The sequence below is a fragment of the Pseudomonas sp. RC10 genome (assembly GCF_038397775.1).
Classification (GTDB): Bacteria; Pseudomonadota; Gammaproteobacteria; order Pseudomonadales; family Pseudomonadaceae; genus Aquipseudomonas; species Aquipseudomonas bambusae.
The window spans coordinates 1-56,767 of sequence record NZ_CP151650.1; the positions used below are offsets into that span (position 1 = coordinate 1).

General features: G+C 60.1%; 58 protein-coding genes (1 of these 58 cut by a window edge). 32 read left to right on the forward strand and 26 right to left on the reverse strand.

The genetic code is table 11. From position 1 onward, the window contains the following. From rep to AAEO81_RS00020, 4 genes are all read left to right on the forward strand, one after another. Positions 1–2,010, forward strand: a complete 2,010-nt coding sequence (gene rep, locus AAEO81_RS00005; protein WP_341960882.1) for a DNA helicase Rep — start codon at positions 1–3, stop codon at positions 2,008–2,010. A 39-nt stretch (positions 2,011–2,049) separates the two neighbouring features. Next, positions 2,050–2,619, forward strand: a complete 570-nt coding sequence (locus tag AAEO81_RS00010) for a xanthine phosphoribosyltransferase (protein ID WP_166594063.1) — start codon at positions 2,050–2,052, stop codon at positions 2,617–2,619. A 148-nt stretch (positions 2,620–2,767) separates the two neighbouring features. Continuing rightward, entirely contained in the window at positions 2,768–3,652 is an 885-nt protein-coding gene (locus AAEO81_RS00015; protein ID WP_341960883.1) for an MBL fold metallo-hydrolase, read from the forward strand. Positions 3,653–3,836: 184 nt separating this feature from the next. After that, complete coding sequence (locus AAEO81_RS00020; RefSeq protein ID WP_341960884.1) at positions 3,837–4,652, forward strand: sulfite exporter TauE/SafE family protein; 816 nt, start codon at positions 3,837–3,839, stop codon at positions 4,650–4,652. Between the two features lie 161 nt (positions 4,653–4,813). On the opposite strand, the gene AAEO81_RS00025 is transcribed toward AAEO81_RS00020, so the two are convergent. The 7 genes from AAEO81_RS00025 to dadA form a co-directional block, all read right to left on the reverse strand. Then, positions 4,814–6,739, reverse strand: coding sequence for an acetyl-CoA hydrolase/transferase C-terminal domain-containing protein (locus AAEO81_RS00025; protein WP_341960885.1), 1,926 nt, complete (start codon positions 6,737–6,739; stop codon positions 4,814–4,816). Between the two features lie 180 nt (positions 6,740–6,919). Beyond that, entirely contained in the window at positions 6,920–7,219 is a 300-nt protein-coding gene (locus AAEO81_RS00030; protein ID WP_341960886.1) for a DUF2845 domain-containing protein, read from the reverse strand. A 35-nt stretch (positions 7,220–7,254) separates the two neighbouring features. Beyond that, entirely contained in the window at positions 7,255–7,677 is a 423-nt protein-coding gene (locus tag AAEO81_RS00035; protein WP_341960887.1) for a c-type cytochrome, read from the reverse strand. 174 nt (positions 7,678–7,851) lie between these two features. Beyond that, positions 7,852–8,400, reverse strand: a complete 549-nt coding sequence (locus tag AAEO81_RS00040; RefSeq protein WP_074754671.1) for a cupin domain-containing protein — start codon at positions 8,398–8,400, stop codon at positions 7,852–7,854. Positions 8,401–8,549: 149 nt separating this feature from the next. Further along, positions 8,550–9,623, reverse strand: coding sequence for an alanine racemase (gene alr / locus AAEO81_RS00045; RefSeq protein WP_341960889.1), 1,074 nt, complete (start codon positions 9,621–9,623; stop codon positions 8,550–8,552). A gap of 143 nt (positions 9,624–9,766) precedes the next feature. Beyond that, positions 9,767–10,120: a RidA family protein gene (locus AAEO81_RS00050; RefSeq protein WP_166594057.1), complete on the reverse strand. Its 354-nt coding sequence runs from the start codon at positions 10,118–10,120 to the stop codon at positions 9,767–9,769. Next, positions 10,092–11,393, reverse strand: a complete 1,302-nt coding sequence (dadA, locus tag AAEO81_RS00055; RefSeq protein WP_166594056.1) for a D-amino acid dehydrogenase — start codon at positions 11,391–11,393, stop codon at positions 10,092–10,094. The genes AAEO81_RS00050 and dadA overlap by 29 nt, the downstream gene beginning before the upstream one ends. A 154-nt stretch (positions 11,394–11,547) precedes the next feature. Here dadA and AAEO81_RS00060 point away from each other — a divergent pair, with 154 nt between their 5' ends. Then, complete coding sequence (locus AAEO81_RS00060) at positions 11,548–12,036, forward strand: AsnC family transcriptional regulator (RefSeq protein WP_166594055.1); 489 nt, start codon at positions 11,548–11,550, stop codon at positions 12,034–12,036. Between the two features lie 6 nt (positions 12,037–12,042). On the opposite strand, the gene AAEO81_RS00065 is transcribed toward AAEO81_RS00060, so the two are convergent. After that, entirely contained in the window at positions 12,043–12,396 is a 354-nt protein-coding gene (locus AAEO81_RS00065) for a YkgJ family cysteine cluster protein (protein ID WP_166594054.1), read from the reverse strand. Between the two features lie 270 nt (positions 12,397–12,666). Between AAEO81_RS00065 and AAEO81_RS00070 the strand changes: the two genes are divergently transcribed. Then, complete coding sequence (locus tag AAEO81_RS00070; protein WP_341960894.1) at positions 12,667–13,956, forward strand: FAD-binding oxidoreductase; 1,290 nt, start codon at positions 12,667–12,669, stop codon at positions 13,954–13,956. A gap of 129 nt (positions 13,957–14,085) precedes the next feature. On the opposite strand, the gene AAEO81_RS00075 is transcribed toward AAEO81_RS00070, so the two are convergent. Further along, entirely contained in the window at positions 14,086–14,319 is a 234-nt protein-coding gene (locus tag AAEO81_RS00075) for a DUF1127 domain-containing protein (protein WP_341960896.1), read from the reverse strand. Positions 14,320–14,494: 175 nt separating this feature from the next. On the opposite strand from AAEO81_RS00075, the gene AAEO81_RS00080 reads away from it, so the two are divergent. Beyond that, positions 14,495–15,928 carry a PLP-dependent aminotransferase family protein gene (locus AAEO81_RS00080; protein ID WP_341960897.1) on the forward strand — a complete coding sequence of 478 codons (1,434 nt, stop codon included), beginning with the start codon at positions 14,495–14,497 and terminating at the stop codon, positions 15,926–15,928. Between the two features lie 54 nt (positions 15,929–15,982). Continuing rightward, the gene (locus tag AAEO81_RS00085; protein ID WP_166594051.1) at positions 15,983–17,566 is read left to right on the forward strand and encodes a phospholipase D family protein; all 1,584 of its coding nucleotides are present in this window, start codon (positions 15,983–15,985) and stop codon (positions 17,564–17,566) included. Here the strand turns inward: AAEO81_RS00085 and AAEO81_RS00090 are convergent. Together AAEO81_RS00090 and AAEO81_RS00095 are read right to left on the reverse strand one after the other, a co-directional pair. Continuing rightward, the gene (locus AAEO81_RS00090) at positions 17,563–18,708 is read right to left on the reverse strand and encodes an MFS transporter (protein ID WP_341960898.1); all 1,146 of its coding nucleotides are present in this window, start codon (positions 18,706–18,708) and stop codon (positions 17,563–17,565) included. The two genes, AAEO81_RS00085 and AAEO81_RS00090, sit on opposite strands and share 4 nt — an antisense overlap. A gap of 229 nt (positions 18,709–18,937) precedes the next feature. Further along, complete coding sequence (locus AAEO81_RS00095) at positions 18,938–20,431, reverse strand: aldehyde dehydrogenase (RefSeq protein WP_341960899.1); 1,494 nt, start codon at positions 20,429–20,431, stop codon at positions 18,938–18,940. Between the two features lie 276 nt (positions 20,432–20,707). On the opposite strand from AAEO81_RS00095, the gene AAEO81_RS00100 reads away from it, so the two are divergent. After that, on the forward strand, positions 20,708–21,070 hold the full coding sequence (locus AAEO81_RS00100) for a cupin domain-containing protein (protein WP_166594048.1): 363 nt from the start codon (positions 20,708–20,710) through the stop codon (positions 21,068–21,070). Between the two features lie 92 nt (positions 21,071–21,162). On the opposite strand, the gene rpmG is transcribed toward AAEO81_RS00100, so the two are convergent. Then, positions 21,163–21,318 (reverse strand): 50S ribosomal protein L33, encoded by a 156-nt coding sequence (gene rpmG / locus AAEO81_RS00105; RefSeq protein WP_062379766.1) that lies wholly within the window; start codon positions 21,316–21,318, stop codon positions 21,163–21,165. An 11-nt stretch (positions 21,319–21,329) separates the two neighbouring features. Continuing rightward, entirely contained in the window at positions 21,330–21,566 is a 237-nt protein-coding gene (gene rpmB, locus AAEO81_RS00110) for a 50S ribosomal protein L28 (protein WP_108236194.1), read from the reverse strand. A gap of 361 nt (positions 21,567–21,927) precedes the next feature. Between rpmB and AAEO81_RS00115 the strand changes: the two genes are divergently transcribed. After that, positions 21,928–23,517, forward strand: coding sequence for an ABC transporter substrate-binding protein (locus AAEO81_RS00115; RefSeq protein ID WP_341960902.1), 1,590 nt, complete (start codon positions 21,928–21,930; stop codon positions 23,515–23,517). A gap of 148 nt (positions 23,518–23,665) precedes the next feature. On the opposite strand, the gene radC is transcribed toward AAEO81_RS00115, so the two are convergent. Next, entirely contained in the window at positions 23,666–24,340 is a 675-nt protein-coding gene (gene radC / locus AAEO81_RS00120) for a DNA repair protein RadC (protein ID WP_341960903.1), read from the reverse strand. 132 nt (positions 24,341–24,472) lie between these two features. Between radC and coaBC the strand changes: the two genes are divergently transcribed. From coaBC to argB, 4 genes are all read left to right on the forward strand, one after another. Further along, positions 24,473–25,681, forward strand: coding sequence for a bifunctional phosphopantothenoylcysteine decarboxylase/phosphopantothenate--cysteine ligase CoaBC (coaBC, locus tag AAEO81_RS00125; protein WP_341960905.1), 1,209 nt, complete (start codon positions 24,473–24,475; stop codon positions 25,679–25,681). Between the two features lie 6 nt (positions 25,682–25,687). Beyond that, entirely contained in the window at positions 25,688–26,143 is a 456-nt protein-coding gene (gene dut / locus AAEO81_RS00130; protein WP_166594044.1) for a dUTP diphosphatase, read from the forward strand. 1,301 nt (positions 26,144–27,444) lie between these two features. Further along, positions 27,445–28,842 (forward strand): phosphomannomutase/phosphoglucomutase, encoded by a 1,398-nt coding sequence (locus AAEO81_RS00135; protein ID WP_341964655.1) that lies wholly within the window; start codon positions 27,445–27,447, stop codon positions 28,840–28,842. Between the two features lie 25 nt (positions 28,843–28,867). Next, the gene (argB, locus tag AAEO81_RS00140) at positions 28,868–29,773 is read left to right on the forward strand and encodes an acetylglutamate kinase (protein ID WP_062379782.1); all 906 of its coding nucleotides are present in this window, start codon (positions 28,868–28,870) and stop codon (positions 29,771–29,773) included. A gap of 66 nt (positions 29,774–29,839) precedes the next feature. On the opposite strand, the gene AAEO81_RS00145 is transcribed toward argB, so the two are convergent. Both AAEO81_RS00145 and pyrE read right to left on the reverse strand, forming a co-directional pair. Next, on the reverse strand, positions 29,840–30,370 hold the full coding sequence (locus AAEO81_RS00145; RefSeq protein ID WP_341964656.1) for a DUF4124 domain-containing protein: 531 nt from the start codon (positions 30,368–30,370) through the stop codon (positions 29,840–29,842). A gap of 106 nt (positions 30,371–30,476) precedes the next feature. Then, a complete protein-coding gene (gene pyrE / locus AAEO81_RS00150) occupies positions 30,477–31,118 on the reverse strand; it encodes an orotate phosphoribosyltransferase (RefSeq protein WP_341960906.1) in 642 nt (213 codons plus the stop codon). Positions 31,119–31,200: 82 nt separating this feature from the next. Between pyrE and AAEO81_RS00155 the strand changes: the two genes are divergently transcribed. After that, complete coding sequence (locus AAEO81_RS00155; protein WP_166594041.1) at positions 31,201–31,980, forward strand: exodeoxyribonuclease III; 780 nt, start codon at positions 31,201–31,203, stop codon at positions 31,978–31,980. Between the two features lie 200 nt (positions 31,981–32,180). Here the strand turns inward: AAEO81_RS00155 and AAEO81_RS00160 are convergent, their stop codons facing one another. Beyond that, a complete protein-coding gene (locus AAEO81_RS00160) occupies positions 32,181–32,549 on the reverse strand; it encodes a DUF4870 domain-containing protein (RefSeq protein WP_166594040.1) in 369 nt (122 codons plus the stop codon). Positions 32,550–32,607: 58 nt separating this feature from the next. Then, on the reverse strand, positions 32,608–33,330 hold the full coding sequence (gene rph, locus AAEO81_RS00165; protein WP_296184638.1) for a ribonuclease PH: 723 nt from the start codon (positions 33,328–33,330) through the stop codon (positions 32,608–32,610). Positions 33,331–33,618: 288 nt separating this feature from the next. Between rph and AAEO81_RS00170 the strand changes: the two genes are divergently transcribed. The 6 genes from AAEO81_RS00170 (at position 33,619) to AAEO81_RS00195 (ending at position 39,022) form a co-directional block, all read left to right on the forward strand. Continuing rightward, positions 33,619–34,482, forward strand: coding sequence for a YicC/YloC family endoribonuclease (locus AAEO81_RS00170; RefSeq protein ID WP_341960907.1), 864 nt, complete (start codon positions 33,619–33,621; stop codon positions 34,480–34,482). A 13-nt stretch (positions 34,483–34,495) separates the two neighbouring features. Beyond that, entirely contained in the window at positions 34,496–35,116 is a 621-nt protein-coding gene (gene gmk / locus AAEO81_RS00175; RefSeq protein WP_341964657.1) for a guanylate kinase, read from the forward strand. Between the two features lie 265 nt (positions 35,117–35,381). Beyond that, entirely contained in the window at positions 35,382–35,645 is a 264-nt protein-coding gene (gene rpoZ / locus AAEO81_RS00180; protein WP_004887180.1) for a DNA-directed RNA polymerase subunit omega, read from the forward strand. A gap of 60 nt (positions 35,646–35,705) precedes the next feature. After that, a complete protein-coding gene (gene spoT, locus AAEO81_RS00185) occupies positions 35,706–37,814 on the forward strand; it encodes a bifunctional GTP diphosphokinase/guanosine-3',5'-bis pyrophosphate 3'-pyrophosphohydrolase (protein WP_341960908.1) in 2,109 nt (702 codons plus the stop codon). A gap of 23 nt (positions 37,815–37,837) precedes the next feature. After that, complete coding sequence (locus AAEO81_RS00190) at positions 37,838–38,218, forward strand: RidA family protein (protein ID WP_166594036.1); 381 nt, start codon at positions 37,838–37,840, stop codon at positions 38,216–38,218. A 66-nt stretch (positions 38,219–38,284) separates the two neighbouring features. Further along, positions 38,285–39,022, forward strand: coding sequence for a hypothetical protein (locus AAEO81_RS00195; RefSeq protein ID WP_341964658.1), 738 nt, complete (start codon positions 38,285–38,287; stop codon positions 39,020–39,022). A 154-nt stretch (positions 39,023–39,176) separates the two neighbouring features. Here AAEO81_RS00195 and AAEO81_RS00200 read toward each other — a convergent pair whose 3' ends face one another. Beyond that, positions 39,177–40,037 (reverse strand): SDR family oxidoreductase, encoded by an 861-nt coding sequence (locus AAEO81_RS00200; protein WP_341960909.1) that lies wholly within the window; start codon positions 40,035–40,037, stop codon positions 39,177–39,179. Positions 40,038–40,248: 211 nt separating this feature from the next. Here AAEO81_RS00200 and exbB point away from each other — a divergent pair, with 211 nt between their 5' ends. From exbB to AAEO81_RS00230, 6 genes are all read left to right on the forward strand, one after another. Continuing rightward, the gene (exbB, locus tag AAEO81_RS00205; RefSeq protein WP_166594034.1) at positions 40,249–41,217 is read left to right on the forward strand and encodes a tonB-system energizer ExbB; all 969 of its coding nucleotides are present in this window, start codon (positions 40,249–40,251) and stop codon (positions 41,215–41,217) included. A gap of 3 nt (positions 41,218–41,220) precedes the next feature. Then, a complete protein-coding gene (gene exbD, locus AAEO81_RS00210) occupies positions 41,221–41,646 on the forward strand; it encodes a TonB system transport protein ExbD (protein WP_341960912.1) in 426 nt (141 codons plus the stop codon). Continuing rightward, entirely contained in the window at positions 41,643–42,386 is a 744-nt protein-coding gene (locus tag AAEO81_RS00215; protein ID WP_166594032.1) for an energy transducer TonB, read from the forward strand. The genes exbD and AAEO81_RS00215 overlap by 4 nt, the downstream gene beginning before the upstream one ends. 91 nt (positions 42,387–42,477) lie before the next feature. Further along, complete coding sequence (locus AAEO81_RS00220) at positions 42,478–43,407, forward strand: hydrogen peroxide-inducible genes activator (protein WP_166594031.1); 930 nt, start codon at positions 42,478–42,480, stop codon at positions 43,405–43,407. Between the two features lie 8 nt (positions 43,408–43,415). Continuing rightward, positions 43,416–45,491: an ATP-dependent DNA helicase RecG gene (gene recG / locus AAEO81_RS00225; protein ID WP_341960913.1), complete on the forward strand. Its 2,076-nt coding sequence runs from the start codon at positions 43,416–43,418 to the stop codon at positions 45,489–45,491. An 85-nt stretch (positions 45,492–45,576) separates the two neighbouring features. Then, positions 45,577–46,971, forward strand: a complete 1,395-nt coding sequence (locus tag AAEO81_RS00230) for an HDOD domain-containing protein (RefSeq protein WP_341960914.1) — start codon at positions 45,577–45,579, stop codon at positions 46,969–46,971. A 165-nt stretch (positions 46,972–47,136) separates the two neighbouring features. Here the strand turns inward: AAEO81_RS00230 and AAEO81_RS00235 are convergent, their stop codons facing one another. From AAEO81_RS00235 to AAEO81_RS00250, 4 genes are all read right to left on the reverse strand, one after another. Further along, positions 47,137–47,514 (reverse strand): helicase, encoded by a 378-nt coding sequence (locus AAEO81_RS00235; RefSeq protein WP_341960915.1) that lies wholly within the window; start codon positions 47,512–47,514, stop codon positions 47,137–47,139. A 208-nt stretch (positions 47,515–47,722) separates the two neighbouring features. Then, entirely contained in the window at positions 47,723–47,998 is a 276-nt protein-coding gene (locus AAEO81_RS00240; protein ID WP_166594027.1) for an HU family DNA-binding protein, read from the reverse strand. A 188-nt stretch (positions 47,999–48,186) separates the two neighbouring features. Next, positions 48,187–49,335, reverse strand: a complete 1,149-nt coding sequence (locus tag AAEO81_RS00245; RefSeq protein WP_341960917.1) for an FAD-dependent oxidoreductase — start codon at positions 49,333–49,335, stop codon at positions 48,187–48,189. Positions 49,336–49,367: 32 nt separating this feature from the next. Beyond that, entirely contained in the window at positions 49,368–49,535 is a 168-nt protein-coding gene (locus tag AAEO81_RS00250; RefSeq protein ID WP_108236219.1) for a rubredoxin, read from the reverse strand. A 201-nt stretch (positions 49,536–49,736) separates the two neighbouring features. On the opposite strand from AAEO81_RS00250, the gene AAEO81_RS00255 reads away from it, so the two are divergent. Continuing rightward, positions 49,737–50,312 carry a chorismate lyase gene (locus AAEO81_RS00255; RefSeq protein WP_341960918.1) on the forward strand — a complete coding sequence of 192 codons (576 nt, stop codon included), beginning with the start codon at positions 49,737–49,739 and terminating at the stop codon, positions 50,310–50,312. Continuing rightward, complete coding sequence (gene ubiA / locus AAEO81_RS00260; RefSeq protein WP_341960919.1) at positions 50,312–51,202, forward strand: 4-hydroxybenzoate octaprenyltransferase; 891 nt, start codon at positions 50,312–50,314, stop codon at positions 51,200–51,202. The genes AAEO81_RS00255 and ubiA overlap by 1 nt, the downstream gene beginning before the upstream one ends. Positions 51,203–51,236: 34 nt before the next feature. On the opposite strand, the gene AAEO81_RS00265 is transcribed toward ubiA, so the two are convergent. After that, positions 51,237–51,617 carry a hypothetical protein gene (locus AAEO81_RS00265; RefSeq protein WP_341960920.1) on the reverse strand — a complete coding sequence of 127 codons (381 nt, stop codon included), beginning with the start codon at positions 51,615–51,617 and terminating at the stop codon, positions 51,237–51,239. Between the two features lie 171 nt (positions 51,618–51,788). On the opposite strand from AAEO81_RS00265, the gene phoB reads away from it, so the two are divergent. The 3 genes from phoB (at position 51,789) to AAEO81_RS00280 (ending at position 55,270) form a co-directional block, all read left to right on the forward strand. Beyond that, positions 51,789–52,478: a phosphate regulon transcriptional regulator PhoB gene (phoB, locus tag AAEO81_RS00270; RefSeq protein WP_062379821.1), complete on the forward strand. Its 690-nt coding sequence runs from the start codon at positions 51,789–51,791 to the stop codon at positions 52,476–52,478. 51 nt (positions 52,479–52,529) lie between these two features. After that, the gene (gene phoR / locus AAEO81_RS00275; protein ID WP_166594023.1) at positions 52,530–53,831 is read left to right on the forward strand and encodes a phosphate regulon sensor histidine kinase PhoR; all 1,302 of its coding nucleotides are present in this window, start codon (positions 52,530–52,532) and stop codon (positions 53,829–53,831) included. Between the two features lie 98 nt (positions 53,832–53,929). After that, positions 53,930–55,270 (forward strand): hemolysin family protein, encoded by a 1,341-nt coding sequence (locus AAEO81_RS00280; protein WP_341960921.1) that lies wholly within the window; start codon positions 53,930–53,932, stop codon positions 55,268–55,270. Positions 55,271–55,410: 140 nt separating this feature from the next. On the opposite strand, the gene AAEO81_RS00285 is transcribed toward AAEO81_RS00280, so the two are convergent. Both AAEO81_RS00285 and AAEO81_RS00290 read right to left on the reverse strand, forming a co-directional pair. Beyond that, positions 55,411–56,319 (reverse strand): peptidoglycan DD-metalloendopeptidase family protein, encoded by a 909-nt coding sequence (locus tag AAEO81_RS00285; protein WP_341960922.1) that lies wholly within the window; start codon positions 56,317–56,319, stop codon positions 55,411–55,413. Between the two features lie 323 nt (positions 56,320–56,642). Beyond that, positions 56,643–56,767, reverse strand: the final stretch of a protein-coding gene (locus tag AAEO81_RS00290) for a response regulator (protein ID WP_341960924.1). Its footprint extends 772 nt past the window's final position; only the last 125 of its 897 coding nucleotides appear in the window; its start codon lies off the right edge, out of view; it ends in the stop codon at positions 56,643–56,645.

The window sequence follows — 56,767 nt, forward strand, 5'->3', positions numbered from 1 at the left end:
ATGTCCCGACTCAATCCCCGGCAACAAGAAGCCGTGAACTACGTCGGCGGCCCTCTTTTGGTGCTCGCCGGTGCTGGCTCCGGCAAGACCAGCGTGATCACGCGCAAGATCGCTCACCTCATTCAGAACTGTGGCATCCGTGCGCAGTACATCGTCGCCATGACCTTTACCAACAAGGCGGCGCGGGAAATGAAGGAGCGGGTCGGCACCCTGCTGCGAGCCGGTGAAGGACGTGGCCTTACGGTTTCGACGTTCCACAACCTGGGCTTGAACATCATCCGCAAGGAACATGCGCGCATGGGTTACAAGCCGGGTTTCTCGATCTTTGACGAGACCGACGTCAAGGCGCTGATGACCGACATCATGCAGAAGGAATACTCGGGCGACGACGGCGTCGACGAGATCAAGAACATGATCGATTCCTGGAAAAACGACCTGATCCTGCCTGCAGAAGCCCTGGCCAACTCGCGCAACCCCAAGGAGCAGACCGCCGCCATCGTCTACACCCACTACCAGCGCACGCTCAAGGCGTACAACGCGGTGGACTTCAACGACCTGATCCTGCTGCCGGTGAAGCTGTTCCAGGAACATGCCGACATCCTCGAAAAGTGGCAGCACAAGGTCCGTTACCTGTTGGTGGACGAATACCAGGACACCAACGCCAGTCAGTATCTGCTGGTGAAGATGCTCATCGGCACCCGCTGCCAGTTCACCGTGGTGGGCGATGACGACCAGTCGATTTACGCCTGGCGCGGCGCGCGGCCGGAAAACCTGATGCTGCTCAAGGACGATTACCCGTCGCTGAAAGTGGTGATGCTGGAACAAAACTACCGCTCCACGAGCCGCATTCTGCGCTGCGCCAACGTGCTGATCGCCAACAACCCCCACGCGTTCGAAAAACAGCTGTGGAGCGAGATGGGTCACGGCGACGAAATCCGCGTCATCCGCTGCAAGAACGAAGACGCCGAAGCCGAGCGCGTGGCGGTCGAGATTCTCAGTTTGCACTTGCGCACCGACCGGCCTTACAGCGATTTCGCGATCCTCTATCGCGGTAACTATCAGGCCAAGCTCATCGAGCTGAAGCTTCAACACCACCAGATTCCGTATCGCCTGTCGGGCGGCAACAGCTTCTTCGGGCGTCAGGAAGTGAAAGACCTGATGGCCTATTTCCGCCTGCTGGTGAACCCGGATGACGACAACGCTTTCCTGCGCGTGATCAACGTGCCGCGTCGCGAAATCGGCTCGACCACGCTGGAAAAACTCGGCAATTACGCCACCGAGCGCAAAGTGTCGATGTACGCTGCCACCGACGAGATCGGTCTGGGCGAACATCTGGACAACCGCTTCACTGACCGCCTCAAGCGCTTCAAGCACTGGATGGACGGCGTGCGTCAGCAGTGCGCGACCCAAGACCCGATTGCAGCCCTGCGCAGCATGGTCATGGACATCGATTACGAGAACTGGATTCGTCAGAACAGCTCCAGCGACAAGGCCGCCGATTACCGCATGGGTAACGTGTGGTTCCTGATCGAAGCGTTGAAGAACACGCTGGAGAAAGACGAAGAAGGCGGCATGACCATCGAAGAGGCCATCGGCAAGCTGGTCTTGCGCGACATGCTCGAACGTCAGCAGGAAGAGGAAGACGGCGCCGAAGGCGTGCAAATGATGACGCTGCACGCCTCCAAGGGTCTGGAATTTCCTTACGTGTTCATCATGGGCATGGAAGAGGAAATCCTCCCGCACCGCTCCAGCATCGAGGCCGACACCATCGAGGAAGAGCGCCGTCTGGCCTACGTGGGCATCACCCGCGCCCGTCAGACGCTGGCGTTCACCTTCGCGGCCAAGCGCAAGCAATACGGTGAGATCATCGACTGCCTGCCCAGCCGATTCCTCGACGAACTGCCCCCGGATGATCTGGCCTGGGAAGGCAACGACGACACACCGACCGAAGTGAAAGCCGTTCGCGGCAATACGGCACTGGCGGACATTCGCGCCATGCTGAAAAGATAAACCGACATTTCGCGCATTTGCGCCCTGAGGAACAGCAACGTGGAAGCACTGCACAAGAAAATTCGCGAGGAAGGCATCGTACTTTCCGACCAGGTCCTGAAGGTCGACGCGTTTCTCAACCATCAGATCGACCCGGTCCTGATGCAGCAGATCGGTGACGAGTTCGCCACGTTGTTTGCCGATTCGGGCATTACCAAGATCGTCACCATCGAAGCGTCGGGCATCGCCCCGGCGGTGATGACCGGCCTGAAACTGGGCATTCCGGTGATCTTCGCGCGCAAGCACCAGTCGCTGACCCTGACCGAAAACCTGTTCTCGGCGACGGTTTACTCGTTCACCAAACAGACCGAAAGCACCATCGCCATTTCCACCCGGCACCTGACCAGCAGCGACCGCGTGCTGATCATCGATGACTTTTTGGCCAACGGTAAGGCGTCTCAAGCGCTGATTTCGATCATCAAACAGGCGGGCGCGACTGTGGCCGGTTTGGGCATCGTGATCGAGAAGTCCTTCCAGGGTGGCCGCGCGGAGCTGGACGCGCAGGGCTATCGTGTAGAGTCATTGGCACGGGTGAAATCGCTGAACGGCGGCGTGGTGACGTTCGTCTAAACACTGGCCCATGGGCGGCAGGCATTGGTCATTGTACGAGTGAGCTTGCTCGCGATTCCGGTTTACCAGACACGTCTTCATCAACTGGCACACCTTGATCGCGAGCAAGCTCACTCCTACAGGTAGCTGCCAACAAACGGAGATAAGCATGAACATCGGTGAAAAACTGAGCGTAGAAGCGTTCTTCGACCTGCACACCTGGACCATCAGCTACCTGGTTGTGGACCGCTCGACCCTCAAGGCCGCGCTGATCGACAGCGTGCTGGATTACGATCACAAATCCGGGCGCACCAAGACCGAGTCGGCGGACAAGCTGATCGCCCGCGTGCGTGAGCTGGGCGTGTCGGTGGAATGGATTCTGGAAACCCACGTCCACGCCGATCATGTCTCCGCAGCGGCGTACTTGAAGGAACAGCTGGGTGGGACGGTCGCCATCGGCAGCCACATCACCCGCGTGCAGAAAGTCTTCGGCACGCTGTTCAACGCCAAAGGCGAGTTCGCCCGCGACGGCAGCCAGTTTGACCGGCTGCTGGAGGATGACGCGCATTTCCAGATCGGCACCCTGCACGCCCGCGCGATGCACACCCCCGGCCACACCCCTGCGTGCATGACCTACCTGATCGAAGTGGATGGCGAAATCGTGGCCTTCGTCGGCGACACGCTGTTCATGCCGGATTACGGCACGGCGCGCTGCGACTTCCCCGGTGCCGATGCGCGCATGCTCTACCGTTCAATTGGCAAGATCCTCGCCCTGCCGTCGCAAACCCGCCTGTTCATGTGCCACGACTACCTGCCAAACGGGCGCGAGTTGATGTACATGACCACCGTCGCCGAGCAGCGCGCCAACAACATTCATATTCACGAAGGCATCGACGAAGATGCCTTCGTGCAGATGCGTGAAACCCGCGACGCCACCCTCGACATGCCCGTGCTGATCCTGCCATCGGTGCAGATCAACATGCGCGGCGGCCACCTGCCGGAGCCGGAAGACAACGGCGTGCGGTATTTGAAAGTGCCGATTAACGCGTTGTGAGTGCTGATGCGCTCGCAACCCCGACCTGTAGGAGCGAATTCATTCGCGAATTGATGGTTCAGCCGCTGCATCTTTATCGGATGTACCGGCCAATCGCGAATGAATTCGCTCCTACAGAAGATTTCCGCTCGGTCCATCCACCGATTCGCTCCCACCGGGACCTGCTAGAAGGCGCTTTTCCCAGATGAATGAACACGAACTGATCGGAGCCGGCCTCGGTACGGTCATTGGAGCGGTACTCGCGCTGACGGGTGCGGGCGGCGGCATTCTTGCGGTGCCGTTGCTGGTATTTGGTCTGGGTCTGACGATGGTTGAAGCCGCGCCGGTCGGGCTGTTGGCGGTTGGCCTGGCGGCAGCGGTGGGCGCGCTGTTGGGGTTGCGTCAGGGCATCGTGCGGTATCGCGCAGCGTTGTTCATCGCCGGGATCGGCATCTGCCTTTCGCCGGTCGGATTGTGGCTCGCGCATCGTCTGCCCAACACGCCCCTGGCGCTTGGGTTCTCGCTGGTGTTGCTGTACGCCTGCGGGCGCATTTTCAGGAAAGCCACGCTCGAACTGCGCCACGGCAAACCCGCCGAACGCGCAGCGTTTCTGCCTTGCGTGCTCAACCCCCTCGAAGGCCGTCTGCGCTGGACCCTCCCCTGCGCCCGCTTTCTGGCGATCACCGGGATGCTGTCCGGTTTGCTCTCGGGACTGTTGGGCGTCGGCGGCGGTTTCGTGATCGTTCCGGCACTGACCCGCTACACCGACCTGAACCTGAAAAGCATCGTCGCGACCTCACTGGCCGTGATCGCGCTGGTGTCCACCGGCAGTGTCATCACGGCCAGCGTCACGGGCGCGATGCATTGGGCCGTGGGGTTGCCTTTCGCCGTGGGTGCTGTTGTAGGGCTGGTGGCGGGTCGGCAGGTGGCAGGATTTCTGGCAGGGCCTCGCTTGCAGCAGCTGTTCGCGATCAGCGGGTTCTGCGCGGCCGCGTTGTTGATCGTCAAGACTGTCTCCTAACGCCCCTGTAGGGATGCACTGATCTATCGCGCCTGACGCAACTTCATGTAGGAGTGAGCTTGCTCGCGATTGCGGTGTGTCAGTCACTGAATAAGCGGCAGACCACGCGTCATCGCGAGCAAGCTCACTCCTACAGGAGGATCGCATGTGACGTCGGATAGCTAACCAACCGTCGCCTGCAATCCCGCCAGCAACAGCCGCTGATACAGCTCCTCCCGCAGCCCTTGTGGATCATCCAGCCCCATGCGCCGCAGGTGTTCAGGAAACGCCTTCGGCTCCGGCGCCTCAAGGGTCGCCTTGCCCAATTCGATAATCTCCGTGAGCTTGAACTTGCTCTTCAACCAGTTCAGCGCCCGCAGCAAATCACGCTCTTCAGCACCGAAATCACTGCCCAGCGGGTATTCGACGAACAACGCCGGGAAACGGTCGCGAATGTCTTTCAATCGCTCCGGCGTGTTTTGGGTAAACAGCGGGTCGAGACGAAAGCCCTTCGGCAGCTTTCCGGCCTTCTGCGCCTGATCGATCAGCGCAGGCTGAAAGCGTGAATCAGTAATGTTGAGCAACGCTTCGATCACCGCCGCGTCAGTCTTGCCGCGCAAATCCGCAATGCCGTATTCGGTGATCACAACGTCCCGCAGGTGTCGGGGAATGGTGGTGTGGCCGTACTCCCAGACGATGTTGGAGCTGACCTCGCCACCGGATTCTCGCCAGCTGCGCAGGATCAGGATCGAACGCGCATCCTCTAGCGCATGGGCCTGAGCGACAAAGTTGTACTGGCCGCCGACGCCACTGACGACGCGACCGTCCTCCAGTTGATCGGAGACCGCAGCACCCAACAGCGTCACGGTGAACGCGCTGTTGATGAACCGCGCATTCCGACGTTGCAGGCGCTTCAGGGTTTCGTCGCCGTACAGCTCGTTGATGTAGCTGATCGCCGTCATGTCGATCTGCGCCATTTGCGCGGGCGAAAACTCGCGCAGGCGCTCGTAAAAACTGCGCGGTCCCAAAAAGAACCCGCCATGAATCAGCACGCCGTTGCTGTGGATCGTTTCGTCCAGCTCGCCCTCGTTGGCCAGCGTTTGCAGTTCGGCAGTGGGATAGACCTTGCGTCGAATGATGCCCGCGTCGAGCAAGACCAACAGGCCGTTGACCAGCATTTCGCTGCAGCCGTACAGACCGGCCGCAAACGGCATGACCCCGCCTTCGGCCTCGATCAGCGGCTTCCAAGTGGAAATACCGTCCAGCTCCGCCAGACACGCGCGATAGGTTTCATTATCGGCCTGACGCGCCAGCAAGGCTGCGGTCAATGCGTCGCCCATCGAACCGATGCCGATCTGCAACGTGCCGCCATCGCGCACCAACGTGCTGGCATACAGGCCAATAAAGTGATCCTGAACGCCCACTGGCATGTTCGGTGTCGAGAACAGCGTGCTGCGCTCTTCGTGCTCGATCAGCAGGTCAAATGTGTCGGTGCTGACCTCGGCGTTGCCCGGCATATAGGGGAGATCAGCGTGCACATGACCCAGCACCAGAATGGTTTCCCCTGCGGCGCGGCGCTTTTCCAGCATCCGCAAGAGGTCGAGAGTAATGTCCGGGTTGCAGCTGAGGCTCATGTGCTCAGGGCGCGCCGGGTCGTGGGCGATCAATTGCGCAATGAGGTTCAAGCCGCTGGCGTTGATGTCCCGCGCTGCGTGGCTGTAGTTGCTGCTGACGTAGTCCTGCTGCGCCTGCGCACTGCCCAGCAGACTGCCCGGCTGCATGAAAAACTGCTCGACCTGGACGTTCGGCGGCAGGCTGCTTTTGTGCAAGTCGGCGAGGAAATCCAGCTCGGGGTAATCGCCGAACACGCGCTCCAGAAAAGGCTCAAGAAAACGCCCCTGCAAACCATCGCCCGCTTTAGGGCGCCCCAGACACAGCGCGGTGTAAATCGTCAGTTGCCGGTCCGGCAGGGATTTGATGCGGGCATACAGCGCGTTGGCGAAGCGATTGGGCTTCCCCAGCCCCAAGGGCATCCCCATGCGAATGTGCGTCGGCAGCTCGGCCAACACGTGATCGACGGCTTGCTCGATCGAGCAGGAATGCGGCATCCGGCCTCTCCTGGTTTGTTATTCGATGGAGCTTGGACCGGGGATGAGCGGGAATTGCTGCATGAATGCCGTAACCCGTACCTGTAGGAGTGAGCTTGCTCGCGATCAAGGGCGATCAGTCAATGCATTTGCGCGTGATACCCAGCCATCGCGAGCACGCTCACTCTTACAAAAATCCGATCAGTCGCGGCGGGTATCGATATTCACGAGTTTGTCTTCAATGAACTTGAGGTGCTGAAACGCGCCGTTGCGCGGTCCGTAGACCCATAGGCTGACTTTGACGGCGTTCAGGCGAGGTACGCCATTGACGCGCGCCGCGGACATCTGATCAACGCTGCTATCAGGCGGCCCGCACTTGTCGCGCACCACCGCAGCCGTGTCGCCCAGGCTGATTAGCGCAGTACCGCAGCGCATCGTAGCGTTCGCAGTCCCCGCGAACAGCAACAGGGAAAACCCCAGCAACCACGACGCTCTGAACATCCAACGGTATTTCCCTGAATCGTGACTTACCGCCATCAAAGCCCCGACATTTTCTTGATCGCGCCCTTCAGCTCGTCATCCGAGCAGTCCGCGCAAGTGCCTTTCGGGGGCATGGCGTTGATGCCGGTGATCGCCTTGGCGAGCAACCCATCGAGGCCGCCCTGCTCCTTGGCGCGTTTGCCCCAGTCAGCGCTGTCGCCGATTTTTGGCGAGCCTAGCAGACCGGTGCCGTGGCAGGCGTTGCAGTGTTTGCCGATCACATCATCCGGAGATTTGGCGCCGCCCGCTCCCCCTGCTGTGGCGGCAACGTCCATGCCCGGACATTCCTTGCCTTGAATGCAGACTTGTCCGACCGGTTCCAGTCGTTTGGCGAGGTCATCCTGAGTGGAGGCCTGGGCGGCGAACACCCAGTAGGCGAGCAGTGCAAGGGCCGTCAGGATCTTATTGGTATGGTTCACGCTCTCACCCTCATGGTGGCTATCACGTCCCTGCCGTCACGGTAGTCTGCAGGTGGCGAAAGTATAGCTCGTTGGTCGTCACATCCCTGTGCGAAGCAGGGCTGTCGGCGCGTCGACCTTGGCTTCGAGCTGAACCGCTGTCCCCCGCCTTACGCAGGGGATGGGTGTCACCGATCAGAAATTCGCGGGCGTTGCAGCGCTGATGAGTCGCGCTGGCACGTCGAACGGATTACGAAAGCGATGAGGTCGTGTGCTTTCAAAATAGTAGCTGTCGCCCGCTTCGAGCACATAGGTATCGAGCCCGACCACCAGCTCAAGGCGGCCTTCGACCAGAATCCCGGTTTCTTCGCCTTCATGAACGAGCATTTCCTCGCCGGTGTCGGCGCCTGGCGGGTAGACCTCGGTCAGAAACGCAATCGCCCGGTCGGGGTGGGACTTGCCGACCAGTTTCATGGTGACAGCGCCGTCCGAAATATCGATCAGTTCGCTGGCCTTGTAGACCACTTGGGTCGGATTCTCAGGCTCCAGCTCTTCGGAAAAGAACTCCACCATGGACATCGGGATGCCGCCCAGCACCTTGCGCAGTGAGCTGATCGAGGGGCTGACGCTATTTTTCTCGATCATCGAAATGGTGCTGTTGGTCACGCCCGCTCTTTTGGCGAGTTCACGTTGCGACAGACCTTTGAGTTTGCGAATGGATTGCAGTCGTTCACCGACGTCCAATGCGGGGGTCCTCCTGTTAATCAAGCACGGTCAAGTGGTCGCCATGATGGCAACAGCGTTCAGTATTTACAACACTTGAGCCCATTGCCAGATTAGCAAAGAGACTGGCGGCCACCAGGGGCCGCAACGGGATACAGCGAGCGGTGCGCTCAGCACCCGGAATAGAGCCTTGGCACGCGTTTCAGGTTGCAGAAAATCTGATACGGAATGGTGCCTGCATGGGCCGCGACGTCACTGGCCAGGATGTTTTTGCCCCAGAGCTCGACGCGACTTCCCAGACCGGCACCTGGCACGTTGGTGAGATCGACACAAAGCATGTCCATTGACACACGGCCCAGCAACTGGCTGCGATGGCCGTCGATCAAAACCGGCGTACCGGTAGGCGCTTGGCGCGGATAACCATCGGCATAACCCATCGCGACCACGCCAATGCGCATGGTGCGGTCAGTGACAAACGCGCCGCCGTAGCCCACCGGCTCACCGGCAGGCAGTTCGCGCACGCAGATGACTTTCGACTCCAGGGTCATGACCGGCTGAAGACGATCGGCCACCGACTGCGGCTGATCGAAAGGGGTCGCGCCGTACAGCATGATGCCCGGACGCACCCAGTCGCTGGGCACGCTCGGCCAACCCATTACACCCGGCGAGTTGCGCAGACTCAGTTCTGCCCCCAGCCCTGCGCGAGCCGACTGGAATATCGCAACCTGTTCATCGGTGCGCACGCTGTCCAACTCATCAGCACGAGCAAAGTGAGTCATCAGCACGACCTTGCCGACTGTGTTCGTCGCCAGCAAACGCTGATAGGTCGCTTGATATTCAGCCGGGTGAATGCCGACGCGGTGCATGCCCGAGTCCATTTTCAGCCAGATATTCAGCGGCTTGCCGACCGCAGCCTTTTCAATGGCCTCCAACTGCCACAGCGAATGCACCACGCACCAGAAATCATGCTCGACGATCAGCGCCAGTTCATCCGCTTCGAAAAAGCCTTCGAGCAGCAGAATCGGCGCACCGATCCCGGCCTGACGCAGCTCCAGCGCTTCTTCGATACAGGCCACGGCAAAACCGTCCGCTTCGGCTTCCAGCGCCTGCGCCACGCGCACCGCACCATGGCCGTAGGCGTCAGCCTTGATCACAGCGAGGGCCTTGGCGCCGGTGGTTTCACGAGCCAGTTGGTAGTTGTGGCGAAGGGCTTGAAGATCGATGAGGGCGCGGGCTGGACGCATGGGGGTGGGGCTCAGGTCTAAAGGTATTCGGATGGTAGGAGTGAGCTTGCTCGCGATCGCGTTGTGTCAGCCAATGATCCAGCACAGATACAACGCATTCGCGAGCAAGCTCACTCCTACAGGGACGGTGTAACGGCGGCGATTTATGGCAGTGCAGCGATCACCGACATCTCGATCAGCACATTGGGCGCGGCCATCTTCGCTTCGACGGTGGCACGGGCAGGCGCGACCCCTTTTGGCAGCCAGGTGTCCCAGATGCCGTTCATGGTGGCGAACTGTGAGCCGATGTCATTCAGGTAAATCGTCACCGACAACAGGCGGCTCTTGTCGGTGCCCGCAAGATCCAGCAGGCGCTCGATGTTGCCCAGCACTTCGCGGGTTTGCTGCTCGATCCCTGCGGTCAGATCGTTACCCACTTGCCCCGCGAGGTACGCGGTGCCGTTGTGCACGACGATCTGGCTCATGCGTTCATTGGTGAGCTGGCGCTGTACTGACATGTTTGGCGATCTCCTTGGAACTTCCATAGCGGGAAATATCGAGGCCTTCGGCGCTGATCTGCGGTTGTTTGCGGGCGATCAGATCGGCCAGCAAACGACCGGAGCCGCACGCCATGGTCCAGCCCAATGTTCCGTGGCCGGTATTGAGGAACAAATTGCGGAACGGCGTGGCACCGACGATAGGGGTGCCGTCTGGCGTGGCAGGACGCAAACCGGTCCAGAAACTGGCCTCGCTCAGATTGCCGCCCTGAGGATAGAGATCGTTGACGATCATCTCCAGCGTTTCACGTCGGCGCGGGTTGAGCGACAGGTCAAAACCGGCGATTTCCGCCATGCCACCCACGCGAATGCGGTTGTCGAAACGGGTGATCGCGACCTTGTACGTCTCGTCGAGAATGGTCGACGTCGGCGCCATCGCCGGGTTGGTGATCGGCACCGTCAGCGAGTAGCCCTTGAGCGGGTACACCGGGGCCTTGATGCCCAGTGGCTTGAGCAACTGCGGCGAGTAGCTGCCCAGTGCCAGCACGTAGCGATCAGCGGTTTCGAGTTTGCCGTTGATGCGCACGCCGTTAATCCGGTCGCCCGCAAAATCAATCGACTCGATGGACTGGCCGAAACGGAATTCAACGCCTAACTTCACACACATCTCGGCCAGACGTGTCGTGAACAGCTGGCAGTCGCCAGTCTGGTCGTTTGGCAGCCGCAGGGCACCGGAGAGAATATTGCTGACGCTGGCCAGTGCGGGTTCGACGCGGGCGATGCCTTGGCGGTCGAGCACTTCGTATGGCACACCGGCTTGTTCGAGGACGGCGATGTCTTTGGCGGCGTTGTCCAGTTGTTCCTGTGTGCGGAACAGCTGAGTCGTGCCCAATGTGCGCTCCTCATAGGCGATGCCGGTCTCGGCCCGCAGCTCGTCCATGCAATCGCGGCTGTATTCGGACAGGCGCACCATGCGCTCTTTGTTCACGGCATAACGGCTTTGGGTGCAGTTGCGCAGCATTTGCGCCATCCATAGGTACTGATCGATGTCGCCGGTGGCCTTGATGGCCAGCGGCGCGTGGCGTTGCAGCAACCATTTCATCGCTTTGAGAGGAACGCCCGGTGCGGCCCATGGCGATGCATAGCCCGGCGAGACCTGCCCGGCGTTGGCGAAGCTGGTTTCCAAAGCGGCGGCGGGCTGACGATCGACGACCGTCACCTCAAACCCCGCGCGGGCCAGGTAGTAAGCACTGGTAACACCGATTACGCCACTTCCAAGGACCAGAACGCGCATGTTGATTTCCTCATCGCGGATATCCGCTGACGTTTTGAAGTTTCAAGCCAGAATGTGCGCAGTATAAAAAGCAATGAGCAGTGCTTTTCACTATATAAATGCCTATATTCGGCGGTAATTCTCGGCAACCAACCCATTCGCAGAGGGGGTTTCAATGCGCACCCAACACCAGTCAAAACGTGAGCTGGATAAAATCGACCGCAACATCCTGCGCATTCTGCAAGCCGACGGCCGAATCTCGTTCACGGAACTGGGAGAACGCGTGGGCCTGTCCACCACGCCATGCACGGAGCGAGTCCGCAGGCTTGAGCGCGAAGGCATCATCATGGGCTACAACGCCCGCCTCAATCCGCAGAACCTCAAGGCGAGTCTGCTGGTATTTGTCGAGATCAGCCTGGACTACAAATCGGGCGACACTTTCGAGGAATTCCGCCGAGCGGTCCTTAAACTGCACCACGTGCTGGAGTGCCACTTGGTGTCGGGGGATTTTGACTATCTGGTGAAGGCGCGCATTTCCGAGATGGCGTCTTACCGCAAGCTGCTGGGCGACATCCTGCTCAAGCTGCCCCACGTGCGGGAATCGAAGAGTTACATCGTGATGGAAGAGGTGAAAGAGAGCTTGAATCTGCCGATCCCGGAATGACGGCGATCAGACCAGGACCTGCCGCGTTGTGGCGATGAAATCGTGCACCTGCTTTTCGACGCGCGGGTGGATCAAGGTCTCGGGACGGCGCCCGTTCGGGCACGGTAAGCTCGCCGTGGTGCCGAACAGACGGCAGATCAGGGGGCGTTCGTCGTAGACCGTGCAGCCGTTCGGCCCCAGGTGCACGCAATTCAGCTCATTGAGCGCCGCCTCCTGTTCCGCCGCGGTCTTGCGCGGCAAACGCGCCATCTCTTCGGAAGAGGTGGTCACGGGTCCGCAGCAATCGTGACAGCCAGGTACACATTCGAACGACGGAATCTGCCGCCGCAAATCGCGGATTTTCTGGCTGTTGCAGCTCATCGCGTGAGATTCCCCTGTGAAAGCCGACATTGTGCCCCAGGCGAATCGCAAACCAACAGCGATGTACCAACCTGTAGGAGCGAATTTATTCGCGAGGCGCCGGTGCAGACAACACATCTCAATCGTCCGGCCTATTTTTCGCGAATGAATTCGCTCCCACAGGTTAATGCACTGCGTTGCCCTAGCTCAGCGCCCGAGTGCCTTGCCCCGCCTGCCCACCCCCGCTACCCTCCGTAAAATTTTCCAAACAGTCACGCAGGGACCGACCGCATGAATGCTTCCCGCCATGCCGCATCGTATTACGCCGCCAGCAGCCACGCTCAGCCTGACCACCCGGCCCTCGCAGGCGAACTGACGGTCGATGTGTGCGTGGTCGGCGGCGGGTATTCGGGGCTGAACACTGCCATCGAACTGGCCGAGCGGGGATTGAGCGTGGCGCTGCTGGAAGCGCACAAAATCGGGTGGGGCGCGAGCGGACGCAACGGCGGCCAGTTGATTCGCGGGGTGGGTCATCACGTCGAGCGCTTTCGCGATGTGATCGGTGCCGAAGGCGTGCGACAGCTCAAACTCATGGGCCTTGAGGCGGTAGAGATCGTCCGCGGGCGCGTCGAGAAATATCAAATCGACTGCGACCTGACGTGGGGTTACTGCGACCTGGCCAACAAGCCCAGGGAATTCGAAGGTTTCGCTGAAGATGCCGAAGAACTGCGAGGCTTGGGCTATCGTCGCGAACTCAAGTTGATCCAGCCCGAGGACATCCGCAGCGTGATCGACTCTGGCAACTACGCGGGCGGCCTGCTCGACATGGGGTCGGGCCATCTTCATCCGCTGAATCTGGCGCTCGGAGAAGCACGTGTCGCGCAGTCTCTCGGTGTGCAATTGTTCGAACACTCGGCCGTGACCCGTCTGGAATACGGCCCTCAAGTGAAGGTGCACACGGCCCAAGGTGTGGTGCGCGCCAATACGCTGGTGCTGGGTTGCAATGCCTACCTGAACGGCCTCGATCCAACGCTGAGCGGCAAAGTTCTCCCGGCCGGCAGCTACATCATCGCCACCGAGCCGTTGGGCGAAGAACTCGCTCGGCAATTGCTGCCCCTCAATACAGCCATGTGCGATCAACGAGTGGCGGTGGATTATTTCCGGCTTTCGGCAGACCGCCGACTGCTGTTCGGCGGCGCCTGCCACTACTCCGGTCGCGACCCGCAGGACATTGCGGCGTACATGCAGCCGAAGATGCTCAAAGTGTTCCCGCAGCTTAAGGACGTGAAGATCGATTTTCAGTGGGGCGGAATGATTGGCATCGGCGCCAATCGGTTGCCGCAGATCGGGCGGCTCAAGGAGCATTCGAACGTGTACTACGCGCAGGCGTATTCAGGCCACGGCGTGAATGCCACGCACTTGGCGGGCAAGTTGCTGGGCGAGGCCATCAGTGGCCAGCAGAGCGGCGGATTTGATCTGTTTGCAAAAGTCCCGCACATGACTTTCCCGGGCGGGAAGCATTTGCGTTCGCCATTGTTGGCGTTGGGGATGCTGTGGCATCGGATGAAGGAGCTGATCTGAATCTTCGTACCATACTGTAGGAGTGAGCTTGCTCGCGATAAGGCTGTATCTATCACAGTACCGTTGGCAGCAAGAACCCTATCGCGAGCAAGCTCACTCCTACAGAAGCCGCGTTCAGTGCCTGACTTTTCACCCCCTCCAAAACGGTTTCATCCCTTCACGCCTCGCTTGCTCATAGGTGAGGCCGACATCACGCAACTGATCATCCGTCAGCCCCAACAGCGCCTGCCGTGTACGCCGACGATGCTGAAACAGACCCAACAGGCTCAGCCCTTTCGGCGCATTCACCCGTACGGTCGCTTCCTGTTGCTGAACCAGCTCCCGCGCATACAGCGTTAACCGAACATCGCTCATCCCGCTCATTTCCAGACACCTCATCATGGGTTTCAAGTGAGTCCATGATGCGTCTGTATGGAAAACCATTACAGATCCAAAGATTTCAAATTTTTTGCATACAAAAACGTCACTTCTCTGCCTGAATGCTGTATTTTCGCCCCATCTGTATCGGTCAACCGACGGAACTGCGCGGGAGTACGCCATGACCCTCTACGTTAATCTTGCCGAACTGCTCGGCACACGCATCGAGAACGGCTTTTATCGGCCGGGCGATCGCCTGCCATCGGTTCGGGCGTTGAGCCTTGAACACGGCGTCAGTCTCAGCACCGTTCAACAGGCGTATCGCTTGCTGGAAGACAACGGCCTGGCCTCTCCCCGTCCCAAATCCGGTTATTTCGTGCCCGCTGGCCGTAAGACTCCGGCCCTGCCCGCTGTGGGACGTCCGGCGCAAAGGCCTGTGGATATCTCCCAATGGGACCAAGTGCTGGAGCTGGCGCGCGCCGCGCCAAGCCCGGACGTCGTGCAATTGGCGCGCGGCATGCCGGACATCACCAGCCCGACGCTGCGCCCGCTCACCCAAGCCCTTGGCAAAATCAGTCGTCGCCACGACATGCCGGGGCTCTACTACGACAATATCTACGGCACCGAATGCCTGCGCGAGCAGGTGGCGCGCCTGTTGCTGGATTCGGGCACACGCGTCGGCCCTGACGATCTGGTGATCACCACCGGCGCACAGGAAGCGTTGGCGGTCAGCATTCGCTCGATCTGCGAGCCCGGCGACATCGTTGCCGTGGACTCCCCAAGCTTTCACGGTGCCATGCAGGCACTCAAAGGCTTGGGCATGAAGGCGCTGGAAATCCCCACCGACCCCATCACCGGCATCAGCCTCGACGCGCTGGAACTTGCGCTCGAACAGTGGCCGATCAAAGCCATACAGTTGACCCCGAGCTGCAATAACCCCATGGGCTACAACATGCCCGAAGAGCGCAAACGGGCGTTGCTGACCCTCGCGCAGCGTTTCGACGTGGCGATCATCGAAGACGATGTGTATGGCGATCTGGCGTATACCTACCCACGCCCGCGCACGATCAAATCCTTCGACGAAGACGGACGCGTCCTGCTTTGCAGTTCGTTTTCGAAGACCCTGGCGCCGGGTTTGCGGGTTGGCTGGATTGCACCGGGCCGCTACCTGGACCGTGTGCTGCACATGAAATACATCAGCACTGGTTCTACGGCGACCCAGCCGCAGCTGGCAATTGCCGACTTTCTGAAGAACGGCCACTACGAACCCCACATGCGCCGGATGCGCGGCCAATATCAGCGCAGCCGCGACCTGATGACCGATTGGGTCACGCGCTACTTTCCAGAGGGCACGCGGGTCAGCCGTCCACAAGGCGGGTTCATGCTGTGGATCGAAATGCCTGAGGGCTTCGATTCCCTGCGACTGAATCGTGCACTGGAGGGCCAAGGCGTACAGATCGCGGTCGGCAATATTTTTTCGGCGTCGGGCAAGTACAGAAACTGCCTGCGCATGAACTTTGCCGCCAAGCCTACGCCGCAGATCGAGGACGCCGTGCGCAAGGTAGGGGCCACGGCGGCCCGGTTAATGGCCCACGCTGAAACGCCAGTGACTTAACCTTTGGCGGAAAATGCGGTCATATCGCCATGACGTGACTTCCGGATGACGCCGTTGACGAAAACATGGGCACTGCCCCTCCTTTTGGCCTTTGCCCTCGGCATCAGCGGCTGCGCGAGCAGGTCTTCGCAGCAGGACGGCCCGAGCCAGGCATTGCCCGCGTCGGCCTCGCCTTTCGGGCGCTCGATCCTGGCGGAAGCGGCGCCCTATGGCGGGCGCTCGGGTTTCCGGCTGCTGCCCAACAGCACTGAGGCCTTCATGGCCCGTGCCGAGTTGATTCGAAACGCCAAGACCAGCCTCGATTTGCAGTACTACATCGTCCACGACGGACTCAGCACCCGGGCGCTGATCGATGAATTGCTCAAGGCCGCCGACCGAGGCGTGCGCGTGCGCATTTTGCTGGACGACACCACCAGCGACGGGCTGGACGAGGTCATTGCCACCCTCGCCGCCCACCCGAACATCCAGATTCGGCTGTTCAACCCGCTCAATCTGGGGCGCAGCACCGGGGCCACGCGCTCGCTCGGCCGCCTCTTCAATCTGTCCCAGCAGCACCGGCGCATGCACAACAAGCTATGGCTGGCGGACAGCGCCGTCGCCATCGTCGGCGGACGCAATCTTGGCGACGAGTATTTCGACGCCGAACCCAACCTTAATTTCACCGATATCGACATGCTTAGCGTCGGGCCCGTGGCCGAGCAGTTGAGCCACAGTTTCGATCAATACTGGAACAGCACCCTGAGCAGGCCGGTGGACGATTTCATCTATTGGCCGCCCGACACCAAGGACCTCGCCGAAGCGCGCAAGCGGCTGGACGCGTCGCTGGAGCAGGCTCACGTCGAGAAAAAAGCGTTATACGAACGGTTGATGGCCTACAAAGATCAGCCGCGTTTGAAGACCTGGCTGAACGAGCTGATCTGGGCGCACAACCAAGCTCTGTGGGACGCGCCGACCAAGGTGCTGTCCCGTGGCGATCCCGATCCCCACTTGCTGCTGACCACGCAGCTGAGCCCCGACCTGATGAACGTGCATCAGGAGCTGATGATGATCTCGGCCTACTTCGTGCCGGGACCGGAAGGTCTGACATACCTCACGGGCCTTTCCGACAAAGGCGTGTCGGTAAACCTGCTGACCAATTCGCTGGAGGCGACGGACGTGCCCGCCGTCCACGGCGGTTACGCACCCTATCGCAAGGCGTTGCTGGCCCACGGCGTGAAGCTGTTTGAACTTCGCCGTCAGCCTGGCGACCCGAGCAATGCGCGAGGCAGCGGCCCCCGGTTTCTGCGCACCAAAACCCTTAAAGGCGGTTCCGAATCCAGCCTGCACAGCAAGGCGATGATTTTTGACCGGCAGAAAATCTTCGTCGGCTCATTCAACTTCGACCCCCGCTCCGTGCTGTGGAATACCGAGGTCGGCGTGCTGGTCGACAGTCCCGAACTCACTGAATACCTGCGCGAACTGGCCTTGCAAGGTATGGCGCCTGCGATCAGCTACCAGGCCAAATTGGAGAATGATCGCGTGGTCTGGGTCACCGAGGACAACGGCAAAATACACACGCTGTACAAGGAGCCCGGGGACTGGTGGCGCCGACTGAACGCGTGGTTCAGCAGCGCCGTGGGACTGGAGCGGATGCTTTAAGCAGCGACCGGCTGCGCACCGAACGCCTGTGGGCGTTGCGACAGGATCACCAGACCCAGCGCGCCTGCGGCCATCAGCAAGGGCAGCGCCTGACCGCTGATCCACTGGCTGCCGGCTCCCGCTGCCAACGGCCCCAACAGACAGCCGATGCCCCAAAGCTGCGCGACATGGGCATTAGCCCGCACCAGCGCATCATCGCGATAACGCTCGCCGATCAGAATCAGCGACAGCGTGAACAACCCACCCGCACTGGCGCCGAACAGCACCCACAGCGGCCAGATGGCGATGGTGTCGACCAGCAACGGGATCGCCAGACTCGACAGCATCAACGCCAGCGCACAGCCCGAGAACAGGCCCCGCCGAGAAATCTTGTCCGCCAGTGCGCCAATCGGAAGTTGCAGCAACGCATCGCCCACCACCACGGTACTGACCATCGCCAGCGCAATCTCGGGCGTGAAGCCTTGCTGCAGGCAGTACACCGGCAGCAGTGTCAGAATCATCGCTTCGAAACCGGCGAACAGCGCGATGGCCCACGCGATAGCGGGCAGCTTCTGACAGAAACCACCGAGGTCTCGCAGGGAAACGTGGCTGGATTCTGCGCTTGGCGCGCCGGATCGGCCCAGAAGCAAAAGAGGTGAAGTCGCGAGCAGTGCGGTGCCGACCCAGAAGCCGTAATCGTGCTCAGTGCCAATCCCGCCGAGCAGCAACGGGCCGCCCAACTGACTGAGGGCGTAGCAGCTGCCATACAGCGCAACAAGTTTGCCGCGCAGGTTTTCGGTTACCAGTTGGTTGATCCAGCTTTCGCCGAGGATGAAGACCATGGTCAGGATCACCCCGAGCATCAGGCGCAACACCAGCCAGATCCAGTAATGGGGCAGCAGCGCCAGCAAACCGACCGATATCGACCCTCCCCACAAACACAGACGCATCACGTTCGCGGTGCCAAGGGCGGACGCCAACCGGCTGGCCAGACTGGCCCCCAGCAATACACCAATGGCAGGCATCGCGGCCATGACGCCGATGGCAAAGGCGCCGTAACCCCAGGCTTCGAGGCGCAACGACACCAGCGGCATGCTCACGCCCAGCGCCAGACCGACGCTCAACACGGACGACAGCACCGCGAAATAAGTACCCCAACGCATCACCACGCTCCTGTGGCTTAAAGGGAAGAGACGAAACAGCCGGGCTTTTGGGAAGCCCGGCTGTCCTGAAAAGCGAGTCGTTTGAATAACCAAAGGGCAGTGGTAACACCCTGTAGGAGCGAATTCATTCGCGATTGGCCGGTACATTCGATGCATCTTCACCGGATCTACAGCCGCATCGCGAATGAATTCGCTCCTACAGTTGAACTCGTGTCCGCTCGAATCGCGCTTACAACTTAATCCACGTCGCCTTCAACTCAGTGTACTTGTCGAACGCATGCAGCGATTTGTCGCGGCCATTGCCGGATTGCTTGAAGCCGCCAAATGGAGCGGTCATGTCGCCGCCGTCGTACTGGTTCACCCACACGCTTCCTGCACGTAACGCGCGGGCGGTCAGGTGGGCCTTGGACAGATCGGAGGTCCACACCGCCGCCGCCAGGCCGTACGGCGTGTCGTTGGCGATCTGCACCGCTTCTTCTGCGGTGTCGAACGTCAGCACCGACAGGACTGGGCCAAAAATTTCTTCCTGAGCGATCTTCATGGCATTGGTCACGCCGTCGAAAATCGTTGGCTCGACATACGTGCCGCCCGTCTCTTGCAGAATGCGCTTGCCACCCGCGACCAGCTTGGCGCCATCGGTATGGCCCGCCTCGATATACGACAGCACGGTGTTCATCTGCTGCGTGTCCACCAGCGCGCCGACGTTGGTGGCCGGGTCCAGCGGATTGCCCGGCTTCCAGACCTTGAGGGCCTCGATCACCATCGGCAAGAATTTATCCTTGATCGAACGCTCCACCAGCAGACGCGAACCTGCGGTGCACACTTCGCCCTGGTTGAAGGCAATGGCGCTGGCAGCCGACTCGGCAGCAGCCTTGAGGTCCGGCGCGTCGGCGAACACGATGTTCGGGCTTTTGCCACCGGCTTCCAGCCACACGCGCTTCATGTTCGACTCGCCCGAGTACACCAGCAGTTGCTTGGCAATCTTGGTCGAGCCGGTGAACACGACAGTGTCGACGTCCATGTGCAGCGCTAGCGCCTTGCCGACGGTGTGACCGTAGCCAGGCAGCACGTTGAGTACACCTGCCGGAATACCAGCTTCGATGGCCAGTTTTGCAACGCGGATGGCGGTCAGCGGGGATTTTTCGGAAGGCTTGAGCACCACCGAGTTACCGCTCGACAGCGCAGGGCCGAGTTTCCAGCACGCCATCATCAGCGGGAAGTTCCACGGCACGATGGCCGCAACGACGCCAATAGGCTCACGGGTGACCAGACCCAATTGATCGTGGGGAGTGGCTGCGACTTCGTCGTACAGTTTGTCGATGGCCTCGCCGCTCCAGCTCAACGCGCGTGCGGAGCCCGGAATGTCGATGCCATAGGAGTCGCTGATCGGCTTGCCCATGTCGAGGGTTTCAAGCAGCGCCAGCTCTTCTTTATTTTCATCGAGCAATGCGGCGAAGCGAATCATCGCAGCCTTGCGCTTGGTCGGGGCCAGACGTGACCAGACACCGGACTCGAATGTGGCGCGGGCGCTTTCTACTGCACGCTGGGCATCGGCGACGTCACTGCTGGCCACTTTTGCGAGGAAACGACCGTCGACCGGGCTGATGCAGTCGAAGGTGGCGCCGGACGCGGCGTCAGTGTATTCACCATTGATGAAGGCACGGCCTTCGATTTTTAACGCCTGGGCGCGTTTTTCCCAGTCAGCGTGAGTCAGGGTGGTCATGAAACGTCCTCCTCCAATGAATGTGCGCGCCCTCGCGCTCGTGGTCCGTGCTTCAGAGGCGTCGCTTGATGAGCTGCCGGATCGGCCAAAGGCATCCGTCCACCCTAAACCAGCGCCAGGGGAATTTCCAATATATTGGACAAAAAGACCTAAAACGACGTTTTATCGTGCATTTTATTCAACAGACCAGTTCAATAGTGACCAAACGAGCGCGGCACTATCGCCGACAGTACCTATCCAATCACCCTCTTCCACCGCTGTTTCAGGAGCCAGGACATGAGCATCGAGAGCATCGTCGACTTCAGCGAAGCCAACACCCACGCCGAGCGTTTCAAGCCCGCCGCAGAAAAGATCCTCAAGGGCGACCCGGAGCAGACTGTGTACAACCACTACGACAGCCCGTGCGGGCAAATGAACGCCGGGGTGTGGGAAGGTGAAATCGGGCAATGGACGGTGAACTACACCGAACACGAATACTGCGAAATCGTGCAGGGCGTGTCGGTGTTGCGCGATGAGGAAGGCAACGCCAAGACGCTGCGCGCAGGGGATCGCTTTGTGATCCCGGCGGGGTTCAAAGGCACATGGGAAGTGCTGGAGCCGTGCCGCAAAATTTATGTGGTGTTCGAACAGAAGGCTTGAAGCCCCACCACCTTGTAGGAGGCAAGATTCCAGATCGCGCCCACAAAAAAGCCCGCATCGCTGCGGGCTTTTTCGTAAGAGGCGAAAATCAATTACTTGATCTTGGCTTCTTTGTAGATCACGTGCTTACGAGCAACCGGATCGAATTTTTTAATTTCGATTTTGTCCGGGGTAGTGCGCTTGTTCTTGTCGGTGGTGTAGAAGTGGCCGGTGTTAGCGGTCGACACCAAACGGATCAATTCACGCATGATTTTCTCCCTTAAACCTTAGCGCCATCACGGCGAATTTCGGCCAGAACGACATCAATGCCGCGCTTGTCGATGATACGCATGCCTTTAGCAGATACGCGCAGACGTACAAAGCGTTTCTCGCTCTCAACCCAGAAGCGGTGATGCTGCAGGTTTGGCAGGAAACGACGACGGGTTTTGTTGTTTGCGTGGGAAATGTTATTCCCGGTTACCGGACCCTTACCGGTAACTTGACATACTCTCGACATGCCTCAGCCCTCTAAAACCACATGCCCAACCCGGCATGGGTTGGCCGCTTAATCTCTCAGTCATGGCGCTAGGCGCCGCGTTTCTTCAGGGGTCTTACCGGCCACACCTACGAAGAAGGAAGCGGGCCCCTAGAAAAGAGCGCTGCTTTATACCAGAAAGCCTTTCACGCAACAACACAAACGACGCATGACCTGCAAGAAACGCCCGAATTTCCGGCTGACAAGGCCAGCGGCAAAGGGCGGGAGGCGAAATATACCACTCGTCGCGCCAGATAGATTGTCCTCTGTCTATCCGTGGTCTAGGGTAACTCCCTCTCCAGACTGCGCCGGCAGATGGGCTATCTCTGAAAGGAAAATCGCCATGCGCCTAGCTGTTTTACCCTTTTTGCTTGCGTCCCTGGGCGCGCCTTTGATGGCACAGGCCGCCACCAGCCTGAGCGTGTGCACCGAAGCCAGCCCGGAAGGGTTCGACGTGGTGCAGTATAACTCGCTCACCACGACCAACGCCTCGGCCGACGTGCTGATGAATCGTCTGGTGGACTACGACGCCCAGACAGGCAAGCTGGTGCCCAGCCTGGCAGAGAGCTGGAGTGTCTGGCCGGACGGCCTGACCTACGACTTCAAACTGCGCTCGGGCGTGAAATTCCATCACACTGAGTACTTCACGCCGACCCGCGGCTTCAACGCTGATGACGTGGTGTTCAGCTTCCAGCGCATGCTTGACCCGGCCAATCCGTGGAACAAGGTCGCGGTGCAGGGCTTTCCTCACGCCCAGTCGATGCAATGGCCCTCTCTGATCAAGAAGATCGAAGCGCCTGACGCCAACACCGTACGCATTACCCTGGACCACCCTGACGCCACCTTCCTTGCCACCTTGAGCATGGGTTTCGCTTCTATTTATTCCGCGGAATACACCGCACAACTGATGAAAGCTGGCACACCCGAGAAGCTCAACAGCGAGCCAATCGGCACCGGACCGTTCGTTTTCAAACGCTTCCAGAAGGACTCGGTGGTGCGTTACACCGCCAACCCTGACTACTTCGCAGGCAAACCGGCGGTCGATACGCTGCTGTACGCGATCACGCCGGACGCCAATGTGCGCCTGCAGCGGATCAAGCAGAACGAATGCCAGATCGCCCTCTCGCCCAAGCCTCTGGATGTCACCGAAGCGGCCAAGGATTCGAACCTGCAGGTCGAAAAAACGGACGCGTTCATGACCGCTTTCCTGGCGATCAACAGCCAACATCCTCCGCTGGACAAGCCGGAAGTGCGTCAGGCAATCAACCTCGCGTTCGATAAGGATACGTACCTCAAGGCGGTGTTCGAAGGCTCGGCGCGGGCCGCCAATGGCGTGTATCCGCCTAACACATGGGGGTATGCCAGCGATTTGCCGGGGTACAAGCATAATGTCGCCAAGGCGAAGGAGTTGCTGGCGAAGGCGGGTCTCAAAGACGGCTTCAAGACCACGATCTGGACGCGTCCGTCCGGCAGTCTGCTCAACCCGAACCCCAGTGCAGGTGCGCAGTTGCTGCAAAATGACCTCGCGGCTGTCGGTATCAAGGCCGAGATCAAGGTCATCGAATGGGGCGAGCTGATTCGTCGCGCCAAGACCGGCGAGCACGATCTGCTGTTCATGGGTTGGGCGGGCGACAATGGCGACCCGGATAACTTCCTGACGCCGCAGTTCTCGTGCGCGGCGGTGAAATCCGGCACCAACTTCGCGCGCTATTGCGATGAGGGTCTGGACAAGCTGATCAGCCAGGGCAAGGCCGTGACCGATCAGGGGCAACGCAGCAAGCTCTACCATCAGGTGCAGGAGCAGATTCAGAAACAAGCGCTGTGGCTGCCGCTGGCTCACCCAACCGCCTTCGCCCTGGCTCGTAATAACGTGCTGGGGTATGACGTCAGCCCGTTTGGGCGGCAGGACTTCTCCAAGGTAACGGTGAAGTAACGCGCGGCATAATCAAACAGGAAGGCAAACCGTAGTAGGAGTGAGCTTGCTCGCGAGACGTCTTTTCAGACCTCCATATCTTCGTCGTCTGAGATACCCATCGCGAGCAAGCTCACTCCTACAGAGGGACCCGGACAGAACCTCTCTCTTACATCAACCCCAATTCCACCAATGACATCGGGTCTCCATCCCCGACGATCAGGTGATCGACGACCACCACATCGATCATCGCCAAGGCATTTTTCAGCAGCTCCGTCAGTTCAACATCCTCTTCACTCGGCTCGCACACGCCGGACGGGTGGTTGTGGCAGAGGATGACCGCCGCCGAATTATGCGCCAGCGCCCGTTTGACCACCTGTCGCGGGTGAACATGCGCGACATTGATCGACCCCTGAAACAGCGCTTCGAACGCCTGAACCCGGTTTTTGCTGTCCAGAAACAAGCAACCGAACACTTCATGAGGCTCGTCTCTCAGCAACGCTTTGAGATAGGTGCGAACTTGTCCAGGGCTTTTCAGCGCAGACCCACGCTTGAGATTCTCGCCCATATGCCGCTTGGCCATTTCCATGACCGCTTGCAACTGAGCGTATTTGGCGGGCCCTAGCCCCAATTCGGCGCTGAACGCGGGCAGGTTGGCCTCCAGCAACGCACGCAGGCTGCCGAACTGCGTCAGTAGGTGACGCGCAAGGTCCACAGCGCTCTTCCCTGATACGCCGGTGCGCAGAAAAATAGCGAGCAATTCGGCGTCGGAAAGACTTGATGCCCCCCGCTCCAACAGCTTCTCCCGAGGCCGCTCCGCTGCAGGCCAATCACGAATACTCATAGCACCTCCCTGACTGTGGGCGCCGCTGTTCCCGTGCGGTCGCTGTGCTATCTTAGCCATCTTTTTTACGCGTCGACCCGGCCTCGGAAGGCCACATGATTGCCGCGTGTAACTCGACTGAAAGGCAGGCCTATGCAGCGGCTGTATCGGAAACGCATCGTTCTCGGCGTAGGCGGTGGCATCGCGGCCTACAAAAGCGCAGAGCTGGTCCGTCGGCTGAAAGACCACGGGGCCGAAGTGCGGGTCGTCATGACCAAAGGCGGCGCCGAGTTCATCACCCCGCTCACCATGCAGGCCCTGTCGGGTCATCCCGTCCATCTCGACTTGCTCGACCCTGCCGCCGAAGCGGCCATGGGGCACATCGATCTGGCGAAATGGGCCGACATGGTGCTGATCGCCCCCGCCACCGCCGACCTGATCGCGCGCTTGGCCCAAGGCATCGCCAATGACCTGCTGACCACCGTGGTGCTCGCCACCGACGCCATCGTCGCCGTCGCACCGGCCATGAATCAGGCCATGTGGCGCGACCCTTCCGTCCAGGCCAACCTGCAAACCCTCGAAAGCCGCGACTTCCGTACCTTCGGTCCTGCCAGTGGCAGCCAGGCCTGTGGCGACGTGGGTTATGGCCGGATGCTCGAACCCAACGATCTGGCGCAATCCGCTGCCGATTGCTTCCAGCGCCTGAGCCTGACCGGTAAACACGTGTTGATCACAGCCGGGCCGACTCAGGAAAACATCGACCCGGTGCGTTACATCACCAACCACAGCTCGGGAAAAATGGGCTTCGCGCTGGCGGAAGCTGCCGCCGAAGCGGGCGCTCGCGTCACGCTGATCACGGGCCCGGTCAACCTGCAGACCCCTGACCGGGTGTCGCGTATCGACGTCGTGAGCGCACGCGACATGCTGGCTGCGTGCGAGGCCGCAATGCCGTGCGATCTGTTCATCGCGTCTGCCGCTGTCGCGGATTACCGCCCGGAGGTCGTCGCGCCACAGAAATTGAAGAAAGACCCTACGACCGGTGATGGCCTTTTGCTGCAAATGGTCCGCAACCCGGATATTCTCGCCACCATCGCCCAGCGTCCGGATCGTCCATTCAGTGTCGGTTTCGCCGCCGAAACCGAACATCTGCTCGACTATGCTGCACGCAAGCTCAAGGACAAGAACCTCGACTTGATCATCGCCAACGACGTTGCCAATCCCAGCATTGGCTTCAACAGCGAAGAAAACGCGTGCAGCGTAATCGACCGAGCGCTGCAAGCAACGCTCTTCACCCAGACCAGCAAGGCCAAGATCGCCCGCCAGTTGGTCACTTTTATCGCCGAACGTTTGAACCAGGTTTAATCACGTATGCATGCTCTACAAGCCAAAATCCTCGACCCACGCATTGGCGGCGAATTCCCGCTTCCGGCCTACGCCACCACCGGTTCCGCCGGTCTGGACCTGCGCGCCATGCTCAAAGAGGAAACGGTACTGGAACCCGGTCAGACCCTGTTGATTCCTACCGGCCTGTCGATATACATCGCAGACCCTGCCCTTGCCGCGCTGATTCTGCCGCGCTCGGGCCTGGGCCATAAGCACGGGATTGTGCTGGGCAACCTTGTCGGCCTGATCGACTCCGATTATCAGGGCGAGTTGATGGTGTCCTGCTGGAACCGTGGCCAGACCGCTTTCAAGATTTCTGTGGGTGAGCGCATCGCCCAACTGGTGCTGGTGCCGGTCGTGCAGGCGCACTTCGAAATCGTTCAGGAGTTTGACGAAAGTCAGCGCGGCGCAGGCGGTTTCGGCCATTCGGGCAGCCACTGAACCGCGTAAAACCTCTTGGCACGGATGTCGCTAAACGCTTGAGTCGCCCCACGACCTACGTAAACAACCTCAGGCAGTCAGAGCAGGGAGAGTCCAGTTTGAAAGGCATCAAGCGCACAGCGAAGGCGGCTTCTCGCCCAGAAACGACTGATGCACCGGTCAAGGACTCGAACCTGAGCCTGGCAAGTCCAGGCCTTATCCCTGCGATCATTGGCTTGATCGCGGCTGGCATTCTCGTCTGGTTGGGCTTGCTCAGTCAGCCTCAGCAGAAAGATCAGCTCGCTCAAGCCTGGGGTACTGCGCAAGCTGGCGCCATAGGCAAGACACTGCGTCAGCTCAGCGCAGGTACGCAGGCCGCCGCGACGGATGCAGCGCTGGCTCAAGCGCTGCAAAGCAACGACCCGGTGCAGATCCAGAACGCACAAAACCGTTTGTTGTATCGCGACAGTGTGATTGGCGCACGCCTGAACCCATTGGGTTTCAACAGCGTCGACAATCAGGGCCCGTTGCCGATCAGCTTCGCCACGCTGGACATGCTCGCCCGGGCCAGCAAGGGTGAAACCCCTGCCCCCGAAGCCCGAAAAGTCGGCGACAGCTGGATGATCTACAGCGTCGCGCCGCTGCGGGCCTCAGCCGACACCCCTGTCACCGGGACGCTGCTGCTGGCGTTCAAACTTCAACGCGTGACCAATGCCTTGCCGGAAGCGCCACCGGAAGTCGGCCAGACTGTCCTCAGCCAGCAATTCGGCGACGCTACCGCTCAGAGCTTTTTGACACGCGGCCAGTCTGACGGTGGCCGTGGCACTGACTTTCCCACGGGTTACCCCAATTGGAAGCTGACGTTTACACCAGGGCCCGCGCTTAACTCGTCCCCACCGTCGCTGATGTTGCTTCTGGCAGCACTGGTGGCACTCGGCAGCATGCTGCTGGGCCTGTATCTGAACGAAAGCGCGCTGAAACGGCGTGTTGCCGCCGATGCCCGACAGTTGGAGCAACTGCTGCAAGAACTCTCGGGCGGGAAAGCCGTCAAAGCCTTCGGCCTGAGCATGCCGGCCCTGAACGGGTTGGCGCAGAGCCTGGCGAGGTTTTCGTTGCGCAATCAACCGACCCCGCCCGTCACGGCAGCCCACCCCGGCTCGCCCACTGCCACGTCAGGTTCGACGACCAGCAGGGCCGTGTTTGAAGCTCTCGATCCAGCAGAGACCGAGTTGACCGACCCACTGTTCCAGGACACTGACATTCTCGATCTCGACATGCTCGATGAATCTCAAGACTTTCAGAAGTCGGAGCAAGCCCACGTAATGAGCAGCACCGTATCCATCGCCCCCAGTTTTCCCGACTCGATCTTCCGCGCCTATGACATTCGCGGCATCGTCGGCGAAACCCTGAGCGGGGAAACCGCCTACTGGATTGGCCGTGCCATCGGCGCACAAACCCTGGCCCAAGGTGAACCCAACGTTTCTGTTGGCCGCGACGGCCGCTTGTCCGGCCCTGAACTCGTGGCCCATTTGATCAAGGGCCTGTACGACAGCGGCTGCCACGTCAGCGATGTCGGCCTCGTACCGACCCCTGCGTTGTATTACGCCGCCAACGTGCTGGACGGCCGCACGGGGGTGATGCTCACCGGCAGCCACAACCCCAAGGATTACAACGGCTTCAAAATCGTCATCGCAGGCGACACCCTCGCGAACGAGCAGATTCAGGCGCTGCACGATCGCATCAAACGTAACAACCTGCCGCCGGGCAAAGGCAGCGTGAGTAAAGTTGACATCCTCGACCTGTACGCTGGCCAGATCACCAGCGATGTCGTGCTTGCACGCCGCCTCAAAGTGGTGATCGATTGCGGCAACGGCGCAGCAGGCGTGATCGCCCCGAAACTGATCGCCGCATTGAATTGCGAAGTCATTCCGCTGTTCTGCGACGTGGACGGCAATTTCCCGAACCATCACCCTGACCCGGGCAAGCTGGAAAACCTGGAAGACCTGATTGCCAAGGTGAAAGAGACCGGCGCCGATCTGGGCCTGGCGTTCGACGGCGATGGTGATCGAGTAGGTGTCGTCACTAACGCAGGCAGCGTCGTATACCCTGATCGCCTGTTGATGCTGTTCGCCCGTGATGTGGTCAAGCGCAATCCGGGCGCGGATGTGATCTTTGACGTGAAGTGCACGCGCCGCCTCATCCCGTTGATTCAGGAATACGGCGGTCGCCCGGTGATGTGGAAGACGGGTCACTCGCTGATCAAGAAGAAGATGAAAGAAAGCGGCGCGCTGCTGGCTGGCGAAATGAGCGGCCACATTTTCTTCAAGGAACGCTGGTTTGGATTCGACGACGGCATTTACAGCGCTGCGCGCCTGCTGGAGATCCTCAGTCAGGAAAAACTCAGCGCAGAAGAACTGTTCCAGACGTTCCCGAACGATCTGTCGACCCCGGAAATCAACGTCAAGGTCACTGAAACCAGCAAATTCAGCATCATCAAGGCGCTGGAGCAGGACGCGCAATGGGGCAACGCCAACCTGACGAACATCGACGGCGTGCGTGTCGATTACCCGAAAGGCTGGGGCCTGGTGCGCGCTTCCAATACCACCCCCGTGTTGGTGTTGCGCTTCGAAGCCGAGACCGAGGACGAGTTGCAACGCATCAAGGACGTGTTCCGTACCCAGCTTAAAAACGTAGCACCGGACCTAGAACTTCCTTTTTGATCAACCTTTTTTGAGTGGAGCCCAAATGACCCTCGAACGCGATGCCGCAGCCAATGCCGCCAAAGTCCTTTCCGAAGCGTTGCCCTACATCCGACGTTTCGTCGGCAAGACGCTGGTGATCAAGTACGGCGGCAACGCCATGGAGAGCGAAGAGCTGAAAACCGGCTTCGCGCGCGACATCGTGCTGATGAAGGCAGTGGGCATCAACCCGGTCGTCGTTCACGGCGGCGGCCCGCAAATCGGCGACCTGCTCAAGCGCCTGTCCATCGAAAGCCACTTCATTGACGGCATGCGCGTCACCGATGCGCAGACCATGGACGTCGTGGAAATGGTGCTGGGCGGCCAGGTCAACAAGGACATCGTCAATCTGATCAACCGTCATGGCGGCAGCGCTATCGGCCTGACCGGTAAAGACGCGCAGCTGATCCGCGCAAAAAAAATGAACGTCACCCGTCAGACGCCGGAGATGACCAAGCCAGAAATCATCGACATCGGTCACGTGGGCGAAGTGGTGGGCATTAACACCGACCTGCTGAACATGCTGGTAAAGGGTGATTTCATTCCGGTGATCGCGCCGATTGGCGTGGGTGCGGACGGCGAGTCCTACAACATCAACGCCGACCTGGTCGCAGGCAAAGTCGCTGAAGCCCTCAAGGCCGAGAAGCTGATGCTGCTGACCAACATCGCCGGCTTGATGGACAAAGAAGGCAAGGTGCTGACGGGTCTGACCACCGAGCAAGTCAACGGCCTGATCGCCGACGGCACCATCTACGGCGGCATGTTGCCGAAAATCCGTTGCGCGCTGGAAGCCGTGCAGGGTGGCGTGACCACCTCGCACATCATCGACGGTCGCGTCCCGAATGCCGTGTTGCTGGAAATCTTCACTGACACCGGCGTGGGTACGCTGATCAGCAACCGCAAGCGTCACTGATTCCGCCAATGCAATGAACAAGGCCCCACCGGCGCAAACCGATGGGGCCTTTTCAGTGGGCGGAGCTTATTGTGAAAGCAACTGCTGCAACCGAGCGCGATCCTGCGCGAAACCCTTGTCGGCCTGCTGCTTGGCGCTCTGATAACGCTGAATCTCATCGTTGAGATGCTGTTGCTGATCGGTGGTGTCGTTCATCTGATCGATCAGGCTTTGAGACACCACGCGGCCAGCACGCTCCTGATCCGCTGCCTGACTCTGGAGCGACGCCTGTTGGCTTGCCAGCCCTTGAATATTGCTGCGGGCTACGGAGATGAGCGAATCCAGCTCGGCGAGCTTGCGCGCGCGGGCCCGATCAATATCGGTCACGCTGCTGTAGAGACGCGTCAACTGGGCATCCGCATCGGCTTGAGCCTTGGCGGCTTGCGCGGCAGCCTGGGCTTCTCGTGCCTGGTCGCCGGTGAGCGCGGGCGGAATGACTTGAATCACGCGACCGCGCATATTCAAGACTTCATAGCCCTTGCCCGCATATTCTGCGGGCACGCCTTGACGGTCGAGCACGGTCACACCGCGACTGTCGATGTACCGATAGAACACCATGCCGGAGGTGTCGTCGGCGTGAACGCTCGCGATACACCCCACTCCCAGCGACAAACAAAGTCCTACCGTGCCCAGCTTGAGCATAACAACGCGATCCCCTGACCCTTCAGATGCCGTACTGCGCCCGATACGCTTCCACGGCGGGCAAATGCTGCTTGAGCTGAGGATCGTCTGCCAGGAACTCAAGGACCTGATTCAACGAAACGATGCTCACGACCGGAATGCCGAAATCACGCTCGACTTCCTGAATGGCCGAAAGCTCGCCATTCCCACGCTCTTGGCGATTCAATGCAATCAACACGCCAGCGGCGGTCGCGCCCTGAGCCTGAATGATCTGCATGACTTCACGAATCGCAGTGCCTGCAGTGATCACGTCGTCGATGATCAAGACGTTGCCGGTCAACGGTGCACCGACCAGCGTGCCGCCCTCGCCGTGAGCCTTGGCTTCCTTGCGGTTGAAACACCACGGCAGGTCAAGGTTGTGACGATCGGCCAATGCCACGGCCGTCGCAGCCGCCAAAGGAATACCCTTATACGCAGGCCCGAACAGGACATCGAAGGAAATACCGCTCTCTACAACAGCCGCCGCATAGAACTTACCCAGTTGGGCAAGTGCCGAGCCGCTGTTGAAAAGACCGGCGTTGAAGAAGTAAGGACTGGTGCGCCCCGACTTCAAAGTGAACTCACCGAAGCGCAAAACCCCGCGATCGATGGCAAAACGAATGAATTCGCGCTGATACGCCTGCATGAAAAAAGCCCCGAATACCACGGATTTAGCTAATTAGGTAGAGCTCGGGTATCATACACGCACGTGATTTTTGGGGCCATTTATGCGGATCATCAGTGTGAACGTTAATGGTATTCAGGCTGCAGTCGAGCGCGGGTTGCTCAGTTGGCTGCAAGCCCAGAATGCCGACGTCATCTGCCTTCAGGACACCCGTGCCTCCGCCTTTGAAATGGATGATCCAGCCTTCCAACTGGATGGCTACTTCCTGTATGCCCGCGATGCCGAAGTTCCCGCCCAAGGTGGCGTGGCACTTTACTCGCGACTGCAACCAAAGGCGGTGATCTACGGTCTTGGCTTTGAAACAGCCGATCGTTATGGGCGTTACCTGCAAGCAGATTTCGATAAGGTCAGTATCGCAACTTTGCTGCTCCCGTCCGGGATGAACGGCGATGACGACTTGAACCAGAAGTTCAAGCTCATGGACGATTTCGGCAAGTATCTGGACAAGCAGCGTCGTAAACGTCGTGAGTACATTTACTGTGGCTCGCTCTACGTTGCGCAGCAGAAACTGGACATCAAGAACTGGCGCGACAGCCAGCAATCTCCGGGTTTCCTGGCACCGGAGCGTGCGTGGATGGACGAGATCGTTGGCAACATGGGCTATGTCGATGCCTTGCGCGAAGTCAGCCGTGAGAGCGATCAGTACAGCTGGTGGCCCGATAACGAGCAGGCCGAGATGCTGAATCTGGGATGGCGGTTCGACTACCAACTACTGACCCCGGGCTTGCGCCGTTTCGTACGCAGCGCACGCCTGCCACGCCAGCCGCGCTTCTCGCAGCACGCACCGCTGATCGTGGACTACGACTGGACGCTGACCATCTGACGTCCAGTTGCTCAAAAAAAAGCCGACGTGAAGTCGGCTTTTGTTTGTCTGGCAGTTGGCACGCCCCTACAGACGTAGCAAAGCCCCTGTGGGAGCGAATTCATTCGCGAGAGGTCGGTACATCCGACGCATTACCTTCGACCGTACCATCGTCTCGCGAATGAATTCGCTCCCACAGAGTTGCCCAGCGCTGGCAGATATTACTTGATCAACCGCCAGGTGAACGGATACCGGTAGGCAACCCCGTCATTTGCCTTGATGCCCGCAATGATCGTCAGCACCAGTGCGCCAATTCCCACCAGCATCAACAGCGGAAAGCCGATGACGATCACCATCAACAGAAAGCAGACCATCGCCGCAATGGCGACGGTGATCTGAAAATTCAGTGCTTCCTTGCCCTGGCTGTCGATGTACGGATCGGTTTCTTTCTTCAATTGCCAGACGATCAGCGGCCCCAGCAAATTGCCGAAGGGAAAGATCAACCCGAAAAACGCCGCGAAGTGGCACAGCATTGCCCACTGACGGACTTCCTTGCTCGGTGCGGATAACGGCGTCTGATCAATCATCATGCTTTCCCTGTTCTGACGGTTGTGAAGCGAGCTGTGAATAAAACTGCGCGTGTAGCGATCAGTCCGCCAATGCGGCTTTTTGCAATTCGAAGATTTCGTTCATGCCCTTCTGCGCCAAGGCCAGCATGGCGTTCAGGTCTTCAGGCTGGAACGGCGCGCCTTCGGCAGTGCCCTGAACCTCGATGAAACCGCCTGCGCTGGTCATGACGACGTTCAGGTCGGTTTCGGCAGCGGAGTCTTCCAGGTAGTCCAGATCCAAAACGGGCTCACCCTGGTACATGCCAACGGAAACGGCAGCGATCATCTGCTTAAGCGGGTCGCCGCCCTTGAGACCACCGCGCTTCTTGATGGTTTTCAGTGCATCGACCAGCGCCACCATGGCACCCGTGATGGAAGCCGTGCGAGTGCCGCCGTCGGCCTGAATCACGTCGCAGTCCACGTACAAAGTAATGTCACCCAGCTTGGACATGTCCAGCGCGGCGCGCAGAGAACGGCCGATCAGCCGCTGGATTTCCAGCGTACGTCCGCCTTGTTTGCCCTTGCTCGCTTCGCGCTGGTTACGCTCGCCGGTCGAGCGCGGCAGCATGCCGTACTCGGCGGTCAGCCAGCCTTGGCCCTGGCCTTTGAGAAAACGCGGGACGCCGTTTTCGACGCTGACGGTGCAGATCACCTTGGTGTCGCCGAACTCGACCAGCACAGAACCCTCGGCGTGCTTGGTGTAGTTGCGGGTGATGCGGATCGAGCGGAGCTGATCGGCAACGCGACCACTTGGACGTTTCATCTGGGATACCTGTGCTGAGACGGAAAACTGACGTGCATTATAGAGGCGCACGCCCTGCCTTGGGACAACTTGTAACGCTTCAATGATGATTGGCGCACGCCCAAGGTTACAGAAAGGCGCTGTAAGGCAGCGAAACAGCGACATTCTTTCACGGCTGCGACAATGCCACATTTGGGCGCGCCCCCTGCTCTGAGCTACAATCTTGCGCCTTTATAGCCTGCCGTTTCTTCACGGCAACTTCGGGCGGCACATCGCCCCGTACGCCTGACTTTTTAGAGGTATTTTCCCATGGTGCACAGCATGACGGCTTTCGCCCGTGCCGAACGAGCCGGCACCCAAGGCACGCTGAGCTGGGAATTGCGCTCGGTCAATCATCGTTATCTCGAACCCCATCTGCGCCTGCCGGAATCCTTTCGCGATCTGGAAGGGGCCGTGCGTGAAGCGCTCCGCCAAGGGCTGTCTCGCGGCAAGATCGAATGCACCTTGCGCTTTACCGAAGAAACGACCGGCAAGCCGCTGCAAGTGAACCGCGAGCGCGCCAGTCAACTGGTGGCTGCCGCTGAAACCGTCGCCAGCCTGATCAAACAGCCCGCAGCGCTGAACCCGCTGGAAGTCCTGGCATGGCCCGGCGTGCTGGTGGCCGACGCAGCTGACCCACAGGCGCTCAACAACGACGCATTGGCCCTGTTCAATGAAGCGCTGGACGAACTGAAAGCAGGCCGCGCTCGCGAAGGCGCCGATCTGGCCAAACTTCTCGACGAACGGCTGACATCGATCAAGACCGAAGTCGCTACCCTGCGCACCCTCGTGCCCCAGATGCTCGCCACCCAACGCCAGAAAGTGCTTGATCGCTTCGCCGACATGAAGGCCGAGCTCGATCCGCAGCGTCTGGAACAGGAGATGGTGCTGCTCGCGCAGAAGAGCGACGTCGCCGAAGAGCTCGACCGCCTGAGCACCCACGTCACCGAGGTGCGTCGTGTGCTCAAGGCCGGCGGACAGGCGGGGCGCCGCCTGGACTTTCTGATGCAGGAACTCAACCGCGAAGCCAACACACTGGGCTCCAAAGCCTTCGACCCTCGCAGCACACAAGCCGCGGTCAACCTGAAGGTGTTGATCGAGCAGATGCGCGAACAAGTGCAGAACATTGAGTAAGGCCAACCACGACATGACCCACAGCACCGGCACTCTCTACATCGTTTCCGCCCCTTCGGGCGCGGGCAAGACCAGCCTGGTCAAAGCCCTGATCGATGCGCAGCCACAGATCCGCGTCTCCGTTTCCCACACCACGCGGGCCATGCGTCCGGGTGAGGTGGACGGCGTGAATTACCACTTCGTCGACCGCGCCGAGTTCGTGCGGATGATCGAGCACGGTGATTTTCTCGAACAGGCGGAAGTGTTCGGCAACCTCTACGGCACCTCGCAAAGCCGTCTCCAGCAGACACTGGACGAAGGCCATGACCTGATTCTGGAAATCGACTGGCAGGGCGCCGAGCAAGTGCGCAAGCTGTTGCCCCACGCCCGCTCGATCTTCATTCTGCCGCCGACCCAACAGGCGCTGCGTCAGCGTCTGACCAACCGCGGCCAAGACAGTGACGACATCATCGAAGGCCGCATGCGTGAAGCGGTCAGCGAGATGAGCCACTACGTCGAGTACGACTACATCGTCATCAACGACGATTTCGCGACCGCGCTGGAAGACTTGAAAGCCATCTTCCGCGCCAACCTGCTGAGCAATGAGCATCAACAACAGCGTCATGCCGGGCTGTTGTCACAGTTGCTCGCATAATCACACCACTGCCCGCGTGGTGACACCGCGAACCTGTAGGAGTGAGCTTGCTCGCGATGCGTCAGATCAGGCACTGCATTCGCCTGATGGATAGCTATCGCGAGCAAGCTCACTCCTACAGGGGCCGTGTGAAACACATCGAAAAAGCGCCAAAACCGACCGCTCGTGGCGTGCCGCTTGAAGCTTGTGGCCGTCCACTTGTAAACTACCGAGTCCGCTCGCCCATCCGGGCACCGCGCATACGCATTTGCTACGAGGAATACCCATGGCCCGCGTGACCGTTGAAGACTGCCTGGAACATGTAGATAACCGCTTTGAGCTGGTCATGCTCGCCACCAAACGTTCGCGTCAACTGGCGACCGGCGGCAAAGAGCCAAAGCTGGCCTGGGAAAACGACAAGCCTACCGTTGTTGCCCTGCGCGAAATCGCAGCGGGCCTGATGGATTACGCTGTTATTGCAGAAGCCGAAATCGTTGAAGATGAACCACTGTTCGCTGCGTTCGAGGACGAGTCCAACGAGGCCGTCTAAGCCTATGCCCGGTCGACGTAGCAACGCGCAGGGTCACCCGCTTCGGCAAGGAGTTCTCCCTTGCCGAGCATAGATGCCCTCGCCGATCGCCTCTCGACCTACCTCGGCGCCGACCAGGTCAATCTGGTTCGCCGAGCGTATTTCTACGCCGAACAAGCCCACGATGGCCAACGCCGTCGAAGCGGCGAAGCCTACGTCACGCACCCGCTGGCGGTGGCCAATATCCTTGCCGACATGCACATGGACCATCAGAGCCTGATGGCTGCGATGCTGCATGACGTGATCGAAGACACCGGTATCGCCAAGGAAGCGCTCTGTGCGCAGTTCGGCGAAACCGTGGCCGAACTGGTCGATGGCGTCAGCAAACTGACCCAGATGAACTTCGAGACCAAGGCCGAAGCGCAAGCCGAAAACTTCCAGAAGATGGCCATGGCCATGGCCCGCGACATTCGCGTGATCCTGGTCAAGCTCGCCGATCGCCTGCACAACATGCGCACCCTGGAAGTGCTGTCTGGCGAAAAACGCCGACGCATCGCTAAAGAAACCCTCGAAATCTACGCCCCCATCGCCAACCGCCTGGGCATGCACAGCGTGCGGATCGAATTCGAAGACCTGGGTTTCAAAGCCATGTACCCCATGCGCTCGTCGCGCATCGGTCAAGCCGTCAAACGTGCGCGCGGCAACCGCAAGGAACTGGTCAACAAGATCGAAGAGTCGCTGAGCCACTGCCTGGCAGTGGACGGCATCGAAGGCGAAGTCAGTGGACGGCAGAAGCACCTCTACGGCATCTACAAGAAGATGCGCGGCAAGCGTCGGGCCTTCAACGAAATCATGGACGTTTACGCGTTCCGGATCATCGTAGACAAAGTAGACACCTGCTACCGCGTGCTAGGCGCTGTACATAATTTGTACAAACCGCTGCCCGGTCGCTTCAAGGACTACATTGCAATTCCCAAAGCCAACGGCTATCAGTCGTTGCACACCACGTTGTTTGGCATGCATGGCGTGCCCATCGAAATCCAGATCCGCACCCGCGAGATGGAAGAGATGGCCAACAACGGCATCGCCGCGCACTGGTTGTACAAATCGTCGGGCGACGAGCAGCCGAAAGGCACCCATGCTCGCGCACGTCAGTGGGTCAAGGGCGTGCTGGAAATGCAGCAACGCGCCGGCAACTCGCTGGAATTCATCGAGAGCGTGAAAATCGACCTGTTCCCGGACGAGGTCTACGTCTTCACCCCGAAAGGCCGGATCATGGAGCTGCCCAAAGGCTCCACGGCGGTCGACTTCGCTTACGCGGTACACACTGACGTCGGTAACAGCTGCATTGCCTGTCGGATCAACCGTCGTCTGGCGCCACTGTCCGAACCGTTGCAAAGCGGCTCGACCGTCGAGATTGTCAGCGCTCCGGGCGCACGTCCGAACCCGGCCTGGCTCAACTTCGTGGTCACCGGCAAGGCGCGCACGCACATCCGACACGCCCTCAAACTGCAACGCCGCTCCGAGTCCATCAGCCTGGGCGAGCGCCTGCTGAACAAGGTGCTGAACGGCTTCGACAGCACGCTGGACAAGATTCCGAACGAGCGCCTGCAACTGATCCTAGCCGAATACCGGGTAGAGGTCATTGAAGACCTCCTCGAAGACATCGGCCTGGGCAACCGCATGGCTTATGTCGTCGCTCGCCGCCTGCTGGCCAGCGAAGGCGAAGAGCTGCCGAGCGCCGAAGGGCCGCTGGCAATTCGCGGCACCGAAGGCCTCGTGCTCAGCTACGCCAAATGCTGTACGCCAATTCCGGGCGACCCGATCGTGGGCCACTTGTCGGCGGGCAAAGGCATGGTCGTGCACCTGGACAACTGCCGCAACATCAGTGAAATCCGCCACAACCCGGAAAAATGCATCCAGCTGTCCTGGGCCAAGGACGTCACCGGCGAATTCAATGTCGAGCTGCGGGTCGAGCTGGAGCATCAGCGCGGGCTCATTGCCCTGCTGGCGAGCAGCGTCAACGCGGCCGATGGCAACATCGAGAAAATCAGCATGGACGAACGCGATGGTCGTATCAGCGTGGTCCAACTGGTGGTCAGCGTGCACGACCGCGTGCATCTGGCCCGAGTGATCAAGAAACTGCGCGCCCTTACTGGCGTGATCCGCATCACCCGCATGCGCGCGTAGCCAACCGCCAACAGGAGTTTTTCATGAGCAAGACCGTTATCTCCAGCGACAAAGCCCCTGCCGCCATCGGCACGTATTCTCAGGCGATCAAAGCTGGCAATACCGTCTACATGTCCGGCCAGATTCCTCTGGACCCGAAAACCATGGAACTGGTCGAAGGCTTCGAAGCCCAGACCGTTCAGGTGTTCGAAAACCTGAAGGCCGTGGCTGAAGCGGCAGGCGGTTCGTTCAAGGACATCGTCAAGCTGAACATCTTCCTGACCGACCTGAGCCACTTCGCCAAGGTCAACGAAATCATGGGCAAATACTTCGAACAGCCTTACCCGGCCCGTGCTGCCATCGGCGTTGCCGCGCTGCCACGTGGCGCCCAGGTCGAAATGGACGCTGTGCTGGTCATCGAGTAAATCCCTCGCGGAGCGCCTACACGCTCCGCCACCCTCTCAGAGCAACGGAAGGACTCCGCCATGCGTATGCGCGTCGCGTTCGCTTTCTCGCTGCTGGCCGCAATGCTGACCGGTTGCGCCAGCCACTCCAACAAGACGCCCGAGGGTGTCTGGATCAACCAGGCGGCCATCGATGCTGCAGCCGAAGGTGGCAATCTGCGCCAGTCGTTGTTGGCTTACGGGCCGACGCTGGAGTGGAATATCAACACGGCAGCGGGTCAGGCGACGTCTTATAACGGCTTTGAGCTGACCGAGGGCAAGATTGCCAAGGACCCGAAAGGCGACTGGAAGGTCAACGTCTACGGCAGCGCCTCCGACGATTTGAAGCTCAAAGGTGATGAGCTGGTGCAGGCTGCCAGTGACACCGGCCCCGAGCAGCACTTTCGCACTCCCAAGGAAGCCGCTCCAGCAGGCGCCCAGCCAGGAACCAGCTTTGAACGTGCGCTCTACACCGCTTATCTGGGCGGCAAGTGGACCATCGTCAACGGCGACGGCCAGGGCAGCGTCGTCGAATTCGAACCCGATGGCAGCGTGAGCGGATTGCCGGGCAATGACCGTTATGCGCTGTGTCTGGCAGGCGACTGCGCGGCCATGAGTGGCGAATACGACAGCATGTGGCTGGAGAAAAACGAGCGCGGCAACCCGTGGGTGTTCGTCCGCCAAGGCAAACAGCTGGAAATCTTTCAGGCGGTGAACAATGCCCAGGCGACCGAAATGCCGGACCTTCGTCCGGGCGAGCGGCACTGGGTGCTGGAGAAGAACTAGCCTCAATCGCCTACCAGGCTGTGTCCGTCGCTAGAGCGAACCCACCTGTAGGAGCGAATTCATTCGCGAAAATCTCCCAGCCGATAGAGATGTATCGTCTGGGTCGATCATTCGCGAATAAATTCGCTCCTACAGGCTGAGTTCACGTTGGCTGTTACGAGGCTTCCCCCGCCAACAGCGCCTCATACCCCTCTTTATAACTCGCGTACTGCGGCACCCAGCCCAGCGCTCTTGCCCTGGCGTTGCTGCAACGTTTGCTGCCCGTGCGGCGGACGGTGTTTTCGTCCGACCACTGCGTAACGCCCAGCCGCTCACGCATCCAGTCCACCACCTCCGCCAACGGCGCGGGGGCATCGTCGACACCGATGTAGCAGTCCTCCAGCACCCTCCCGTCAGCATCGGCCTGGAGCAGAAACGCCAACAGATTTGCCGCATCATCGGCGTGAATTCGGTTGCCATACAAAGGCGGCTCGACAGCCACGCTGTAGCCTTGACGTACCCGGTTCATCAAATCACTGCGACCCGGCCCGTAAATGCCGGTGAGACGGACGACACTCGCAGGCCAGCCGCTGGTGAGCGCTACCTGTTCGGCCTCGCGCATGATCTGTCCGGAAAATCCTGAAGCCTCGGCTGGAGAGGTTTCGTCAATCCATTCTCCATGCTGCTGCCCATACACACTGCTGCTTGATACGAACAGCACCCGCCGTGGTTTCTGCCCGCTGCGCGCGATCCAGCCCAGCACGTTGCGCAATCCCTGCACGTACGCCGCCCGGTAACCCGCTTCATCCCGCTCCGTGGGAGTTGCGCAATACACCAGATAATCGATTCGCCCTTCAGGCCATTGCTCCGGAATCCGCGCATCGAACAGATCACCACTGACGCCCCGCACGCCTTGCGGCAATTTCGCCACGTTCCTGCGCAGTCCATACACCGACCATCTCTGTTGCAGCAACCGGGAGGCCAGACGCCCTCCGATGTCGCCACATCCGGCAATCAAAACGGATGGCGTTGCCATGACAATCTCCACATCAAAAATAGGTTTGAGCCCATGATTCCGGGCCTAAAAGCGACCACCGGGACGCGTTCGTGTTAAAAAAAGATACTCTATTACTTTTGTTAACAAGAATTACTTGCAATAATACCGGCCCTTTGTTCTCCTCCGCTCGCCTCGCGCCAGCGTGACGCACTTAGAACGAAACACCTTTTCAATATCAGGTCGGGCCAGCATGACACGCACTCAATCCCCCGCTTCCCCCACTATGTCTTCAGGTCTGCCACGCGCAGTTCGTGCACTCGCAGCGGTGTTGTTCAGCCTGATGCTGACACCCATCGCCTTCGCCGACTCCAATGCCCCCGCGCAAACGCCTGCCGTGCAATCGGCCGCGCCAACCGCCACCCCAGTGGACACCTCGGCAGCGCCTGCCGTTCAAGACCCTGCCGCACCGACCGAGTCGCTTGAAGCCGCTGCACAAGACAACAGCCTGGGTATGTCCCATGACCTGTCGCCGTGGGGCATGTACAAAAACGCCGACATCGTCGTCAAAGCCGTGATGATCGGCCTGGCCATCGCCTCGATCATCACGTGGACCATCTGGATCGCCAAAGGCTTCGAACTGCTGGGCGCCAAGCGTCGCCTCAAGGGCGAAATCGCCGCCCTCAAACGCGCGCGTACTCTGGACGAAGCCAGCGCCGGTGCCAAGAAGCAAGGCACGCTCGCCAATCTTCTGGTTCATGACGCCCTCGAAGAAATGCACCTGTCGGTGAACAGCCGCGAACGCGAGGGCATCAAGGAACGCGTCAGCTTCCGTCTGGAGCGTCTGGTTGCCGCGTGCGGTCGCAACATGAGCATGGGCACCGGCGTACTCGCCACCATCGGTTCCACCGCGCCGTTCGTGGGCCTGTTCGGCACCGTGTGGGGCATCATGAACAGCTTCATCGGCATCGCCAAGACTCAGACCACCAACCTCGCCGTCGTAGCGCCAGGTATCGCCGAAGCCCTGCTCGCTACGGCACTGGGTCTGGTCGCCGCGATTCCGGCGGTGGTGATCTACAACGTCTTCGCCCGCTCCATCGCAGGCTATAAGGCGCAAGTGTCCGATGCCTCGGCACAGGTTCTGTTGCTCGTCAGCCGCGATCTGGATCACCAGCCCGCCGTTGAACGTGCCCAACAGCCGCACATGGTAAAAATGGGGTAAACCATGGGCCTGCATCTTAACGAAGGTGGCGACGACCTCGCCGAGAACCACGAAATCAACGTGACGCCGTTCATCGACGTCATGCTGGTGCTGCTGATCATCTTCATGGTGGCGGCGCCTCTGGCCACGGTCGACATCAAGGTCGACCTGCCCGCCTCCACGGCGAAACCCGCGCCCCGACCCGAGAAGCCTGTCTTCCTGAGCGTCAAGGCCGACCAGAGCCTGTACCTGGGCGACGAAAAGGTCGTCCGCGAGCAGATCGGTCAGGTGCTGGACGCCAAGACAAAGGGCAAGAAGGACACGACGATCTTCTTCCAGGCCGACAAAGGCGTGGATTACGGCGATCTGATGGAGGTGATGAACCTCCTGCGCGGGTCCGGTTACCTGAAAGTCGGCCTGGTGGGTCTTGAGACGGTTGGTAAGAAATGATCAATACGCGCCAAAAACTGACGCGCTATAGCGGTAGTCTGTTGTTGGTGCTGGCGGTCCACGCCGTGGCGATTCTCGTCGCCCTGCGGTGGTCCTCTCCGCAGGCCGTCGAACTGCCACCGGCCGCGATGATGATCGAGCTGGCGCCTGTTCCCGAGCCAGCACCGCCGCCACCGCCGAAAGTCGTTCAACCGCCGCAGCCCCCTGCGCCTGAAGAGCAACTGCCGATTCCGCCTATCGCCGAAGCGCCAAAACCCGAAATCGCGATTCCGAAACCGGTCAAGCCGAAGCCCAAGCCTCAGCCGCCGAAGCCGGTGAAGAAAGTCGAGCCGCCGAAGGAAGAGAAGCCTGCCGATGAAAAACCGGTAGACACTCAGCCGTCCAACGCCAAGCCGGAAAAATCCGCGGCACCCGAACAGGCCCCGCCTGCGCCGCCGAGTACCGCATTGCCAAGCTGGCAGGGCGACTTGCTGCGTCACCTGAGCAAATTCAAGAAGTACCCGGAAGACGCGCGCCGTCGCGGCATGCAAGGCATCAACCGTCTGCGCTTCGTCGTCGATGGTGAAGGTCGCGTGCTGTCGTACGAAATCGCGGGGGGGTCGGGCAGTGCGGCACTGGATCGGGCGACGCTGGAAATGATCCGTCGCGCTCAGCCGCTGCCCAAGCCGCCACCGGAATTGCTCAACAATGGCACGCTCGAAGTCGTTGCGCCGTTCGTTTACTCGTTGGATAAACGCTGAAACGACGTTTTTACAAAGACAGAGTGCCTGATAACGTGCGTCTATCGATTGCACCCGCTATGCTGGGGCCGCAACTTCATGGACGCACGCTATGACCCTCACAGAATTGCGCTATATCGTTACCCTCGCTCAAGAGCAGCATTTCGGCCACGCGGCCGAGCGCTGCCATGTCAGCCAGCCGACGCTGTCGGTGGGCGTGAAGAAGCTGGAAGATGAACTCGGTGTGCTGATTTTCGAGCGCAGCAAGAGTGCGGTACGTCTTACGCCGGTTGGCGAGGGCATCGTGGCTCAGGCACAGAAGGTGCTCGAACAAGCTCAAGGCATCCGTGAACTCGCCCAGACCGGCAAGAACCAACTGACCGCCCCGCTCAAAGTCGGCGCGATCTACACCGTCGGGCCTTACCTGTTCCCTCATCTGATTCCGCAACTGCATCGCGTCGCCCCGCAAATGCCGTTGTACATCGAAGAGAACTTCACTCACGTGCTGCGCGACAAGCTGCGCAACGGCGAACTCGACGCGATCATCATCGCTCTGCCGTTCAACGAAGCCGACGTGCTGACCATGTCGCTGTACGACGAGCCGTTCTACGTGCTGATGCCAGCCGACCACGCGTGGACCCAGAAAGCCACCATCGACGCTTCGGCGCTGAACGATAAGAGCCTGCTGCTGTTGGGCGAAGGCCACTGCTTCCGCGATCAGGTCCTCGAAGCCTGCCCGACGCTGGTCAAGGGCGGCGACAGTGCCAAGCACACCACGGTCGAATCCAGTTCGCTGGAAACCATCCGTCATATGGTTGCGTCGGGGCTTGGGGTATCGATTCTGCCGATGTCCGCTGTGGACAGTCACCACTACGCGCCTGGCGTGATCGAGGTCCGTCCGCTGTCGCCACCTGTGCCGTTCCGCACAGTGGCCATCGCCTGGCGTGCCAGTTTCCCACGGCCTAAAGCCATCGAAATCCTGGCTGACTCGATCCGCCTGTGCTCGGTTGCGCGCCCTAAAGCCCAGGCCGAAGCGAGCTAAGTGGCGGTATGACTGAGCTGTCCCACGTCTCGGTCACGGCGCTCAAGGGCGTCGGCGAGGCCATGGCCGAAAAGCTGGCGAGGGTCGGCCTGGAAAACATTCAAGACGTCCTGTTTCACTTGCCCCTGCGCTATCAGGATCGCACCCGTGTCGTGCCCATCGGCGCGTTGCGGCCGGGGCAGGACGCGGTGATCGAAGGGGTGGTCAGCGGCGCTGACGTGGTGATGGGCAAGCGTCGCAGCCTGTTGGTGCGACTGGGTGATGGCACAGGTGTGTTGAGCCTGCGCTTCTATCACTTCAGCAACGCGCAGAAAGACGGCCTCAAGCGTGGCACCCACGTGCGCTGCTACGGCGAAGCAAGGCCCGGGGCGTCGGGGCTGGAAATCTATCACCCGGAATACCGCGCCATCACCGGTGAAGAGCACGTCGCCGTGGAGCAGACGCTCACGCCGATTTATCCCCTGACCGAAGGCCTCACACAGCAGCGATTGCGCCAGTTGTGCCAGCAAAGCCTCGGCATGCTCGGCCCGAAAAGCCTGCCTGACTGGCTCCCCGACGAGCTGGCGCGGGACTACCAACTCGCCCCGCTGTCGGACGCCATACATTATCTGCACCACCCACCGGCAGACGCCGATGTCGAAGAACTCGCACTCGGCCATCACTGGGCCCAGCACCGGTTGGCCTTCGAAGAACTGCTGACGCACCAATTGTCCCAGCAACGCCTGCGTGAAAGCCTGCGCTCCCAGCGCGCGCCCGCCCTGCCCCTGGCTAAAAAGCTACCGAAGCAGTTTCTGGCGAACCTCGGCTTTCCACCGACGGGGGCCCAGCAGCGGGTCGGCAAGGAAATCGCCTACGACCTCAGTCAACAGGAACCCATGCTGCGGCTGATTCAGGGCGATGTGGGCGCGGGCAAGACCGTTGTCGCGGCCCTCGCTGCGTTGCAGGCCCTGGAAGCGGGTTATCAAGTCGCACTGATGGCGCCGACCGAGATTCTCGCCGAGCAGCACTTCATCAATTTCACCCGCTGGCTCGAACCCTTGGGCATTGAAACCGCGTGGCTGGCAGGCAAGCTCAAAGGCAAGGCCCGGGCCGCGTCACTCGAACAGATCGCCAACGGGGCGCCCATGGTGGTCGGCACCCATGCGTTGTTTCAGGACGAAGTGCAGTTCAAGAACCTGGCTCTGGTGATCATCGACGAGCAACACCGTTTTGGTGTGCAACAACGTCTGGCCCTGCGCAAGAAAGGCGTCGGCGGTCGGATGTGCCCGCATCAGCTGATCATGACGGCGACACCCATCCCGCGTACGCTGGCGATGAGCGCTTACGCGGATCTCGACACGTCGATCCTCGATGAGCTGCCACCTGGTCGGACGCCAGTCAACACCGTGCTGGTGGCTGACAGCCGCCGGATCGAAGTCGTCGAACGTGTTCGAAACGCCTGCGCCGAAGGACGCCAGGCTTATTGGGTGTGCACGCTGATCGAAGAGTCTGAAGAGCTGACCTGCCAAGCCGCCGAGACCACGTTCGAAGAACTGACCAGTGCCCTCGGCGAACTCAAGGTGGGGCTGATCCACGGTCGCATGAAGCCGGTCGAGAAAGCCGCCGTCATGGCGGAATTCAAACAAGGCAATCTACAGTTGCTGGTCGCCACCACTGTGATCGAGGTCGGTGTGGACGTGCCCAACGCCAGCCTGATGATCATCGAAAACCCCGAGCGACTGGGCCTGGCGCAATTGCACCAATTGCGCGGACGAGTGGGACGCGGCAGTGCAGCCAGCCATTGCGTGCTGTTGTACCATCCACCTCTGTCGCAGATCGGCAAACAGCGATTGGGGATCATGCGCGAGACCAACGACGGTTTCGTGATTGCGGAAAAAGACCTCGAACTACGCGGCCCGGGCGAGATGCTCGGTACGCGACAAACAGGCCTGCTGCAATTCAAGGTCGCCGACCTGATGCGAGATGCTGACCTGCTGCCGGCAGTCCGAGACGCTGCCCAGGCATTGCTCGAACGCTGGCCAGCACACGTGAGTCCGTTGCTGGAACGCTGGTTGCGCCACGGCCAGCAATACGGGCAAGTGTGAAGTGGTCGGCAATCGGAACGTGTCTCACCTATAGAACAACCAAGCTGGTTATACTTCAGCAATTGTAGGAATCTGGATACAGGCCATGACAGAAGTTGCCCAAATCGACGCAACCCAACACGCCCCGTCTGTCATTCGACAGTTGCTTGGCAAAGCTGCCATCAGCTTCCGCGAAGTCATGGACGACGACACACTTCCCACTGCGCAAAAGGTGCAGGCCATCTTGGCCCATGACACTGTCGGCGCGCTGCTGGTCCTGTTTCCGCAAAACCAACTGCTGGACCTGAATCGCATTACCGAGTTGACCGGCCGCAAACTGACAGCGGTTTCGCAGGATCATCTGGACCAGATGCTCAGCAAGAACAACCTGCGCAGCCTGCCTGCCCTTCCCGCCTTGACCAGCTCACCGTGCCTGTACGACGAACGCCTCCTGCTGGAGCCGACCGTACTGATCGAGTCTGGCGAGCCGGGTTTGTTGCTGGAAATCAGCAGCGATGACTTCAAGACTCTCCTGAGCAAGGCCAGCGCCGCCACGTTCGGCCACCTGGTCTCGACCGTCACGCCGAACCTCAAGCGCCCGGACGACGATCGCGAGGAAATCACCAAAGCCGTGCAGAACTTCACTGCGCGCCGCATCCAGCAGCGCTTGGAAGCGACCGTGGAAATCCCGCCGCTGGCCGACACCGCGCAGAAGATCATCAAGCTGCGGGTCGACCCGGATGCCACGATTGACGACATCACCGGCGTCGTCGAAACAGACCCGGCGCTGGCCGCCCAGGTGGTGAGCTGGGCCGCGTCGCCCTATTACGGCTCGGCAGGCAAGATTCGCTCGGTTGAAGATGCCATTGTTCGCGTGCTCGGTTTCGATCTGGTGATCAACCTGGCCTTGGGCCTGGCGCTGGGCAAAACCCTGGAATTGCCGAAGGATCATCCGCAGCACGCGACGCCTTACTGGCAGCAGTCGATCTACACCGCGGCGGTCATCGAGGGCCTCACCCGTGCGATGCCGCGCGCAGAGCGTCCAGAAAGCGGCCTGACCTACCTGGCGGGCTTGCTGCATAATTTCGGTTACCTACTGCTGGCCCACGTGTTCCCGCCACACTTTTCGCTGATTTGCCGCCAGATCGAGGTCAACCCGCACCTGCACCACAGTTTCGTGGAACAGCACTTGCTGGGCATTACCCGCGAACAGATCGGTGCGTGGCTGATGCGTAATTGGGACATGCCGGATGAACTGGCAACGGCCCTGCGCTTCCAGCACGACCCGCATTACGACGGTGAACACCACAAGTATGCCAACCTGGTATGTCTGGCGGTGCGCTTGCTGCGCAAGGAAGGCATCGGTTCTGGCCCGATGGAAAGCATTCCGGATGAGCTGTTCGAGCGTCTGCAATTGCCGCGCGAAAAAGCTGAAGACGTGGTGCAGAAAGTGCTGGAAGCCGAAGTGCTGCTGCGCGAGTTGGCGTCGCAGTTTCATTGAGCCGAATACTTGCTGCGCCCTACATACTGTAGGAGCGCGGCTTGTCCCGCGATCTGTCGGGCACCGACAGTAAAACCGGCAGACTCTGACTGCCTGAGAGACCGCATCAGCTGATATCACGGCGACTGCGTCACCGATCGCGGGACAAGCCACTCTCCTACAGAATTACGCCTTCTTCTTCCTCGGCTTCAAATACTTCGTCAGGCCCTGAAACCACATCACCAATCCGGTGTTGCCGGTGACCTGAATGTTCTTGTCCTGAATCCCCTGCATGAACGCCAACTGCTTGTTCTTCGCCTGCATCGTGGCGAAACCGTAGGCGGCATCCCTGAACGAAATCGCAAAAGCGGGCGCGGCCACCGCGCCACTCTGGCTGCTGACGCGCTGATCGCGCACCACAAAATGCCGTGCAACCTTGCCATCCTGCGTCTGCAACTGAAACGTCAGGTCTTTGCCCGCCAGTTGTTGCTGAAAAGCCGGGTTAGTGCGACTGGCGCGCGCCATCAACAGGCCCAGCATCCAAAGAAGAAAGCGAAACTTCATGTTCAAGGCCTCTACCGACACGTGCGAATACAGCGTTGAGCGCCAGTGTAGCGAGCTTGAAGACGAGGTGAACGAACAGAACCTGCTGGTCGCAAAATGGCGGGATAGACAGCGCTCCGTATATCGCGGGCAATAAAAATGGGCATCCCGCTTTTGCAGGTATGCCCATTGGCTGCCGTTCGCCTTCCGCAAGGCGTCCAGCGATTTATTACGGGTTAACAGTGTCTTTCAGAAGCTTGCCTGGCTTGAACGCTACGGTGTTGCTGGCTTTGATTTTCACCGGCTCGCCCGTCTGCGGGTTTTTACCCGTGCGTGCGCCACGATGGCGTTGCAGGAAAGTGCCGAAGCCCACGAGGGTGACGCTGTCCTTTTTGTGCAAGGCGTTGGTGATTTCATCCAGGACGGCATTGAGGACGCGATTGGCTTGTTCTTTGGTGAGATCTGCTTTTTCAGCAATAGCAGCTGCGAGTTCTGGTTTACGCATATGAAGCCTCTTTTACGGTTTTTTGTTTTTATGTCCCGTGCGGCCCTGGCGGGCAGCGAGCAGGTGCCGCGACGGCTCTACGTAGCGGCAGACCGGAATGAGGATGGCATGCTGCAGAATCCCGCGCCAGTGCAGGAGCGACGTTTGTAGCAACAAAAACGTGCCTTATCCGACAGAACGACAAGTATTTACGCCAAGAGTGGCGGGAGTGCCTTGTTGAGCGCCAGTTTGTCCAACACCGCCGCCCCGGTGAGCGCGTAGCCCAGCAGGTTGCCGCTCGCGTCGTGGCACAGCGCCTTGATGTCAGCGCCTTGCCCTTCGACGCTCCAGACACCTTCCAGGCCTTTAGGAACCGGTGAAACCACCAACGGGCATACAGGGGTTTTAACGGTCACGGGCATCGGGCCGTACTTCACGGCAGTCGGCGTCCCGGCGAGGGTTTGTGCCAACGCACGGGCGCAACTCATCAGCGGCATCACGTACAGCAAGTTGAGGCCATCGACTTCGGCGCAATCGCCCAACGCATAGATATTGGCGTGAGAAGTTTTAAGGTGACGATCGACCACCACGCCGCGGCCGATCTCAAGACCCGCTGCCGCCGCGAGATCGACACGCGGGCGCAACCCAATGGCCGAGACCACCAGATCGCACTGCAACACTTCGCCATCGGACAGGTGCGCTTCGAGGCCGTCTTCAGTCCGGGCCAGGCGACTCAGTACAGGCCCCAAATGGAAACGCGCACCGAGACTTTCCAACCCTGCCTGCACGGCAGCCGCAGCCGCTGGATGCAGCAAGGTCGGCATGACTTGCTCGCACGGCGCGACCAAGTCGACCTCGTAACCGCCAAGAATCAGATCATTGGCGAACTCGCAGCCAATCAGGCCAACGCCCAAAATCAGCACGCGACGCTTGCCCGACGCGGCTGCACGAAAACGCGCGTAGTCTTCCAGATCGTTGATCGGGAAGATCACATCGCTCGCGTCACCTTCGACTGGCACGCGCACGGTTTCCGCGCCCCACGCCAGGATCAGGTCGCGGTAGTGAACCGACTCTTCGCCGATCCACAGGCGTTTGTGGCCAGGGTCGATGCCGCTGACGTGGGTGTGGGTGCGCACTTCGGCCTTCAACTGCTCGGCCATCGCGCCGGGTTCGGCCATGCTCAGGCCGTCGGCTTCCTTGTTTTTGCCAAAGCCGGTGGAAAGCATGGGCTTGGAATAGGAACGACCGTCATCGGCGGTGATCAGCAACAGCGGGGTTTCGCCATCGAGCTTGCGAAATTCGCGGGCGAGGTTATAGCCCGCCAGGCCAGTTCCGATGATCACCACAGGCGCGTTCATTCACTTCTCCACAGTCAGTCAGAAAACAAAAATCAGGCGATTTCGATCATCTCGAAATCCATCTTGCCGACGCCACAATCAGGGCACAGCCAGTCTTCCGGCACGTCTTCCCAGCGGGTACCGGGTGCAATGCCGTCATCGGGCCAACCGTCGGCTTCGTTGTAAATCAGGCCACAGACAATGCATTGCCACTTTTTCATCAGTCGGTTCTCTCGGTTCTCAGGCTGGACGGGCCCAGACGTTTGGCGGTCGTCGCACTTTTTCGAATGGGTCAGGGCGTTTTACTGATCGGAGGGCGATGACGCAAGTTTCATCGACGCTTATGGCCCGCTCCGGTCGTCGGCCAGCATCGTCAATCATGCTAAGCTCGCCGCCTCGATTGCTGCCAATATCTGCTCACTGTGATCCAGCAAAATCCTGCATGCCCTTCCCCTCACTGGCTGACGCGCGATCAACTGATCGAAGCGCCTGACACCGTCGTCCTCGAATGGCTGTTCCACGAAGACTCCCTGACCCGCCGCCTGACCCGGCTCTCTCACGATGGCTTTAGCGTCATGCCCTTGTTCGAGGGCTGGCAACGTCTGCGTGCCGACGAATGCGCGGCGTTGGACTTGGCCGATGGCAGCGAAGGCTGGGTGCGCGAGGTGTACCTGCTGGGCCATGGCGAAAAATGGGTGTTCGCCCGGAGCGTGGCCGGTCGTGCCGCGCTGGAGCGGGACGGTCTGCACATGGACGAACTCGGCACGCGATCGTTGGGCGAGTTGCTGTTCAGCGACCGCGCGTTCGCACGCGGTCCGTTGCAAATCTGCCAATACCCCGCGCTGTGGCTGCCCAACGCCGATGTCGCGCCCGGTCTCTGGGGGCGACGCTCCTGCTTCAGCCGCGGCCCGTTAAGCATTCTGGTGGCTGAAGTGTTTTTGCCGACGGTCTGGCACGCCATCCATCACATTGCCGATTCCCATCAGGAGCGCCGCTGATGTACCTGTCGCTGCTCAAAGCCCTCTCCCGTCTGCACCCTCGCGCTTGGGACTTCATTCAACTGATGCGCATCGAGAAGCCGATCGGCATTTACCTGCTGCTGTGGCCGACGCTGTGGGCGTTGTGGATCGCGGGCAAAGGCTCGCCGTCGCTGGGTAATGTGCTGATTTTCGTAATCGGCGTGTTCCTGATGCGCGCCGCAGGCTGCGTGATCAATGACTTCGCGGACCGCAAGGTCGATGGACACGTCAAACGCACCGAGCAACGCCCGCTGGTGAGTGGCAAAGTCACGTCGAAGGAAGCGCTGGCGCTGTTCGCGATTCTGGTGGCGCTGAGCTTTGGTCTTGTCTTGCTGACCAACGCCACCACGATCTGGCTGTCGTTCGGCGGCCTGGCGCTGGCGGCGACCTACCCATTCATGAAGCGCTACACCTATTACCCGCAAGTGGTGCTGGGCGCTGCGTTCTCGTGGGGCATGCCGATGGCGTTCACGGCGCAGACCGGCGATCTGCCCGCTGCGGCGTGGCTGCTGTACATCGCTAACCTGCTGTGGACCGTGGGCTACGACACCTATTACGCGATGACCGACCGCGAAGACGACTTGAAGATTGGCGTGAAATCCACGGCGGTGCTGTTCGGCGACGCGGACCGGGTGATCATCCTGACGCTGCAGGGCCTGGCGCTGTTCTGCCTGATGCTGGCCGGATCACGCTTCGAGCTGGGGCTGTACTTTTTCCTCGGCCTGCTCGTAGCCGCCGGGTGTTTCGCCTGGGAGTTCTGGTCGACGCGGGACAAAGATCCGCAAGCCTGTTTCAAAGCCTTTCTGCATAACCACTGGGCGGGGCTGGCGATCTTCGTCGGAATTGTCGTGGACTACGCGCTGCGCTGACCCGTTGCGGGACAGCGCAGGTTCAAGCCTCAGATCAAGGCTTGGCCACGTGCCAGACGTCGCCCTTGCCATCGCCGGTTTTGTCACCCTCGGCTTTGTCGGCCTTGAAGGTGTACAGCGGTTTGCCTTTATAGACCCACTGGGAAGCGCCGTCGTCACGCTTGATGATGGTCCAGTCGCCCTCGGCTTTATCACTAGCGGTGGCGGTCAACGGTGGCCAATTGGTTGCGCATTGGTCGTTGCACACCGACTTACCGGCTGAGGTGTCTTTGTCGAAGGTGTAGAGAGTCATGCCTTTGTGGTCTGTCAGCACGCCCCCAGTGGTCATTGCCGGCGCGGCAGCGAACGCCAGTCCGGACGAGGCCAGGGCGGCAGCAGCCAGAAGGCTCATGAAGGCGGAAGAAATTTTAGCCATCGGTACATCCTCTTTTTGTTCGTCGTTATTTAGACATTTGTTGTAGGACAGGACCGACAGTCTAGCGCGAGGCCAGACTTCGCGCCTCATTCGAACTAACCTGTCACACGACTGCAATAATTCCGTTATCTAATGCGCCCCAAGACAGTTAAATGACATGAGGTTCGAGGCATGGTTGGCAGGAGCATTCTGATCGTCGACGACGAAGCGCCGATTCGCGAGATGATCGCCGTCGCACTGGAAATGGCCGGCTATGACTGCATGGAGGCAGAGAACTCTCAACAGGCTCACGCCGTCATCGTCGACCGCAAACCCGATTTGATTCTGCTCGACTGGATGCTGCCTGGCACTTCCGGCATCGAGCTGGCGCGCCGTTTGAAGCGCGACGAGCTGACCGGCGACATCCCGATCATCATGCTCACCGCCAAAGGCGAAGAGGACAACAAGATCCAGGGTCTTGAAGTCGGCGCCGATGATTACATCACCAAGCCTTTCTCCCCCCGCGAACTGGTCGCGCGCCTCAAGGCCGTGCTGCGTCGTGCGGGTCCGAACGACGGCGAGTCGCCGATCGAAGTTGGCGGTCTGCTGCTCGACCCGATCAGCCACCGTGTCACCATCGACGGCAAGCCTGCCGAGATGGGCCCGACCGAATACCGCCTGCTGCAGTTCTTCATGACGCACCAGGAACGCGCCTACACCCGTGGTCAGTTGCTCGATCAGGTCTGGGGCGGCAACGTTTATGTGGAAGAGCGCACCGTTGACGTTCATATCCGTCGTCTGCGCAAAGCCCTCGGCGATGCCTATGAAAATCTGGTACAAACCGTCCGCGGTACTGGCTACCGTTTCTCCACCAAAAGCTGAGCACGCTTTTGGGAGCGGATTCGCCATTCGCTGAAAACAAGGACGCGTTAATTGAATCACAACTGGCATGGCACCCTGATCCGCCACCTGCTGCTATTGGTCACGGCCGCGCTGCTGGCCGGGTTGATCAGTGGGCACTACGGCGCGTGCCTGGCTGTCGCTCTGGGTCTGTACTTGGCCTGGACCCTCAAACAATTGCTGCGCCTGCACGATTGGTTGCGCCATCACAAACCCGACGAGCCACCGCCTGACGGCTACGGCCTGTGGGGCGACGTCTTCGACAGCATTTATCACCTGCAACGCCGCGACCAACGCGTGCGGGGGCGTTTGCAAGCGGTCATTGATCGTGTGCAGGAGTCCACGGCAGCGCTGAAAGACGCGGTGATCATGCTCGACAGCGATGGCAACCTGGAATGGTGGAACCGCGCGTCTGAAACTCTTCTGGGCCTGAAAACCCCTCAAGACAGCGGCCAGCCGGTCACCAACCTGGTGCGCCACCCGCGCTTCAAGGAATATTTCGAGCAAGCCAATTACGCCGAGCCGCTGGAGATTCCATCGCCGGTGAATGATCGCTTGCGCATTCAGATGCTGATCACTCGCTACGGCAACAACGAGCACCTGATGCTGGTGCGTGACGTCACCCGCCTTCATCAGCTGGAGCAGATGCGCAAGGATTTCGTCGCCAACGTGTCCCATGAGCTGCGAACGCCACTAACGGTCATCTGTGGTTATCTGGAAACCTTGCTCGATAACGCTGAAGACGTGAACCCTCGCTGGCTGCGTGCGTTGCAGCAGATGAACCAGCAAGGTGGCCGCATGCAGACCCTGCTCAACGACCTGCTGTTGCTGGCGAAGCTCGAAGCCACTGATTACCCGTCGGACAACCAGCCCGTGTCGGTCCCCGCCCTCCTGCAATCCATTACCAGTGACGCGCAGGCGTTGTCCGGCAGCAAGAATCAGCAGATCACGCTGGACATCGAAGACCACGTGAACCTCAAAGGCAGCGAAGCGGAGTTGCGAAGCGCGTTCTCCAACTTGATCTTCAATGCCGTGAAATACACCCCCGCCGACGGCAGGATCCGCGTGCGCTGGTGGGCTGACGGACGTGGCGCACACCTGAGCGTGCAAGACTCGGGCATCGGCATCGACCCCAAACACATCCCACGCCTGACTGAACGTTTCTACCGGGTCGACTCCAGCCGTGCGTCCAACACCGGCGGCACCGGATTGGGGTTGGCCATCGTCAAGCACGTGCTGTTGCGCCATCGGGGCGCAATGGAGATCAACAGTGTGTTGGGCAAAGGCAGCGTATTTATCTGCAACTTCGCTCCCGCGCAAATGACCAAGCCCTAGCAAAGCATGTGGATAGCCGCTAAATTGCTGCGCTTATGCCCCCGATTCGTGGGGGTTTATGACGTCCCTTATCAAAACGGAACCTGCAAAACTCCATCATGGACCCTTCCCCTGGTATTAGCCTCGCTTCGATTTTCGCCGACTTCGGCATGATTCTCTTCGCAATGATTCTGGTCCTGCTCAACGGCTTCTTCGTTGCGGCAGAGTTCGCCATGGTCAAACTGCGCTCTACACGCGTGGAAGCCATTGCCGAGAAAAACGGCTGGCGCGGCCGCATCCTGCGCACGGTTCACAGTCAACTCGACGCCTACCTCTCGGCCTGTCAGCTGGGCATCACCCTCGCCTCCCTTGGCCTGGGTTGGGTCGGTGAACCTGCGTTCGCGCATTTGCTGGCGCCGCTGCTGGAAATGCTGGGCGTGAATTCGCCGGAAGTCGTCAAAGGCGTGTCGTTCTTCACGGCCTTCTTCCTCATCTCTTACCTGCACATCGTGGTCGGCGAGCTGGCACCCAAATCCTGGGCCATTCGCAAACCAGAGCTGCTGTCGCTGTGGACGGCGGTGCCGCTGTACCTGTTCTACTGGGCCATGTACCCGGCGATTTACCTGCTCAACGCCAGCGCCAACGGCATTCTGCGCATCGCAGGTCAGGGCGAGCCTGGCCCGCATCACGAGCACCATTACAGCCGCGAAGAGCTCAAGCTGATCCTGCACTCCAGCCGGGGCCAGGACCCAAGCGACCAAGGCATGCGCGTGCTCGCCTCCGCTGTTGAAATGGGCGAGCTGGAAGTGGTGGACTGGGCAAACTCCCGCGAAGACCTCGTCACGCTGGATTTCAACGCGCCACTCAAGGAAATCCTCGCGCTGTTCCGCCGCCACAAGTTCAGCCGCTACCCGGTGTACGACGCCGAGCGTGGCGAATTCGTCGGCCTGCTGCACATCAAGGACCTGCTGCTGGAACTGGCGGCGCTGGATCATCTCCCGGAAGCGTTCGATTTGGCCGAGCTGACCCGTCCGCTTGAGCGCGTGTCCAAACACATGCCGCTGTCGCGCCTGCTGGAGCAGTTTCGTCAGGGCGGCGCGCACTTCGCTCTGGTCGAGGAAGCCGATGGCAAGGTGATCGGCTACCTGACCATGGAAGACGTGCTGGAAGTGCTGGTGGGCGACATCCAGGACGAACACCGCAAGGCCGAGCGCGGCATCCTCGCGTACCAACCGGGCAAACTGCTGGTGCGGGGTGATACACCTCTGTTCAAGGTCGAGCGGCTGCTGAGCATCGATCTGGACCACGTCGAGGCCGAAACCCTTGCCGGCCTGATTTACGACAGCCTGAAGCGCGTGCCTGAGGAAGAGGAAGTCATGGAAGTCGAAGGGCTGCGCATCATCATCAAAAAGATGAAAGGCCCGAAGATTGTGCTGGCGAAGGTGTTGAAGCTGGATTGATGTAAGCCCGAACGATATGGAAAACCTGTGGGAGCGAATTCATTCGCGAAGCGGCGACACATCCGACGGGGATGTGTAGGCTTCACCGGCCTCTCGCGAATGAATTCGCTCCTACAGAGACACGCCCCGCCGCACCGATATCAATTCCCGCCAATCGCAAAATTCGGCAGGCTCTGCACTGGCTGGGCGAATTCGTAGGGGATCGACTCCAGCGCCAGCCCGACGTTGCGCTGCACCACGAAGTGCAGGTGCGGCCCAGTGCTGTTGCCGGTGTTGCCGGAAAGCCCCAGTGGCGTGCCCACCACGATGCGCTGCCCTTCCTTCACGCTGACCGACCCTTGCTTCAAATGCAGGTAAACGCCCATCGTCCCGTCGTCGTGCAAGATGCGCACGAAGTTGCCTGAGGGGTTCGCGCCTCGGCCTGTCTGGCTATTCTCGGTCTTGATCACGGTCCCGCTGCGCGCGGCGATGATCTGTGTGCCTTCCGGCATGGCGATGTCGATGGCGTAGCGGCTTCTCGCACCCACATGGCTGTAGGCGCCGTTGGGGCCCTGGCTGATGCGGAATGGCCCGCCGACCCACGGCAGCGGATAACGATACCCGCCCACGTTGCTCACAAGGCCCCGCTGCGGGTCGCCGACAATCGAGCGCAAGCTCGGCTTGTAGGCCATGGCCTTGCTCGGGATTTGCGGGCTGAGGGCGATCAGCCGTTCGCTGCTGCGGGCGGGAATCGTGCGGCGAATGACCTGATCGGCGACGCCAACGACGTTCTTCACGCCTGACAGCTTGAGCTCGATTTCCACCGGCGCATACAGGTCGTTGCGCACGTAAAGACTGTCGGTGCCTTTGGCTTTTTTGACGTTCAGGCGTACCTGACTGTCGATGTGCTCGACCATGCGCTCGCGCAACTTCATCGCCTGGGCGCCTTTGACGGGTTGGTCGGTGAACGAGACCACGCCGTTAGCGTCGGTGAATCGATAAATGGTGATGGCGGAGGCCGACTGCGCAGCCAGTAGCAATGCACACACGACCAGCAAGCGCTCTAACATCGGGATAGGCCTGGCGTAAGGGACGATTGGCGCCCAGCCTAGCAGCGAAGCCGATAGAACGGGACTTATCCGTATCAATCGGCAATAGACGAAGCGTCAAGGAAATCGCGTCAGGGTCAGGCGCGAGGGGTTTTGCAATTTCTATGCTGAGTTGGGAATGCGTTTGGTCAGCTTGTCGGGCTGCAACGACTCTGTGGGAGCGAATTCATTCGCGATGCAATCGTACAGCCGATACATCTGCTGCGACCGCACCGACCTTTCGCGAATAAATTCGCTCCCACAGGTTTTGTGACCGCCCTGTAATTGCGGTCAATTGGATTTACTTACGCCCCAGGCACGAAGTGCTTGAGCGCTGTGCCGCGAGCAATCAGGCGCGACAGGTAGTCGAGCTTCTGGGTGTCTTGGTCGACGAAGCGGAAGGTCAGTTGCAGCCAGTCGCTATCTGGTT

Coding starts and splice junctions, on each gene's coding strand:
- rep (WP_341960882.1), top strand. CDS start 1: ATGTCCCGACTCAATCCCCGGCAACAAGAAGCCGTGAACTACGTCGGC.
- AAEO81_RS00015 (WP_341960883.1), top strand. CDS start 2,768: ATGAACATCGGTGAAAAACTGAGCGTAGAAGCGTTCTTCGACCTGCAC.
- AAEO81_RS00020 (WP_341960884.1), top strand. CDS start 3,837: ATGAATGAACACGAACTGATCGGAGCCGGCCTCGGTACGGTCATTGGA.
- AAEO81_RS00025 (WP_341960885.1), bottom strand. CDS start 6,739: ATGCCGCATTCCTGCTCGATCGAGCAAGCCGTCGATCACGTGTTGGCC.
- AAEO81_RS00030 (WP_341960886.1), bottom strand. CDS start 7,219: ATGTTCAGAGCGTCGTGGTTGCTGGGGTTTTCCCTGTTGCTGTTCGCG.
- alr (WP_341960889.1), bottom strand. CDS start 9,623: ATGCGTCCAGCCCGCGCCCTCATCGATCTTCAAGCCCTTCGCCACAAC.
- AAEO81_RS00050 (WP_166594057.1), bottom strand. CDS start 10,120: ATGTCAGTACAGCGCCAGCTCACCAATGAACGCATGAGCCAGATCGTC.
- dadA (WP_166594056.1), bottom strand. CDS start 11,393: ATGCGCGTTCTGGTCCTTGGAAGTGGCGTAATCGGTGTTACCAGTGCT.
- AAEO81_RS00060 (WP_166594055.1), top strand. CDS start 11,548: ATGCGCACCCAACACCAGTCAAAACGTGAGCTGGATAAAATCGACCGC.
- AAEO81_RS00065 (WP_166594054.1), bottom strand. CDS start 12,396: ATGAGCTGCAACAGCCAGAAAATCCGCGATTTGCGGCGGCAGATTCCG.
- AAEO81_RS00070 (WP_341960894.1), top strand. CDS start 12,667: ATGAATGCTTCCCGCCATGCCGCATCGTATTACGCCGCCAGCAGCCAC.
- AAEO81_RS00075 (WP_341960896.1), bottom strand. CDS start 14,319: ATGAGCGGGATGAGCGATGTTCGGTTAACGCTGTATGCGCGGGAGCTG.
- AAEO81_RS00080 (WP_341960897.1), top strand. CDS start 14,495: ATGACCCTCTACGTTAATCTTGCCGAACTGCTCGGCACACGCATCGAG.
- AAEO81_RS00090 (WP_341960898.1), bottom strand. CDS start 18,708: ATGCGTTGGGGTACTTATTTCGCGGTGCTGTCGTCCGTGTTGAGCGTC.
- AAEO81_RS00095 (WP_341960899.1), bottom strand. CDS start 20,431: ATGACCACCCTGACTCACGCTGACTGGGAAAAACGCGCCCAGGCGTTA.
- AAEO81_RS00100 (WP_166594048.1), top strand. CDS start 20,708: ATGAGCATCGAGAGCATCGTCGACTTCAGCGAAGCCAACACCCACGCC.
- rpmG (WP_062379766.1), bottom strand. CDS start 21,318: ATGCGTGAATTGATCCGTTTGGTGTCGACCGCTAACACCGGCCACTTC.
- rpmB (WP_108236194.1), bottom strand. CDS start 21,566: ATGTCGAGAGTATGTCAAGTTACCGGTAAGGGTCCGGTAACCGGGAAT.
- AAEO81_RS00115 (WP_341960902.1), top strand. CDS start 21,928: ATGCGCCTAGCTGTTTTACCCTTTTTGCTTGCGTCCCTGGGCGCGCCT.
- radC (WP_341960903.1), bottom strand. CDS start 24,340: ATGAGTATTCGTGATTGGCCTGCAGCGGAGCGGCCTCGGGAGAAGCTG.
- coaBC (WP_341960905.1), top strand. CDS start 24,473: ATGCAGCGGCTGTATCGGAAACGCATCGTTCTCGGCGTAGGCGGTGGC.
- dut (WP_166594044.1), top strand. CDS start 25,688: ATGCATGCTCTACAAGCCAAAATCCTCGACCCACGCATTGGCGGCGAA.
- AAEO81_RS00135 (WP_341964655.1), top strand. CDS start 27,445: ATGAGCAGCACCGTATCCATCGCCCCCAGTTTTCCCGACTCGATCTTC.
- argB (WP_062379782.1), top strand. CDS start 28,868: ATGACCCTCGAACGCGATGCCGCAGCCAATGCCGCCAAAGTCCTTTCC.
- AAEO81_RS00145 (WP_341964656.1), bottom strand. CDS start 30,370: ATGGTGTTCTATCGGTACATCGACAGTCGCGGTGTGACCGTGCTCGAC.
- pyrE (WP_341960906.1), bottom strand. CDS start 31,118: ATGCAGGCGTATCAGCGCGAATTCATTCGTTTTGCCATCGATCGCGGG.
- AAEO81_RS00155 (WP_166594041.1), top strand. CDS start 31,201: ATGCGGATCATCAGTGTGAACGTTAATGGTATTCAGGCTGCAGTCGAG.
- AAEO81_RS00160 (WP_166594040.1), bottom strand. CDS start 32,549: ATGATGATTGATCAGACGCCGTTATCCGCACCGAGCAAGGAAGTCCGT.
- rph (WP_296184638.1), bottom strand. CDS start 33,330: ATGAAACGTCCAAGTGGTCGCGTTGCCGATCAGCTCCGCTCGATCCGC.
- AAEO81_RS00170 (WP_341960907.1), top strand. CDS start 33,619: ATGGTGCACAGCATGACGGCTTTCGCCCGTGCCGAACGAGCCGGCACC.
- gmk (WP_341964657.1), top strand. CDS start 34,496: ATGACCCACAGCACCGGCACTCTCTACATCGTTTCCGCCCCTTCGGGC.
- rpoZ (WP_004887180.1), top strand. CDS start 35,382: ATGGCCCGCGTGACCGTTGAAGACTGCCTGGAACATGTAGATAACCGC.
- AAEO81_RS00190 (WP_166594036.1), top strand. CDS start 37,838: ATGAGCAAGACCGTTATCTCCAGCGACAAAGCCCCTGCCGCCATCGGC.
- AAEO81_RS00195 (WP_341964658.1), top strand. CDS start 38,285: ATGCGCGTCGCGTTCGCTTTCTCGCTGCTGGCCGCAATGCTGACCGGT.
- AAEO81_RS00200 (WP_341960909.1), bottom strand. CDS start 40,037: ATGGCAACGCCATCCGTTTTGATTGCCGGATGTGGCGACATCGGAGGG.
- exbB (WP_166594034.1), top strand. CDS start 40,249: ATGACACGCACTCAATCCCCCGCTTCCCCCACTATGTCTTCAGGTCTG.
- exbD (WP_341960912.1), top strand. CDS start 41,221: ATGGGCCTGCATCTTAACGAAGGTGGCGACGACCTCGCCGAGAACCAC.
- AAEO81_RS00215 (WP_166594032.1), top strand. CDS start 41,643: ATGATCAATACGCGCCAAAAACTGACGCGCTATAGCGGTAGTCTGTTG.
- AAEO81_RS00220 (WP_166594031.1), top strand. CDS start 42,478: ATGACCCTCACAGAATTGCGCTATATCGTTACCCTCGCTCAAGAGCAG.
- recG (WP_341960913.1), top strand. CDS start 43,416: ATGACTGAGCTGTCCCACGTCTCGGTCACGGCGCTCAAGGGCGTCGGC.
- AAEO81_RS00230 (WP_341960914.1), top strand. CDS start 45,577: ATGACAGAAGTTGCCCAAATCGACGCAACCCAACACGCCCCGTCTGTC.
- AAEO81_RS00235 (WP_341960915.1), bottom strand. CDS start 47,514: ATGAAGTTTCGCTTTCTTCTTTGGATGCTGGGCCTGTTGATGGCGCGC.
- AAEO81_RS00240 (WP_166594027.1), bottom strand. CDS start 47,998: ATGCGTAAACCAGAACTCGCAGCTGCTATTGCTGAAAAAGCAGATCTC.
- AAEO81_RS00245 (WP_341960917.1), bottom strand. CDS start 49,335: ATGAACGCGCCTGTGGTGATCATCGGAACTGGCCTGGCGGGCTATAAC.
- AAEO81_RS00250 (WP_108236219.1), bottom strand. CDS start 49,535: ATGAAAAAGTGGCAATGCATTGTCTGTGGCCTGATTTACAACGAAGCC.
- ubiA (WP_341960919.1), top strand. CDS start 50,312: ATGTACCTGTCGCTGCTCAAAGCCCTCTCCCGTCTGCACCCTCGCGCT.
- AAEO81_RS00265 (WP_341960920.1), bottom strand. CDS start 51,617: ATGGCTAAAATTTCTTCCGCCTTCATGAGCCTTCTGGCTGCTGCCGCC.
- phoB (WP_062379821.1), top strand. CDS start 51,789: ATGGTTGGCAGGAGCATTCTGATCGTCGACGACGAAGCGCCGATTCGC.
- AAEO81_RS00280 (WP_341960921.1), top strand. CDS start 53,930: ATGGACCCTTCCCCTGGTATTAGCCTCGCTTCGATTTTCGCCGACTTC.
- AAEO81_RS00285 (WP_341960922.1), bottom strand. CDS start 56,319: ATGTTAGAGCGCTTGCTGGTCGTGTGTGCATTGCTACTGGCTGCGCAG.